The sequence below is a fragment of the Herbiconiux solani NBRC 106740 genome, from assembly GCF_001571005.1.
Classification (GTDB): domain Bacteria; phylum Actinomycetota; class Actinomycetes; order Actinomycetales; family Microbacteriaceae; genus Herbiconiux; species Herbiconiux solani.
The window spans coordinates 55,057-110,175 of sequence record NZ_BCST01000008.1 but is presented as its reverse complement, the minus strand read 5'-3'; the positions used below and the strand labels follow the sequence as shown (position 1 = coordinate 110,175).

The 55,119-nt window shown below is 69.9% G+C and carries 55 protein-coding genes (2 of these 55 cut by a window edge); 30 read left to right on the top strand and 25 right to left on the bottom strand.

Annotation, left to right across the window (positions count from 1 at the left end; all coding sequences use genetic code 11):
* On the top strand, nt 1-424 hold the 3' portion of the coding sequence (locus tag HSO01S_RS15460) for an RNA polymerase sigma factor (RefSeq protein ID WP_066043135.1). Its footprint begins 44 nt before the window's first position; only the last 424 of its 468 coding nucleotides appear in the window; its start codon lies off the left edge, out of view; the stop codon is at nt 422-424.
* Nucleotides 421-2,142, top strand: coding sequence for an outer membrane protein assembly factor BamB family protein (locus tag HSO01S_RS15455; protein WP_066043133.1), 1,722 nt, complete (start codon nt 421-423; stop codon nt 2,140-2,142). The genes HSO01S_RS15460 and HSO01S_RS15455 overlap by 4 nt, the downstream gene beginning before the upstream one ends.
* A gap of 10 nt (nt 2,143-2,152) precedes the next feature.
* Here HSO01S_RS15455 and HSO01S_RS15450 read toward each other — a convergent pair whose 3' ends face one another.
* The 4 genes from HSO01S_RS15450 to HSO01S_RS15435 form a co-directional block, all read right to left on the bottom strand.
* Nucleotides 2,153-2,935, bottom strand: coding sequence for a glucose 1-dehydrogenase (locus HSO01S_RS15450; protein ID WP_066043131.1), 783 nt, complete (start codon nt 2,933-2,935; stop codon nt 2,153-2,155).
* Nucleotides 2,936-3,038: 103 nt separating this feature from the next.
* Nucleotides 3,039-4,211, bottom strand: coding sequence for an acetyl-CoA C-acyltransferase (locus HSO01S_RS15445; protein WP_084361737.1), 1,173 nt, complete (start codon nt 4,209-4,211; stop codon nt 3,039-3,041).
* Nucleotides 4,208-4,894, bottom strand: coding sequence for a 3-oxoacid CoA-transferase subunit B (locus HSO01S_RS15440; RefSeq protein WP_066043129.1), 687 nt, complete (start codon nt 4,892-4,894; stop codon nt 4,208-4,210). Before HSO01S_RS15440 ends, HSO01S_RS15445 begins: the two co-directional genes overlap by 4 nt.
* A complete protein-coding gene (locus HSO01S_RS15435; RefSeq protein WP_066043127.1) occupies nt 4,891-5,589 on the bottom strand; it encodes a CoA transferase subunit A in 699 nt (232 codons plus the stop codon). The genes HSO01S_RS15440 and HSO01S_RS15435 overlap by 4 nt, the downstream gene beginning before the upstream one ends.
* A 154-nt stretch (nt 5,590-5,743) precedes the next feature.
* Here HSO01S_RS15435 and HSO01S_RS15430 point away from each other — a divergent pair, with 154 nt between their 5' ends.
* Complete coding sequence (locus tag HSO01S_RS15430; protein WP_245636029.1) at nt 5,744-6,553, top strand: IclR family transcriptional regulator; 810 nt, start codon at nt 5,744-5,746, stop codon at nt 6,551-6,553.
* On the opposite strand, the gene HSO01S_RS15425 is transcribed toward HSO01S_RS15430, so the two are convergent.
* From HSO01S_RS15425 to HSO01S_RS15395, 7 genes are all read right to left on the bottom strand, one after another.
* Nucleotides 6,524-7,504, bottom strand: a complete 981-nt coding sequence (locus HSO01S_RS15425) for a cyclase family protein (RefSeq protein ID WP_084361736.1) — start codon at nt 7,502-7,504, stop codon at nt 6,524-6,526. The genes HSO01S_RS15430 and HSO01S_RS15425 overlap by 30 nt on opposite strands.
* A complete protein-coding gene (locus tag HSO01S_RS15420) occupies nt 7,485-8,276 on the bottom strand; it encodes an IclR family transcriptional regulator (RefSeq protein WP_066043125.1) in 792 nt (263 codons plus the stop codon). The genes HSO01S_RS15425 and HSO01S_RS15420 overlap by 20 nt, the downstream gene beginning before the upstream one ends.
* 65 nt (nt 8,277-8,341) lie before the next feature.
* Nucleotides 8,342-9,424, bottom strand: coding sequence for an extracellular solute-binding protein (locus tag HSO01S_RS15415; protein WP_169799994.1), 1,083 nt, complete (start codon nt 9,422-9,424; stop codon nt 8,342-8,344).
* Between the two features lie 103 nt (nt 9,425-9,527).
* Nucleotides 9,528-10,682 carry an ABC transporter ATP-binding protein gene (locus tag HSO01S_RS15410; RefSeq protein WP_245636028.1) on the bottom strand — a complete coding sequence of 385 codons (1,155 nt, stop codon included), beginning with the start codon at nt 10,680-10,682 and terminating at the stop codon, nt 9,528-9,530.
* 9 nt (nt 10,683-10,691) lie between these two features.
* Nucleotides 10,692-11,528 carry an ABC transporter permease gene (locus HSO01S_RS15405; protein ID WP_084361734.1) on the bottom strand — a complete coding sequence of 279 codons (837 nt, stop codon included), beginning with the start codon at nt 11,526-11,528 and terminating at the stop codon, nt 10,692-10,694.
* The gene (locus HSO01S_RS15400) at nt 11,525-12,397 is read right to left on the bottom strand and encodes an ABC transporter permease (protein WP_084361733.1); all 873 of its coding nucleotides are present in this window, start codon (nt 12,395-12,397) and stop codon (nt 11,525-11,527) included. The genes HSO01S_RS15405 and HSO01S_RS15400 overlap by 4 nt, the downstream gene beginning before the upstream one ends.
* A gap of 7 nt (nt 12,398-12,404) precedes the next feature.
* Nucleotides 12,405-13,181: an IclR family transcriptional regulator gene (locus tag HSO01S_RS15395; RefSeq protein ID WP_066043118.1), complete on the bottom strand. Its 777-nt coding sequence runs from the start codon at nt 13,179-13,181 to the stop codon at nt 12,405-12,407.
* 206 nt (nt 13,182-13,387) lie between these two features.
* On the opposite strand from HSO01S_RS15395, the gene HSO01S_RS15390 reads away from it, so the two are divergent.
* From HSO01S_RS15390 to HSO01S_RS15325, 14 genes are all read left to right on the top strand, one after another.
* On the top strand, nt 13,388-14,308 hold the full coding sequence (locus tag HSO01S_RS15390) for a DUF6282 family protein (protein WP_218003822.1): 921 nt from the start codon (nt 13,388-13,390) through the stop codon (nt 14,306-14,308).
* A complete protein-coding gene (gene kce, locus HSO01S_RS15385; protein ID WP_066043116.1) occupies nt 14,308-15,240 on the top strand; it encodes a 3,5-dioxohexanoate:acetyl-CoA acetone transferase in 933 nt (310 codons plus the stop codon). Before HSO01S_RS15390 ends, kce begins: the two co-directional genes overlap by 1 nt.
* 64 nt (nt 15,241-15,304) lie before the next feature.
* A complete protein-coding gene (locus HSO01S_RS15380) occupies nt 15,305-16,219 on the top strand; it encodes a cupin domain-containing protein (protein ID WP_218003821.1) in 915 nt (304 codons plus the stop codon).
* Nucleotides 16,216-17,046, top strand: a complete 831-nt coding sequence (locus HSO01S_RS15375) for an HpcH/HpaI aldolase family protein (RefSeq protein WP_066043114.1) — start codon at nt 16,216-16,218, stop codon at nt 17,044-17,046. Before HSO01S_RS15380 ends, HSO01S_RS15375 begins: the two co-directional genes overlap by 4 nt.
* A gap of 40 nt (nt 17,047-17,086) precedes the next feature.
* The gene (locus HSO01S_RS15370; protein ID WP_066043112.1) at nt 17,087-17,860 is read left to right on the top strand and encodes an SDR family NAD(P)-dependent oxidoreductase; all 774 of its coding nucleotides are present in this window, start codon (nt 17,087-17,089) and stop codon (nt 17,858-17,860) included.
* Nucleotides 17,853-19,148, top strand: coding sequence for an iron-containing alcohol dehydrogenase (locus tag HSO01S_RS15365; protein ID WP_245636027.1), 1,296 nt, complete (start codon nt 17,853-17,855; stop codon nt 19,146-19,148). Before HSO01S_RS15370 ends, HSO01S_RS15365 begins: the two co-directional genes overlap by 8 nt.
* Nucleotides 19,145-20,614 carry an NAD-dependent succinate-semialdehyde dehydrogenase gene (locus HSO01S_RS15360; RefSeq protein WP_066043110.1) on the top strand — a complete coding sequence of 490 codons (1,470 nt, stop codon included), beginning with the start codon at nt 19,145-19,147 and terminating at the stop codon, nt 20,612-20,614. The genes HSO01S_RS15365 and HSO01S_RS15360 overlap by 4 nt, the downstream gene beginning before the upstream one ends.
* 174 nt (nt 20,615-20,788) lie before the next feature.
* Nucleotides 20,789-21,988, top strand: a complete 1,200-nt coding sequence (locus tag HSO01S_RS15355; RefSeq protein ID WP_066043108.1) for a M20/M25/M40 family metallo-hydrolase — start codon at nt 20,789-20,791, stop codon at nt 21,986-21,988.
* 76 nt (nt 21,989-22,064) lie between these two features.
* Nucleotides 22,065-23,213: an FAD-dependent oxidoreductase gene (locus tag HSO01S_RS15350; protein WP_218003820.1), complete on the top strand. Its 1,149-nt coding sequence runs from the start codon at nt 22,065-22,067 to the stop codon at nt 23,211-23,213.
* Nucleotides 23,210-23,797, top strand: coding sequence for an amino acid synthesis family protein (locus HSO01S_RS15345; RefSeq protein ID WP_066043106.1), 588 nt, complete (start codon nt 23,210-23,212; stop codon nt 23,795-23,797). The genes HSO01S_RS15350 and HSO01S_RS15345 overlap by 4 nt, the downstream gene beginning before the upstream one ends.
* Nucleotides 23,798-23,841: 44 nt before the next feature.
* A complete protein-coding gene (locus HSO01S_RS15340; protein WP_066043103.1) occupies nt 23,842-24,621 on the top strand; it encodes a class II aldolase/adducin family protein in 780 nt (259 codons plus the stop codon).
* An 83-nt stretch (nt 24,622-24,704) separates the two neighbouring features.
* Complete coding sequence (locus HSO01S_RS15335) at nt 24,705-25,640, top strand: 3-hydroxyacyl-CoA dehydrogenase NAD-binding domain-containing protein (RefSeq protein WP_066043101.1); 936 nt, start codon at nt 24,705-24,707, stop codon at nt 25,638-25,640.
* Complete coding sequence (locus tag HSO01S_RS15330; RefSeq protein ID WP_066043099.1) at nt 25,640-26,479, top strand: alpha/beta fold hydrolase; 840 nt, start codon at nt 25,640-25,642, stop codon at nt 26,477-26,479. The genes HSO01S_RS15335 and HSO01S_RS15330 overlap by 1 nt, the downstream gene beginning before the upstream one ends.
* Nucleotides 26,480-26,531: 52 nt before the next feature.
* Complete coding sequence (locus HSO01S_RS15325; protein ID WP_066043097.1) at nt 26,532-26,990, top strand: YbhB/YbcL family Raf kinase inhibitor-like protein; 459 nt, start codon at nt 26,532-26,534, stop codon at nt 26,988-26,990.
* Between the two features lie 69 nt (nt 26,991-27,059).
* On the opposite strand, the gene HSO01S_RS15320 is transcribed toward HSO01S_RS15325, so the two are convergent.
* From HSO01S_RS15320 to HSO01S_RS15305, 4 genes are all read right to left on the bottom strand, one after another.
* Entirely contained in the window at nt 27,060-28,622 is a 1,563-nt protein-coding gene (locus HSO01S_RS15320) for a GMC family oxidoreductase (protein ID WP_066043095.1), read from the bottom strand.
* 10 nt (nt 28,623-28,632) lie between these two features.
* The gene (gene pldH / locus HSO01S_RS15315) at nt 28,633-29,367 is read right to left on the bottom strand and encodes a pyridoxal 4-dehydrogenase, SDR-type (RefSeq protein ID WP_066043093.1); all 735 of its coding nucleotides are present in this window, start codon (nt 29,365-29,367) and stop codon (nt 28,633-28,635) included.
* Nucleotide 29,368: 1 nt separating this feature from the next.
* Complete coding sequence (gene pldA / locus HSO01S_RS15310; protein WP_066043091.1) at nt 29,369-30,127, bottom strand: 4-pyridoxolactonase; 759 nt, start codon at nt 30,125-30,127, stop codon at nt 29,369-29,371.
* A gap of 93 nt (nt 30,128-30,220) precedes the next feature.
* Nucleotides 30,221-30,703: a hypothetical protein gene (locus HSO01S_RS15305; protein ID WP_066043088.1), complete on the bottom strand. Its 483-nt coding sequence runs from the start codon at nt 30,701-30,703 to the stop codon at nt 30,221-30,223.
* Between the two features lie 182 nt (nt 30,704-30,885).
* Between HSO01S_RS15305 and HSO01S_RS15300 the strand changes: the two genes are divergently transcribed.
* The 5 genes from HSO01S_RS15300 (at nt 30,886) to HSO01S_RS15280 (ending at nt 36,599) form a co-directional block, all read left to right on the top strand.
* The gene (locus tag HSO01S_RS15300) at nt 30,886-31,986 is read left to right on the top strand and encodes a putative B6 ABC transporter substrate-binding protein (protein ID WP_084361732.1); all 1,101 of its coding nucleotides are present in this window, start codon (nt 30,886-30,888) and stop codon (nt 31,984-31,986) included.
* An 88-nt stretch (nt 31,987-32,074) separates the two neighbouring features.
* A complete protein-coding gene (locus tag HSO01S_RS15295) occupies nt 32,075-33,670 on the top strand; it encodes a putative B6 ABC transporter ATP-binding protein (protein ID WP_066043085.1) in 1,596 nt (531 codons plus the stop codon).
* Nucleotides 33,670-34,782 (top strand): putative B6 ABC transporter permease subunit 2, encoded by a 1,113-nt coding sequence (locus tag HSO01S_RS15290; RefSeq protein WP_066043083.1) that lies wholly within the window; start codon nt 33,670-33,672, stop codon nt 34,780-34,782. The genes HSO01S_RS15295 and HSO01S_RS15290 overlap by 1 nt, the downstream gene beginning before the upstream one ends.
* Nucleotides 34,779-35,714 (top strand): ABC transporter permease, encoded by a 936-nt coding sequence (locus tag HSO01S_RS15285; RefSeq protein WP_066043082.1) that lies wholly within the window; start codon nt 34,779-34,781, stop codon nt 35,712-35,714. The genes HSO01S_RS15290 and HSO01S_RS15285 overlap by 4 nt, the downstream gene beginning before the upstream one ends.
* A 78-nt stretch (nt 35,715-35,792) precedes the next feature.
* Nucleotides 35,793-36,599 (top strand): IclR family transcriptional regulator, encoded by an 807-nt coding sequence (locus tag HSO01S_RS15280; protein ID WP_169799993.1) that lies wholly within the window; start codon nt 35,793-35,795, stop codon nt 36,597-36,599.
* Between the two features lie 201 nt (nt 36,600-36,800).
* Here HSO01S_RS15280 and HSO01S_RS15275 read toward each other — a convergent pair whose 3' ends face one another.
* The gene (locus HSO01S_RS15275) at nt 36,801-37,682 is read right to left on the bottom strand and encodes an SDR family oxidoreductase (RefSeq protein WP_066043078.1); all 882 of its coding nucleotides are present in this window, start codon (nt 37,680-37,682) and stop codon (nt 36,801-36,803) included.
* Between the two features lie 83 nt (nt 37,683-37,765).
* On the opposite strand from HSO01S_RS15275, the gene HSO01S_RS19540 reads away from it, so the two are divergent.
* Nucleotides 37,766-38,350 carry a TetR/AcrR family transcriptional regulator gene (locus HSO01S_RS19540; protein ID WP_066043076.1) on the top strand — a complete coding sequence of 195 codons (585 nt, stop codon included), beginning with the start codon at nt 37,766-37,768 and terminating at the stop codon, nt 38,348-38,350.
* 23 nt (nt 38,351-38,373) lie between these two features.
* Here HSO01S_RS19540 and HSO01S_RS15265 read toward each other — a convergent pair whose 3' ends face one another.
* Together HSO01S_RS15265 and HSO01S_RS15260 are read right to left on the bottom strand one after the other, a co-directional pair.
* Complete coding sequence (locus tag HSO01S_RS15265; protein WP_066043074.1) at nt 38,374-40,023, bottom strand: MFS transporter; 1,650 nt, start codon at nt 40,021-40,023, stop codon at nt 38,374-38,376.
* 83 nt (nt 40,024-40,106) lie between these two features.
* Nucleotides 40,107-40,907, bottom strand: coding sequence for a DUF429 domain-containing protein (locus HSO01S_RS15260; protein ID WP_066043073.1), 801 nt, complete (start codon nt 40,905-40,907; stop codon nt 40,107-40,109).
* Nucleotides 40,908-41,008: 101 nt separating this feature from the next.
* Between HSO01S_RS15260 and HSO01S_RS15255 the strand changes: the two genes are divergently transcribed.
* From HSO01S_RS15255 to HSO01S_RS15245, 3 genes are all read left to right on the top strand, one after another.
* Nucleotides 41,009-41,905 carry a DUF808 domain-containing protein gene (locus HSO01S_RS15255; protein ID WP_066043071.1) on the top strand — a complete coding sequence of 299 codons (897 nt, stop codon included), beginning with the start codon at nt 41,009-41,011 and terminating at the stop codon, nt 41,903-41,905.
* A gap of 299 nt (nt 41,906-42,204) precedes the next feature.
* Complete coding sequence (locus HSO01S_RS15250; protein WP_066043069.1) at nt 42,205-43,233, top strand: putative oxygenase MesX; 1,029 nt, start codon at nt 42,205-42,207, stop codon at nt 43,231-43,233.
* The gene (locus tag HSO01S_RS15245; RefSeq protein ID WP_066043067.1) at nt 43,230-44,255 is read left to right on the top strand and encodes a methionine synthase; all 1,026 of its coding nucleotides are present in this window, start codon (nt 43,230-43,232) and stop codon (nt 44,253-44,255) included. Before HSO01S_RS15250 ends, HSO01S_RS15245 begins: the two co-directional genes overlap by 4 nt.
* A gap of 101 nt (nt 44,256-44,356) precedes the next feature.
* Here the strand turns inward: HSO01S_RS15245 and HSO01S_RS15240 are convergent, their stop codons facing one another.
* The 3 genes from HSO01S_RS15240 to HSO01S_RS15230 form a co-directional block, all read right to left on the bottom strand.
* Nucleotides 44,357-45,781 carry an HNH endonuclease signature motif containing protein gene (locus tag HSO01S_RS15240; RefSeq protein ID WP_066043065.1) on the bottom strand — a complete coding sequence of 475 codons (1,425 nt, stop codon included), beginning with the start codon at nt 45,779-45,781 and terminating at the stop codon, nt 44,357-44,359.
* 131 nt (nt 45,782-45,912) lie between these two features.
* Nucleotides 45,913-47,313, bottom strand: a complete 1,401-nt coding sequence (locus HSO01S_RS15235) for an ABC transporter permease (RefSeq protein WP_066043063.1) — start codon at nt 47,311-47,313, stop codon at nt 45,913-45,915.
* On the bottom strand, nt 47,310-48,167 hold the full coding sequence (locus HSO01S_RS15230) for an ABC transporter ATP-binding protein (protein WP_084361731.1): 858 nt from the start codon (nt 48,165-48,167) through the stop codon (nt 47,310-47,312). The genes HSO01S_RS15235 and HSO01S_RS15230 overlap by 4 nt, the downstream gene beginning before the upstream one ends.
* Before the next feature lie 374 nt (nt 48,168-48,541).
* On the opposite strand from HSO01S_RS15230, the gene HSO01S_RS15225 reads away from it, so the two are divergent.
* Entirely contained in the window at nt 48,542-49,057 is a 516-nt protein-coding gene (locus tag HSO01S_RS15225; protein ID WP_066043062.1) for a YhjD/YihY/BrkB family envelope integrity protein, read from the top strand.
* 31 nt (nt 49,058-49,088) lie between these two features.
* On the opposite strand, the gene HSO01S_RS15220 is transcribed toward HSO01S_RS15225, so the two are convergent.
* Nucleotides 49,089-49,508, bottom strand: coding sequence for a MerR family transcriptional regulator (locus HSO01S_RS15220; RefSeq protein ID WP_245636026.1), 420 nt, complete (start codon nt 49,506-49,508; stop codon nt 49,089-49,091).
* A gap of 178 nt (nt 49,509-49,686) precedes the next feature.
* On the opposite strand from HSO01S_RS15220, the gene HSO01S_RS15215 reads away from it, so the two are divergent.
* Nucleotides 49,687-50,418, top strand: coding sequence for an SDR family oxidoreductase (locus tag HSO01S_RS15215; protein ID WP_066043061.1), 732 nt, complete (start codon nt 49,687-49,689; stop codon nt 50,416-50,418).
* On the opposite strand, the gene HSO01S_RS15210 is transcribed toward HSO01S_RS15215, so the two are convergent.
* From HSO01S_RS15210 to HSO01S_RS18850, 3 genes are read right to left on the bottom strand one after another with little or no spacing between them, the layout of a single operon-like run.
* Entirely contained in the window at nt 50,388-51,542 is a 1,155-nt protein-coding gene (locus HSO01S_RS15210) for an acyltransferase family protein (protein ID WP_066043060.1), read from the bottom strand. The two genes, HSO01S_RS15215 and HSO01S_RS15210, sit on opposite strands and share 31 nt — an antisense overlap.
* Nucleotides 51,543-51,600: 58 nt before the next feature.
* Nucleotides 51,601-52,347, bottom strand: coding sequence for an alpha/beta fold hydrolase (locus HSO01S_RS15205; RefSeq protein ID WP_066043059.1), 747 nt, complete (start codon nt 52,345-52,347; stop codon nt 51,601-51,603).
* Between the two features lie 6 nt (nt 52,348-52,353).
* Entirely contained in the window at nt 52,354-52,506 is a 153-nt protein-coding gene (locus HSO01S_RS18850; protein WP_157079109.1) for a hypothetical protein, read from the bottom strand.
* A gap of 209 nt (nt 52,507-52,715) precedes the next feature.
* Between HSO01S_RS18850 and HSO01S_RS15200 the strand changes: the two genes are divergently transcribed.
* Both HSO01S_RS15200 and HSO01S_RS15195 read left to right on the top strand, forming a co-directional pair.
* Nucleotides 52,716-53,828 (top strand): acyl-CoA dehydrogenase family protein, encoded by a 1,113-nt coding sequence (locus tag HSO01S_RS15200; protein ID WP_066043058.1) that lies wholly within the window; start codon nt 52,716-52,718, stop codon nt 53,826-53,828.
* Nucleotides 53,829-53,933: 105 nt separating this feature from the next.
* Nucleotides 53,934-55,119, top strand: partial view of a helix-turn-helix transcriptional regulator gene (locus tag HSO01S_RS15195; RefSeq protein ID WP_066043057.1) — the 5' portion only. It continues 815 nt past the right edge of the window; the window shows 1,186 of its 2,001 coding nt (coding positions 1-1,186); the start codon lies at nt 53,934-53,936; its stop codon lies off the right edge, out of view.

The window sequence follows — 55,119 nt, the reverse complement described above, 5'->3', positions numbered from 1 at the left end:
TCGATCGGGGGACTCCGACGCGTTCGCGCGCGTCTGGGACCGGCACCGCGACGACGTGTTCGCGCAGGTACTGACAGCGGTGACGGATGCGCGCCAGGCCGAGGACGTGACCGCGATGGTCTTCCTCGAGGCCTGGCGCCGCCGCTCGGCGGTCAAGGTCGTGGACGGGTCGCTCCGTTCGTGGCTCTCGGGCTCCGTGCGCGACGTCGTCCGCAGTCGCGGAAAGCTCGCGAAGAAGTACGCCCCACTGCTCGAACGACTGCCCGAGCCTGTCGCTCCTACCCGGACCGTCACCCCCGGCCCCGCACTCGAGGGCCAGTACGTCGAACCCGACCCGAAGCGGGACCTCGACGCCGTCGCACCGCCGGCCCCCGGCCCCGGCATCGCCGACGAACCCGATCTCGACGCCGGAGGTGCCCGATGAACGACCAGCCCCGATTCGACGAGTCGCGAAGCGCTGCCATCCGCAGCATGCTCGTGTCCACCGTCGCCGACGCGCCCCGGCGCGACCACAAGCGGCATCTCCGCATCGCGGTCATCTCGGTGATCGCCGCGCTCGCCGCCGGCATCGGTTCGGCCGGTGTCGCCGTGGCGCTGACGGGGACCGACCTGTTCGGTGCCCCGGCGCCTGCTCCCGCCGTCACGGAGACGGTGACCGCCGCCCCGCCGCCGGTCGAGACGCCGAAGCCGACCGCGCCTGCACCGACGGCGACGCCGCATCCGCTCGTCGTCACCGGCGACCCGATCACCCCCCACGACGTGCTCACGCAGCCCGCGACCACCCCGAAGTGGTCGCTGACGCTCCCGGGCATCGGTGACATGTGCGAGTACCCGAGCGTGGTCGACGTGTCCGACGGCTACGCGCTCGTGCAGACCGGGCCTACCCGCCCGCCGGAGGACTCCGCCTATGACTGCAACCTCGACGAGAGCCGCTACTCCTTGACCTTGATCGACACGAGCACCGGTGCCACGGTGTGGAGCCGGGACTGGACCTGGGCGTTCGATTACAACGCGCAGACCACCGCGACCCTGCTCGGTACCTCGGGACGGGTGATGGTGAGGGATCTGTATACGTACAGCGGCTCGACGGCGGGTCCCAGCGAGGTGCTCGATCTCGCGACAGGAGCCACGCTCGGCGACATCTCGACGCCCGCGGGCCTGGAGATCGACAGGCTCGACCCGGTGCCCGGCGTCTCCGGCGACGTCTCGTTCGTCGCGCGGCAGCTCGACCCGGCGGGCCAGCCGACGACGAACTGGGTCGTCATGCGGTCTGACCCGCGCGATCTCGGCAGCCCCCTCTGGACCGTGCCGCTTCAGGGTGAGCGCGTGACGGCCGCGGCGATCGAGAATGACAGCTCGATCCTCCAGGTGACTCGAACAGTCGACAGTCGCCGCAGTGTTCTCGACGTCTTCGACGTGGACACCGGGGCGGTGATGGTCGCGGACACCACCGACCGTCGCTATTTCTACTACGACGGTTTCACGGTGCGTGGCTCCGACATGCTCGACGGCGACATCTTCCGGTCCGTCGCGGGGATCGACGACGCCGGCAATGAGATCTGGAATCGTACGCTGGACTCCGGCTACCGCATCGCACCCGTGAACCGCACCGGCGCCGACCCGAATTCGGGCTTCCCACTCGTCTCCGACGTGCTCCTCGTCGGACCCGGGACACAACTCGAGCTCATCGACGGCCGTACGGGAGCGACCAGGTGGAAGGCCGACGGTTCCGCGTGCGCGACCACGAGCACGACGTCGGGTACCTTCGTGTCGACCTCGTCGTTCTTTGTGACCTCCGACGGGCTGGTCGTCTCCTACGACGACGACACCGGACGGTGCGGGTTCGATCAGGCCACGGGCTCGTCGGTCGACGTCAGCCAGCGCGTCAGTCCGTGGAAGGGCGCGCGCGGTCTCCAGCTCTCCTACCAGCTCACCGGCGGCATGGGCACCGGCGGGCTCTGGAGCTACAAGGGCCAGAAGCCCGTCCCCGTCGACTCGGCGCCGAAGGGCGCCGGCACCGCTGTCGACGCGGCGACCGGGGCGCCCCTCTGGAGCATCCCGATCGCCTACGACGAGCACTGGGACTTCGCGGGCGGTTACCTCGTCGGCTTCTCGAACGGCACCGTGTTCGGGATCGGCTGATCGCCGCGGGTCAGTACTTGTAGGACTGCCCGCCGTCGATCGGCACGACGGCCGCGTTGATGTAGCTCGCGTCGTCGCTGAGCAGGAACGCCACGACCGCGGCGATCTCGGGCGCCTCGCCGTAGCGCTTGGTGGGGTTGGCCTGGATGAACTGCTCCGCGGCGGCGCGGGGGTTCTCGGGGTCGAGCTGCTTCATCGAGTTCTCGACCATCGGGGTCCAGATGGCGCCGGGGGCGATCGCGTTGATACGGATGCCGAACTGGCCGTACTCCACGGCCGAGTTGCGGGTGAGCCCCACGACGCCGTGCTTGGCGGCGGCGTAGCCGGACTGGTTGCCGACGCCGCGGATGCCGCCGACGCTGGCGGTGTTCACGACCATGCCCGAGCCCTGCTCGTGCATGACCTTGAGCACCTTCTCGAGGCCCAGGAAGACCCCGCGCAGGTTGATGGCGACGACCTTGTCGAACTCGGCGGCCGAGAAGTCCTCGGTGAGGTTCTGGCGGCCTTCGATGCCGGCGTTGTTGAAGAAGCCGTCGATGCGGCCGAAGCGGGCGACGGTGTCGGCGACGTAGCGGTCGACGTCCTCCTCCTTCGACACGTCGGCGATGAGGGTGAGCACCTCGGCCTCGGGGGCGGCGGCGGTGACGGCCTCGACGGTCGCGGCGAGGCCGGCCTCGGAGACGTCGACGAGGGAGAGCTTCGCGCCCTCGGAGGCGAGGCGGACGGCGGTGGCGCGGCCGAGGCCGGACCCCCCGCCGGTGATGAGGACGACGCGGTCGGTGAAGCGGTTCACGGTGGGCCTTTCGAGCGGGCCCGTCTGGATGGCGGGCGATCACCTCCGAGCATACGCCTGTAACTACAGCTATTTCCCTCGGCGGCCGATCTGGCCCTCCCTCTCACATGGCCTGGAGGACCACAGCCGCGCCCTGCCCGCCGCCTCCGCAGATCCCGGCAGCGCCGAGTGCGCCGGCCCCGCCGTCGGCGAGCCTCCGGGCGAGATGCCCGACGATCCGCGCCCCGGACGCCCCGATCGGGTGGCCGAGCGCGATCGCGCCGCCGTGGGTGTTGACGATCGACTCGTCGATCCCGAGCTCGCGGGTGGAGTGCACGGCGACCGCCGCGAACGCCTCGTTGATCTCGACCGCGTGGAGCGCGGACTCGTCGTGCGCCGTCTTCGCGAGCGCGGCGCGGATCGCCCTTGCCGGCTGGGCGTGCAGCGAGACGTCCGGCCCTGCCACGAAGGCGTGGGAGAGGATGCGCGCCAGCCCGGTGATCCCGCGAGCGGCCGCCGCTTCCTCGCTCATCAGCACGAGAGCGGCGGCGCCGTCGGTGATCTGCGAGGAGTTGCCCGCGGTGATCGTGCCCGAGCCGCCGAAGGCCGCCCGCAGTGAGCCGAGCGACTCCACCGTGGTGTCGGCCCGGAGCCCGTCGTCGGCCGCGACCGTCGTCGAGCCGCGGCGGCCGTCGATCGTGAACGGCTCGATCTCGCCCGACTGGACGTCGACCGAGGCGGCCAGGCGGGCGTGCGAGGAGGCGGCCCACGCATCCTGGTCGACCCTGGTCAGGGCGAGGGCGTCGTTGCGCTCCTCGGTCGACGCTCCCATCGACCGCCGCTCGAACGCATCCGTCAGGCCGTCGTGCTCCATTGTGTCCAGCAGCTCGATCGCGCCGTAGCGCGCGCCGGCGCGCGACCCCGGCCACGCGTGCGGCGCGAGCGACATCGACTCCTGGCCGACGGCGACCACGATCTCGGCGTCTCCGGCGTCGATGAGCCGCGCCCCCGCGACGACGGCCTCCATTCCCGACAGGCACACCGCGTTCAGGGTGAGGGCCGGCACCGTCAGAGGGATGCCGGCGCCGACGGCGGACTGCCGCGCCGGGTTCTGGCCGGCTCCGGCCTGCAGCACCTGCCCGCCGTACACGAAGTCGACCTCCTCGGCCGGGACGCCGGAGCGCGAGAGCGCCGCCCGGATCGCGGCCGCGCCCAGCTCGGTGGCCGGGATCGACGCGAACCGACCGCCGAACCGCATGAACGGGGTGCGGGCGTAGCCCACGATCACCGCGCTCACCGCGCCGCCTTCCCGAGCGAGGCGTTCTCCCCGGATGCCGCAGCGTCGTCCAGTGCCACCGTGAACGCCGCCCCCGTCTTCCCCCGCACCTCGTCGACCTCGACGCCCGGGGCCACGGCGCGGAGGACGAGCGCGCCGCCCTGCACGTCGAAGACCGCGAGATCGGTGATGATGCGGTCGACCACGCCGGCCCCGGTGAGCGGCAGGTCGCACTCGGCGACGATCTTCGGCGTGCCGTCCTTGGCCACGTGGTCGGTGATCACGATCACCCGCGGCGTTCCGGCGACGAGGTCCATCGCCCCGCCCATGCCCTTCACGAGCTTGCCCGGGATGGTCCAATTCGCGAGGTCGCCGTTCCCCGCGACCTGCAGGGCGCCGAGGATGGCCTTCGCGACATGGCCGCCGCGGATCATCCCGAACGAGGTGGCCGAGTCGAAGTAGCTGCCCCCGTCCTGGAGGGTGACCGTCTGCTTCCCGGCGTTGATCAGGTCGGCGTCCTCCTCGCCCTCGAGCGGGAACGGGCCCATGCCGAGCAGTCCGTTCTCGCTCTGCAGGGTCACGCTGACCCCCGGCGGGAGATGGTTGGCCACCAGCGTGGGGATCCCGATCCCCAGGTTGACGTACTCGCCGTCGCGGAGTTCCGAGGCGGCGATCGCCGCCATCTCGTCGCGGGTCCAGCTCATGACGCCCTCCGTACGGTTCGCTGTTCGATGTCCTTCACGCGCGGGCGCGCCTCGACGAGGCGCTGCACGAAGATGCCGGGGGTGACGACGGCGTTCGGGTCGAGCCAGTCGTCGACCACCTGCTCGGCCTCGGCGATCGTGACCCGGCCGGCGGTCGCGACCAATGGATTGAAGTTGCGTGCCGTGTGGCGGTAGACGAGATTGCCCTCATGGTCGGCCCGCCAGGCGTGGACGAGGGCGACGTCGGCCACGATGCCGCGTTCGAGCACGAACGTCTCGCCGTCGAACTCCGCGTGCGGCTTGCCCTCGGCCACCGGCGTACCCACCCCGGTCTTGGTGTAGAAGCCGGCGATGCCTGCTCCGCCCGCGCGCAGGCGCTCGGCGAGCGTGCCCTGCGGGGTGAACTCGACCTCCAGCTCGCCGTCGAGGAACTGCTGGGCGAAGAGCCGGTTCTCCCCGACGTAGGAGGCGATGACCTTGCTGACCTGCCGGTTCTCCAGCAGCAACCCGAGGCCCTTGCCGTCGACGCCCATGTTGTTCGAGACGATCGTGAGCCCGGTCGCGCCGGAGTCGCGCACCGCCTCGATCAGGTCGGTGGGGTTCCCCGACAGACCGAAGCCACCCACGGCGATCACTGCTCCGTCGCTCATCACCTCGCGCAGCGCCGCCGCGGCGCCCGTCCAGATCTTCGTCATCAGCACTCCTTCGTGCGGCCGGTGTCCACTTCGTGGTCAGAGATCGGCCCCGATTCGGATGCTACGGGCGCCCTGAATCAGCGTCAATCCGTACGGCAATCGCCCCACGGGCACCGATCGCAGTCTGGACTCGGGTCGAGACTATGCTCACCATATGGACAACTCGAGCCACCAGACGGCGGATCCGATGCGGGGAGCACAACTCGTCTCCCGGGTGGGTCAGGTGCTGAGGGTGGTCTCCGGCTACCCCGAGGGCGTGACCGCGGCCGCGGTCGCCCACGCGACCGGCTTCACCCGCCCGACCACCCACCGTCTCCTCGGGTCGCTCGCCGCCGAGGGCTTCCTGGACCACGACCGCGCCCGGGGTCGCTGGTTCCTCGGCCCCGAGCTGTACCTGCTCGGGTCGCTCGCCGCCGACCGCTACGACATCACGGATGCGGCTCGCGAGAGCGTCCGCCTGCTCGCCCGCGAGACGGGGGAGAGCGCCTTCTTCTCCGCCCGCCGCGGCGCCGAGACCGTCTGTCTGCTGCGGGAGGAGGGCAGCTTCCCGGTGCGTTCCTTCGTGCTCTACGAAGGAGTCCGCTTCCCGCTCGGGGTCGCCTCCGCCGGGCTGGCGATCCTCTCCTACCTCCCCGAGGTCGAGATCGACGAGTACCTGGGTCAGGCCCGCCTCGACGAGCGCTGGGGGGCCGAGCACGCCGAAGGTGCGGTGCGCGAACGCATCGCCACCACCCGCGAGAACGGGTACGCCGTCAATCCGGCGCTGATCCTCGAGGGCAGCTGGGGAATGGGGGCCGCGGTGTTCGACGCGGCAGGCCGCCCGGCCTGGGCGCTCAGCCTCACCGGGATCGAGTCCCGGTTCCGCCCGGATCGCCGCCCCGAGCTGGGCCGGCTCCTGCTGGAGCAGGCGCACGCGGTCGGGACGGCGCTGCGGTCACTTGAGGGCGATCGCGTTCGGCGGTGAGCCGACCCCGCCGATCAGGTTGAGCGGCTTGCAGGTGAGCAGGAACTCGTAGATCCCGTCGTCGGCGCAGTCCGCGGCGAGGTCGTCCAGCTTCCAGAGTTCGCCGAGGGCCATCCCGAGCAGGGCGATCAGCGGCCGGTGGAGCATCCCGCTGTGGTCGACACCCTTCTCGGGCGGCCGCTCGCCCGGGGTCCGGAAGTCGCTGTCGATCACGGGATCGGCCTCGACCGCGAGGTTGTCGGCCGCCACGAGCGCGATCTCGTGGTCCCACAGCCAGCGCAGGATCTCCTCGCGCTGGGCGAGTCCCGGCGACCGCCTCCACGGTGTCTCGAGTCGCTGCTCGGGCGTCTTGACGAGGTACTGCTCCGCCCAGCCGGTGCGCAGCAGGAGCATGTCGCCGCCGTTCCAGGTCACGCCCTGGCTCTCGGCCAGGTCGTCGAGCATCCGGGCATCCACGACGATCGTGCGGGTGGGGTCGTACTCCCGCCCGTTGCGCTCGAAGAAGCGCGGGAGGTCGAGGAGCACCCCGCGGCCGGCGATCCCGGCGCGTGCCCAGTTGTGCACGCCGAGGGTCGTGGTGCCGGGACCGTTGGCATCGGGGGCCAGTCCGTTGTAGAAGCCGTGCTCCGGGTGCCCGATGTGCCGCAGGGCGTCGATCTGCGAGGAGGACTGCAGGTAGAAGGAGTCGACGAAGTCGTCGCGATGCCACTCGTTGTTGGAGAACACCTCGTGCCGGAGCGCGCGCCGGGTGCCCGTGGGATACGGCTCGAACGCAGTGACGGGATGATCGAGCCCGAACCGCTTCCCGGTGCGCACCAGTCGCGCGGCGGCGGCGACCCGGTCGGGGGTCAGGAAGTTGATCGTGCCGAGCTGGTCCTGACGGCCGAAGACGTCCCAGCTCGAGCCCGGAGGCACGGCCGAGGCGAGCTCGTCATAGGTCGGAGTTCTCATTCTGTCGTCCCTCTCGGGTACCGCGGAGTTCGCTGCTGAGGGCCGACGTGGTCTTCAGGAGCTCGGAGATGATGGGGGAGCCGGGGCCGAGGTCGGCGCGGGGGTCGGCGCCGAGCAGCCCGACGGTCGCAGCGATGCCGAACTCGTCGAAGACCGGTGCGGCGGCGGAGAAGACCCCGCCCGACTGCGAGGCGATGCAGTAGCCGGCCCGGCGGGCGGTGTAGACGGCTGCCTCGAGCTCGGCCCGCTGTGCGGTCGTCGCCCCCTCGGTCAGCCAGCCCATCGCCCGCTCGTCGGCGAGATGGGCGAGGAAGACGCGGGTCTGGGCGGCTGTGGCATCCAGCTGAGAACCCGCCCGGACGGTGACGACCGCGGTGCGGCTCTTGTCCTCTTCGACCAGCGCGACCACCGGGCCGCGCGCTCCCCACAGGCTGAGCACGGCGGTCATCCTGACGGAGGCGCCGAGCTCGGCGAGGTGGGGAGGCGCGATCTCGATCACCTGGCGGCGGCTGAGGGCGTGGATGCCGAGCTGGAGCATGAGCCCGCCGAGGACGAAGGCGCCCCGCCGGGGCCCGCGCTCGAGGATTCCGGCCGCGACCAGCGACGCGCAGTAGCGGTACGCCGTGGTGCGGTTCAGGTGAAGGCGCTCGGCCACGTCTGCCGCCGTCAGCTCGTTCGTGTACGGGCCGAAGAGGGAGCAGATCTGACCGACCCGGGCCACCGCCTGGATGTCGGAACCGGACGCCTCGCCTGTGCCTTCGGTGTTCACCATGCCTGAAGCGTAGTTCAGAAGGGGAACACGGCCCGGGTGGCGGGGCGCGAGCGCGAGCCCGACGGTCATCCGGCCAACCAGGTGGTGAGCTTGGTCGACACGTCGTTGAAGTTGTCGGCGTACCAGTCGACGTCCTGCAGCACGGTTCCTCCGGTGTTGGCGGGGCCGTAGACCTCGACCTGCTTGGTGAACTCGTCCAGCTGGGGCTTCGCGGCGGTGTTCACCGGCGCCACCCCGAGCAGCTCGGAGATCTTTGCGACCTGCTCGGGCTCGACGACGCTGGAGATGAAGGCGACCGCAGCATCCTTGTTCGGAGCGCCCTTCGGGATCGCGAAGGCGTTCAGTGAGGCGACCGTCTCGTCCCAGACGATCGTGATGTCCATCCCGCCTTTGAGCAGCGGCACCAGGCGGGAGTCGGGGAGCAGGAACATGTCGACCTGGTTCGCCTCGACGGCCTGCTGGAGCGCGCCGACGTTGGGCGCGAAGGTCGTGACGTCGCGGATGCTGTCGAGCTTGTCGAGCGAGCGGTCGACGTCGAGCGGGTAGAGGGCGTCCGGAGCGACCCCGTCGGCCAGCAGCGGGTACTCGAGGATGCCGTTCTGCAGGTTCGTGACGATTCCGCGCTGGCCCGGGAACTTCTCCTTGTCGAAGAAGTCGGCGACGGTCTTCGGACCCTGCCCGGCGGGGAAGGCATCGGTGCGGTAGGCGATGGGGGTCGCGTTGATCCAGTTGCCGAGGTAGCACTCGCCGACCGTGCCCTCAACCAGGTCGGTCTGGTCGATCGCGCTGAGGTCGAGGGGCTCGAAGAGGGTGTCGCAGTTCTGCTGCGCCGCGTAGGGCGCTGTCGCCATCACGTCCCACTGCACGGCGCCGCTGTCGACCTGCGCCTTGACCTGCGCGACGTCCGGGGGCGAGGTGTTCACGAAGGTGACGTTCGGGTGGGCTTCGGTGTAGGGCGTCTGCCAGGCCTCGATCTGGGCGTCCTGGCCGCCTCCGCCGTAGCCGACGAAGGTGATCGTGGCCGGAGCGTCTGCTCCGCCAGCGGAGCCGGTGCTGCCGGCGTCCGACGTGCCGCCCGCGCAGCCGGAGAGCACTCCGGTGACGGCGATCAGGCTGAGGCCGATGGTGACGGTTCTGGATCTGGACATCATTGTCGATTCCTTCGGTTGGCGATCCGGCGGGCCGGGCGCTCTGGTGGGTGAGGGTGACGGGTCGATGGAACGGGGAAGGGAGAGGATGCGCGCGCCCGGGTCAGGCGGCGACGATGCGCTGGCGTTCGGGTCGCCACCACGCGGTGACCCGGTCGCCGATCGAGAAGGCGGAGTCGAGGGCGTCGACCCGGGCACGGCCGAGCCGGCCTGCCTGCCCGACGTCGAGCATCACGGTGCGGTAGGAGCCCATGTACTCGACGTCGCGGACGGCGGCGCCGACCGAGTTCGCTCCGGCGGGGACGGCGGTGGGATCGGACACGATCCGCACGTCCTCCGGACGGACCACGATGGCCGCGTGCGAGGAGACGCCGGAGTGCCCGGAGATCGTGGCCGGGTCGACCGCCCACGAGTTGCCTTCCCAGCTGGCCGTCGAGCCGAAGCTGCCGCTGCCCAGATCGAAGACGTTGGAGTCGCCGAGGAAGCGGGCGGTGAAGAGGGTGTCGGGACGCCGGTAGAGCTCCTCGGGCGTGCCCACCTGCTCGATGTGGCCGCTGTTGAACAGGGCGATCCGGTCGGAGAGGTTCATCGCCTCCTCCTGGTCGTGCGTGACGAACACGAAGGTGGATCCGACCTCGCGGTGGATGCGGCGGATCTCCATCTGCAGTGCACCGCGGAGGTTGCGGTCCAGCGCGCCGAGCGGCTCGTCCAGCAGCAGGGCGGCGGGGTTGAAGACGATCGCCCGGGCGAGGGCGACTCGCTGCTGCTGGCCGCCGGAGAGTTGCGAGGGGTAGTTGCCGTCGCGGCCGGGCAGCTGCACGAGATCGAGCACCTCCGCGACCCGCCGGGCGATCTCGGCCTTCCCGACCTTGCGCTCGCGCAGTGGGTAGGCGACGTTCTGCGCGACCGTGAGGTGCGGGAACAGGGCGTAGTTCTGGAACAGCATGCCCAGGTTGCGCTTGTGCGGCGGCAGGGTGCCCACGTCGGAGCCGTTCAACGCGATCGTGCCGGCCGTGAGCGTCTCGAAACCGGCGATCAGGTTGAGCGTCGTGGTCTTGCCCGAGCCGCTCGGGCCCAGCAGCGTCATGAACTCTCCCGGCTCGATCGTCAGGGAGATGGCGTCGACGGCGGGTGCGGCCAGACCGTAGTCCTTCGTCACGTCCGCGAGACGGATCTGGGTGCCCTGCCGACCGGACGCCGGGGCCGACGCCACGGGGGTGGCGGGGCCGGCGGGTGCTTCTTTGCTGGAAATGGTCAAGGCGGTCTCCTAACGGGTCTTCTTACGGCTGCCGATGAGCAGCGGCACGAGGAAGATGATGGTCACCACGACGACGACGAGGCTCGACGAGGCGGAGATGGTGGGGTCGAGCTCGAACGTCACGCTGTTGTACATCTGCACGGGCAGCGTCTGGAACGTGGGCGAGCGCAGGAACAGCGCGATCACGACCTCGTCGAACGAGGTGACGAAGGCGAAGATGGCGCCCGTGATCACGCCTCGGCTGATCAGCGGCATGGTCACGCGGATGAACGAGTGCAGCGGCGAGGCGCCGAGCGACGACGACGCCCGGAGCAGCGTCGCATCGAAACCGCCGAGGGCCGTGGTCACCGAGACGAGCACGAACGGCACACCCAGTGCCGCATGGGCCAGCACGTAGCCGAGGAGGCTGCCCGTCAGGTGCCACTGGAGGAACGAGATGTACACCGCGACGGCGACCACGATCGCCGGGGTGACCATCGAGATCATCAGCAGCGTGCGCAGGAACCCGGCCAGCCGCCCGGTCAGCCGGTTGAGCCCGACCGCGGCCGCCGTGCCCACGATCGTCGCGATCAGCGCCGCGAGGATCGCCACGAGGAACGAGTTGCCGAGGGACTTCAGCCAGATCGGGTCGGTGAAGAAGTTCTCGTACCAGCGGAGCGAGAAGTCTTTCGGCGGGAACTCGAACGCCGAGGCCGAGCTGAAGCTGAGCGGGATGACGATCAGCGTCGGGAGGATGAAGTAGAGCGCCACGGCGGCGCCGATGACGATCAGCCACCGCGGGATCGGATCGACCCCGCGCTGACGACGGGTCGGCCGGCGGGTCGTGCCCTTCACGGCGGTGCTCATCGCGACTCCTTCTGCTGTGAGGTGCTGGCGACGCCGATCGCCGAGATGGTGCCGCCGAAGCGGTTGGCCCAGGCGACCAGGGCGAGGGTGATGACGAGCACCAGGATGCCCAGGGCGCCGGCTCCGGCGAAGTCGAGCAGCTGCGTGGTGCGCTGGGCGAGCAGCTGGGCGATCAAGGACTGCTGGGGCGAACCGAGCAGCGCCGGTGTGACGTAGAAGCCGAGGCTCAGCGTGAACACGAGGATCAGCCCGGAGACGACGCCTCCGCGGGACAGCGGCCAGTAGATCTTCCAGAACGCGACCAGCGGCGACGAGCCGAGGCCCCGCGCGGCCAGCAGCAGCTTGCGGTCGATCCCGCCGAGCGAGCTGAACAGCGGCAGCACCATGAAGGGCAGCAGCACCTGGCTCATCGCGATCGTGACGCCGACGACGCTGCCCTGGAAGACCACGTCACCGGCCCCGAAGAACTCGAAGACGCTCTGCACCGGGCCGCCGCGCTGCAGCAGCACGATCCAGGCGTAGTTGCGGGCCATGACCGAGGTCCAGAACGGGATCAGCACGATCACGAGAAGCACGCCGCGCAGTCGCGGACCGACGCGGGTCATCAGGTAGGCGTAGGGATAGCCGAGGAGGAACGCGACGATGGTGACGATCACCGCGGTGAGGGCGGTACGCCCGAGCACGGTCATCGTCACTCCGTCGGTGAAGAGGCCGGCGTAGTGCTCCAGCGTGAACTGGGGCGTGCCGATGCTCCGCAGCAGGCTCTGCCCGAGGGGGACGAGCAGGATGACGGCGAGGAGGGCGAGCGCCGGCACCAGGAGGAGCCAGCTCGCGCGGGGAGCCCGTCGGGTTCGGGTCGTGGTTGTCATGTCGTGGTCATCCGTTCACCATCGCGCTGAGCTGCTCAGCGGCTTCTCTCAGCATCGTCACGCGGTCTGCCGATCGCTCGGAGGGAGGGAGCATCGTCGTCGTGCCCAGCACCGCCATCGCCGCCTGCACGTCGTCGGAGCCGAAGACCGGCACGGCGACGGATGCGAGCCCGACGCGTCCCAGGTCGGCCCAGGCCACCCGGTCGCGCCGGACGAGGGCCAGCTCGAGGTTCTCCCTGCGGGCCTCCTCCGGGGAGAGGCTCGAGTGGAGGCGGCTGATGACGGAGGGGTCGGACTGGAAGGCGAGCAGGGCGCGCGACTGGGCCGCCTTGAGCTCGAGGACCGTGCCCACCCGCACGGTCAGCACGATCGTGCCCGCGTTGGCCTCCTCGACGTGCCCGACGACGGCGCCGGAGCGGCCGAGGAAGCTGAGTACGGCCGTGAGGCCTGTGCGGTCGGAGAGCTCGCGCAGCATCGTCGGCGCCAGCGCGAGGATCTGCTGCCGGCTCGAGACGAGTCCGGAGAGCTGGTCGACCAGCGGTCCCGGGCCGTAGGAAGCGTTCAGGAAGCCGGACGCCTGGAGCGACTGCAGATAGCGGTGCGCCGTCGTGCGGTTGAGCCCCAGTCGCTCGGAGACGAGTGCCGGAGAGAGCGTGCGCGTGTGCTGATCGAACAGCGCCAGCACCATGGCCGCGCGCTCGATCGACTGGATCGCGCCGCGCTCGGTGTCGGGCAGGGCGATGACCGTCTGGTCGTCGCCGGGTTCCGTGGCCGTGCCGGTCATCTCTCACCTCCTCGTCGAGGGTCTGTGTCTGCGTACCTGGATCAGTAAAGCAAGCAAATGTTCATAATGCAATTACCAATTTCGCATCTCGAACACATTCGGGATTCAACAAACCGGCGAGATGGCTGCGATCGGGCTGGACAGCCATTATAAAAGTCCGTAATCTGAACCAAAAGTCCGCAATCCGAACACAAGGAGGTTCTCGGATGCTCGTCGCCGACGACATGACCACACCATCGCCCGCCCTGCTCAAAGTCCTGGAAGGGGCGGTCGATCTGCACGTGCACTCAGGCCCCAGCCCGTTCCCGCGCCGTCTCGATCACGTCGAGGCCTCCTACGACGCCGCGCGCATCGGGATGCGGGCGATCCTGATCAAGTCGCACCACCACAACACGGTGATGGACCTGCTGGCCATGAAGGAACTGCTGAAGGATGCACCGACCCCGGTCTACGGTGGGGTCGCGCTCAACTCCGAGGTGGGCGGCGTCAACCCGTCGGCGGTGGCCGTCGCCATCCAGATGGGCGGCCGTGCCGTATGGGGCCCGACCGTGTCGGCGGGACAGCACATCCGTGCCCACAGCCACGACGACGGCTTCCCGACCGCGGGATCGAATCTCGAGGAGAAGGAGGAGTCGGTCTGGGCGAGCCCCGGCGTCGTCTCGCCGGAGACCGTACGGGTCACCCAGCTCGTGGCCGAGGCCGGGATCATGCTCTCCGGTGGGCACCTCGACGCGGAGTCGATGAAGGCCCTGTTCACCACTGCGCAGGAGAACGGCGTGCGCCGGCTGCTGCTGCACCACCCCGACTTCATCGTCAACGCCTCCGAGGGCGACGTCGAGGAGATGCTCGGCTACGGGGCGTTCGTCGAGCACGAGATGTCGATGTACCACCCCGCCGTCCCGGCCCCGGGATTCCCGATCTCGCAGCTGGTCGACTGGATCCGCAAGGTCGGCCCCGAGCGCACGGTGATCGACTCCGACCTCGGCCAGAAGACCAACCCGCTCCCGGTGGACGGCTACATCTACGTCGTGCAGCAGCTGCTCGACCACGGCATCTCCGAGAAGGACGTGCGCCAGATGATCTGCCGCAACACCGCATTCCTGCTCGGCCTCGAGGAGAGCAACTGATGCGCAGCGCCGAGAAGGTGATCATCTCGACGGCCGTCACCGGTTCGGTGAACGTGCCGTCGCAGAGCGAGTATCTGCCGCTCTCCGCCGACCAGGTGGTCCGGTCGGCGCTCGAGGCCGTCGAGGCCGGTTCGGCGATCATCCACCTGCACGCCCGTCACCCCGACGGCCGACCGGCCTGGCAGGCCGAGGTCTACGAGCAGATCGTGCCGCGCATCCTGGAGCAGACCGACGTGGTGATCAACATCACCACGGGCGGATCGTCGGCCATGACGATGCCGGAGCGGCTCGCAGGCGCGCTGCGCTTCGCGCCCGAGCTGGCCTCGCTCAACATGGGCTCGATGAACTTCGTGTACTCCGGAATCGCCGACAAGGTCACCGACTGGAAGTACGACTGGGAGAAGGAGTACGTGCAGAACACCTACTCGCACCCTTTCATCAACTCCTTCGACCGCATCGAGTACACCCTCCGGGAGCTCGGCGAGGAGCTCGGCACCCGGTTCGAGTTCGAGTGCTACGACATCGGGCACCTCTACACGCTCGCGCACTTCGTGGAGCGCGGGCTGATCCAGCCGCCGTTCCTCATCCAGGGCGTGTTCGGCATCCTCGGCGGCATCGGAGCCGACCACGAGAACCTCACGCACATGGTCGCGATCGCCGACAAGCTCTTCGGTGACGACTACTACTTCTCCGCCTTCGCAGCGGGCCGTTCGCAGATGCAGTTCGGCACGCACAGCGCGTGGCTCGGCGGAAACGTGCGGGTGGGGCTGGAGGACAGCCTCTGGATCGGCAAGGGCGAGCTCGCCACGAGCAACGCCCAGCAGGTTCGCAAGATCCGCGCGGTCGTCGAAGACCTCGGCAAGACGATCGCGACCCCCGCCGACGCCCGCCGGATGCTCGCCCTCAAGGGCGGCGACAAGGTCACCCTCTGAGCTTCCCGCCGGCCCGACGCAGGCCGGATGCAGGACGGACCCAGGACAGACAAGGAACGAGATCATGACGATGTATGCCAAAGACGACATCCGGTCGCAGCTCGCCACCGCCCCCGCGCCGGTGACCGCGATCGACCCCTCCACGCCGATCAAGCCCTCGCAGTGGATCGCCTTCCGCGACGTCGAGGCCACCTGGACCTCGCCGGCCGGCAGCCGCACCTGGATCGCGCGGGCCGCGAACCTGGTCATCGCCTACTCCGAGGCCAGGGCGGGCGACCTGCTCGACCGCACCGGGCAGCCCGACGAGTACGCGGTGCTGATGTACTCGGAGAGCGCGCCCCTCCGGGTGACGGCCGGCGGCCGCACCGTCGAGGTCGACGAGGAGGCGTTCGTCGTCGTGCCCCCGGGGGACAGCACGATCGAGGTGCTCGGCGACGGGCCCGTGATCCGGGTCTTCTCCACGCTGTCGGCCGACCTGCGCGACGCCGCGTCGAATGCCGCGGCCTACGCCGAGCCCGACCTCCGTGCCGCTCCGCTCGTGCCCTGGCCTGACCCGGTGGGCGGGTTCGCTCTGCGGGTCTACCCGCTCGCCGACACCCCGATCGCCGAGGGCCGTTTCGGCCGGATCTTCCGCACCACCACGCTGATGGTGAACTTCCTCGCCGAGGAGCCCGAACCGCGGAACGCACACAAGCTCTCCCCGCACCACCACGACGACTTCGAGCAGATCTCGTTCGGGGTCAAGGGGAGGTTCGTGCACCACATCCGCTACCCGTGGGGGCCCGACTCCGCTCAGTGGCGGCCGGACGAGCACGGCGAGATCGGGACACCGTCGATCTGCATCATCCCGCCGCCCACCGTGCACACGACGCAGGGCGTGGGGGAGCACCAGCAGCTGCTGGACATCTTCTCGCCCCCGCGGGAGGACTTCTCGGCCTCCGGCTGGGTGCTGAACGCCGACGACTACCCGTCGAAGTGACCACCTTGCCCAGGCCGAAGAGCCTGTTCAGAGCGGCCCTCGCGAACCCCGACGGGCCCGCGATCGGCACGTGGGTCAAGCTCCCCGCGATGGAGAGCATGGAGCTCGTGGCCCTCGCCGGTTTCGACTTCGTGGTCATCGACCTCGAGCACTCGGCGATGAGCATCGAGACGGCCTACCGCCAGATCGGTGTGGCGCTCTACGCGGGCGTGTCCCCGATCGTGCGGATCCCGGCGCTCGACGGCGGGATCGTGCAGCGGGTGCTGGACGCCGGCGCCGAAGGCATCATGCTGCCCCACGTCGACACCGTGGCCGAGGCCGAGGCGGCCGCCGCGGCCGTGCGGTTCGCGCCGAAGGGCACGCGCGGGGTCGGCGGCACCAGCCGGGCGGGGGCCTGGGGAGCGCTCGGCCGCGAGGAGTACCTCCGCTACGGCCAGGAGGAGGTGGTGCTGATCGCGCAGATCGAGAGCGCCGCCGCCGCCCGGGACGCCGGCGCGATCGCCGCGGTCGACGGAGTGGACGCCCTCCTGATCGGCGCCGCCGACCTCTCCACCAGCGAGGGCCGCGCCGAGTCGGATCCCGAGATCGTCGCCCTGATCGACGCCGCCATCCGCGACACGGTCGCGGTCGGCGTGCCCATCGGCAACGCCGGTGGTGCGTCGGCGGCGTCGGTGCAGGCGGCGGTCGACGCGGGCTACCGCTTCACCATGATGAGCAATGACGCCAGCCTCCTCGGCGCCGCCGCGGCGGCCGCCCTGACGGCGGGGCGCACCATCCGCTACGGCACGGTCGACCCCGTCGACGTGCCCCACGGAGGAGGACGATGATCGAGATCACGACGAGCACGGTTCGTGCGAGAGGAACACGATGACTGAGAACACCAGAGACACCCGGATGCTGCAGGGCAAGGTCGTCCTCGTGATGGGTGCGAGCGCGGGGATCGGCGCCGACGCCGCCCGCGTCTTCGCCGAGCACGGCGCATCCGTGATGCTCGTGGCGCGCACGGAGGGGCCGCTCCGCGCGGTCGCCGACGAGCTCACCGCCGCGGGGTTCGATGCGCATCACGCGACCGGCGACATCAGCGTGGGCGCCGACGTCGCGCGGGTCGTGGATGCGACGGTCGAGCGCTTCGGACGGCTCGACGGCGCCTTCAACAACGCCGGGCTCACCCAGGGCGGCCGGCTCGACGAGGTGTCCGAGGAGGACTTCGACCGCATCCTGTCGGTGAACGTCAAGGGCGTCTGGCTCTGCCTCCGCGAGGAGCTCCGCGTGATGCGGGCGGCCGGCGCGGGATCGATCGTGAACGTCAGCAGCATCGGCGGGCTGCGCGGCAGCTCAGGGATGGGCGCCTACCAGGCCACGAAGCATGCGGTGATCGGACTGACCCGCACCGCGGCCCACGACAACGGCCCCCTCGGCGTGCGGGTCAACGTGCTCGCCCCCGGGCCGACCGAGACCCCGATGCTCGAGCAGACGCGGATCAACCTGCCGGGTGGCGTGGAGGCGCGGATCGCGGCGACCCCGCTCCGCAAGGCCGGGACCGGCGCCGAGGTGGGCGAGGCCGCGGCCTGGCTGCTCAGCGACTGGGCCGGTCACATCACCGGTGTGGCCCTGCCGGTGGACGGGGGCTTCAGTGCCTAGGACCACGCACCCCACCGCGGGTTCCGCCCTCACCGGGACCGGCACGCTGCGGCTGCCCTCCCGCATCCACTTCGGCTTCGGCGTCCGCGACCAGTTGCCGCTCATCTTGGCCGAGCACGGCACCCGCGTCTTCGCCGTGGTCGATCCGTTCCTCGCGGGCTCGCCCGAATTCCTCCGCACCGTGGATCGGCTGCGCGCGGCCGGCCTGTCCGTCGAGGTGCACACCGACGTGCTCCCGGAGCTGCCCGTCGACTCGCTCACCGCATCCGGGACCGTCGCGGCCGCGTACTCGCCCGACGTGATCCTCGCCTACGGCGGGGGCAGCTCACTGGATGCGGCCAAGCTGATCGCGCTGCTGGTCGCCCATGGCGGCCCCCTCAGCGCGTACTACGGCGAGAACAACGTCCCAGGCCCCGTGCTGCCGATCGTGGCGGTGCCGACGACCGCCGGAACCGGGTCGGAGGTGACCCCCGTCGCCGTGATCTCGGACCCGGACCGCGAGATGAAGATCGGGATCTCGAGCCACCACCTCATCCCGGTCGCCGCCGTCGTCGATCCGGAACTGACGATGGGCGCCCCCGCCTCCGTCACGGCCTACGCCGGGATCGACGCCCTCGTGCACGCCCTCGAGTCGTACACCGCCGCCGAGCTGCCGCTCGACTGGTCGGCGACGCTACCCGTGTTCACCGGGAGCAACGTGTTCGCCCGGCAGCTGGCCCTCGAAGCCGTGCGGCGGATCGCCCCCAACCTCGCCAGGGCGGTGGCCGACGGGAGCGACCGGGAGGCCCGCGCCGAGGTCGCCTACGGGAGCCTGCTGGCGGGGATGTCGTTCGGGCCGACCGGCACCCACCTCTCGCACGCCCTGCAGTACCCGATCGGAGCGATCACCAAGACCCCGCACGGGCTGGGCACGGGGCTGATGATCCCGTACGTGCTGCAGGCCTGCGTGCCGGTGATCCCCGAGAAGCTCGCCGCCATCGACGTAGCGCTCGGGGGCTCCTCCACCGATCCGTGGGTGGCCGCCCAGGATGCCGTCGATCGCGTGGCGCGACTGTGCCGCGCCATCGGCATCCCGGTCGGTCTCGCCGAGATCGGCGTCGCGCGCGAGGACCTGCCCCGGATCGCGGAGCTCGCGCTGCTCTCGAAACGGCTCGTCGACATCTCGCCCGTCGGCTCGGAGCCGTCGACCATCCTCACCATCCTCGAGGCCGCCCACGCCGGCGACCGGTCCCTCATCGCCGCCTCGGCCGTCCGCGGCCGCCGACCCGCTGGAGCAGCACGACCATGACCACCGCGACATCCTCATCCACCGTCCCCCCGGCATCCGCGCCGCTGATCGCCGACCTGTTCATCGACGGCCGCTGGCGGCGGGGGTCGGAGGACGCCTCCTTCCCGGTGATCGACCCCGCGGACGGGTCGACGATCGCCTCCTTCGCGGCCGCGAGCCGAGAGGACTGCCTCGAGGCCGTCGAGGCCGCGTCGGCCGCCCAGGAGTCCTGGGCCGCGACCCCGCCGCGGCAGCGCAGCGAACTGCTGCGCGCCGCCTACGACGTGCTCACCGAGGAGGTCGAGCTGTTCGCGGAGATCATGATCCGCGAGAACGGCAAGTCCTACGCCGACGCGATCGGCGAGGCGAATTACGCGAAGGAGTTCTTCCGCTGGTTCGCCGAGGAGGCCGTGCGCATCCCCGGCGAGTACCGTCTGTCACCGGCCGGCGACAAGCGGATCGTCGTCGACCGCCAGCCCATCGGCGTGTCCTTGCTCATCACGCCGTGGAACTTCCCGGCCGCGATGGCCACGCGCAAACTCGCGCCGGCGCTCGCCGCGGGGTGCTCCGTCATCCTCAAACCGGCGCGGGAGACGCCGCTGACCGCGGCCTACGTCGTCGACGTGCTGCACCGGGTCGGCTTCCCGAAGGGCGTCGTCAACCTGGTCACCCCGGTGCCCACCGGGCCCATCGTCGCCGAGATGCTCGCGCACCCGGCCGTGCGGAAGCTCTCGTTCACCGGATCGACCGAGGTCGGCCGCGAATTGCTGCACGCCTGCGCCGACACGGTGGTGAGCGCCTCGATGGAACTGGGCGGCAACGCGCCGGTGATCGTGCTCCCGGGTGCCGACCTCGACGTGACCGTGCGCGAGTCGCTGCTGGCGAAGATGCGCAACGGTGGATCGGCGTGCACGGCGGCGAACCGCTTCTACGTGCACTCCGACGTGCACGACGCGTTCGTCGCCCGGATGGCGGAGGAGCTGGGCCGGCTGCGGGTGGGGCCCGGGCTCGATCACGCCAACCAGCTGGGCGCGCTCGTCTCGGTCAAGGAGCGGGACAAGGTCGCCGCCCTCGTCGACTCCGCGGTGCGGGACGGTGCGATCGTCGTGCAGGGCGGGACGAGTTCGGAGACGGGCGCGTTCTACGACGCCACCCTGGTCGCCGGGGTGCGGCACGGGTCGGAGATCAACGCGAACGAGATCTTCGGGCCGGTCACCGCCGTGGTGCGGTACGACGACGTCGACGAAGCGATCCGGATGGCGAACGACACGATCTTCGGCCTGATGGCCTACGTGTTCGGCGAGGAGCGCGAGGCGGTGGCCGTGGCCCGGCGTCTGGAAGCCGGGATGGTCGCGGTCAACCGGGGAGTGGTGAGCGACCCGGCGGCCCCGTTCGGCGGCGTCAAGCAGAGCGGATTGGGGCGCGAGGGTTCGAGCGAGGGGATCCTCGAGTTCCTCGAGGAGAAGTACATCGCGCTGACAGCGTAAGGGAGAGGCCCGCCACCGCGCGGGTCGTGCACGTCCGAGGAGCGCCGCAAGGCGCTCCTCTTCGTGTTAAGGGCTTGTTACAGATCGTCAAACCAGACAGAATTCATTTCACTTGCGTCATATGATGACATTCCAATCCACAATGTGAGAATTCTGAATCGATGGGGGCACGACATGGCGGTTGATCCGGTCGACCAGGCGTTCCGCGAAGCGGTGTCCGAGGCCACCCCGTCGATCGACGCGATCGTCGATTTCATCACCACGCATCCCGAGCTGGCGCACCGGGAGGTCGAGGGTTCGGCCTTCCTCGTCGGGCAGCTGCGCGCCGCCGGCTACGAGGTCACCGAGGGCATCGCCGGCATGCCCACCGCCTTCCGGGCCGAGCTCGACTTCGGCCGCCCCGGCAACACGGTCGGCGTCGTCGCCGTCTACGACGCCCCGGCCTCGATCACCGCCGAGGGCCTCGTCGACCCGGTGCACTCCTGCGGCCACGGCCCGCAGGCCGGCGGCGTCATCGGTGCCGCCCTCGCGCTGGCCGCCGTGCGCGATCAGCTCGCGGGCACGGTCGTGATCGTCGGATGCCCGGCCGACGAGATCCACTCACCGCTCACCCGCGAGCTCGGCAGCGGCAAGGCGCTCACCGCGGCCCGCGGGGTCTGGGACGACATCGACGTCGCCCTCTACCCGCATCCGGAGTTCATCGACACCGTCTGGCCGACCTCGCTCTGGATGCGCCGGGAGACCGCGAAGGTCGTCGGCATCCGCACCCTCCGCCGCGACGTGGTCTCGACCCCGCTGGCCGCACTCGCCGCTGTGTCGCGCATCGCCGAGATCCTCGACCCCGCGCGGCTGATCATCGAGTCGGTGACCGTCGACGGCGACGTCGAGGAGTCGGCGGGCATGACCTTCGAGGCGAGCTTCCTGCTCTTCGCCGACAGCGAGGCCGACCTCGACGGGCTGGCCGAGCAGCTGCACGGGCTGCTCGAGGGCGACGGCGCCAGCGCCAGAGACGGCGCCAGCGAAAGCGCAACTCACCTCGAGGCCCGCTGGACCAGCTCGGCCGCGATCGCCGAGGTGCGACCGGATGCCGGCATCACCGCCCTCGTGGGCGACGCCTTCGCCGCAGCCGGCCGCGACTTCATCGCCGACCCGCCCCCGCTCGGCTTCGCCACCGACTTCGGCAACGTCACCCAGGTGGTGCGCTCGGCGATCGTCGGCGTCGGCCGCCCGGAGGGCTGGCGCTACCACACCGAGCCGGGCGCCGGGGAGTTCGCGGGCCCCGCCGGCAAGGAGAACGCCCGCGCGACCGCGGAGGTCATCGGCCTCTCGGTCATCCGGATCGCCGCCGCCGACCTCTCACCGGCCGATTCGTAGCCAGCCGACCGAAGACATACCCCCGCAGACCCTTCAGACCAGCCCCACCAGTGAGAACGACAGACAGGACCGACACATGACCGACAGCCGACGCCGTGCCGAGATCTCGGGCGGTGGCTTCGCGGGACTCACCGCCGCCAGCGCCCTCGCTCAGATGGGGTGGAGCGTGCGGGTGCACGAACGTGCCGCCGAGCTCCGCGCCGAGGGTGCGGGCATCGTGCTCTGGAACAACAGCCTCCAGGTGCTCGACAAGATCGGCGCCACGCCCGACCTGCAGGCGCGGTCGATGACCCCGCCGGCGTACGAGACCCGGATGAACAACGTCATCCAGTCGCAGGAGACCCTCGACGGCATCCGCTGGCGCACGATGACGCGCCCGCACCTGCACGACACGCTGCTCACCGCGGCCCGTGAGTCCGGCGTCGAGATCATCGCGAACTCCGAGGTCACCGGCGCGACGCCCGACGGCACCGTCACCTTCGCCGACGGCAGCTCGGCCGAGGCCGACCTCGTGATCGGCGCCGACGGCGTGAGCTCGGCCGTGCGCGACTCGCTCGGCATCCCGATGAAGCGCGAGCGCTCGCGCGACGGCATCACCCGCTTCCTCGTCCCGCGCCGCAAGGCCGAACTGCAGGCGCTCGAGCCCGACACCGAGTGGGACAACGTCATCGACTTCTGGAACCTCGACCCCCGCGTGCTCCGCGTGCTCTACACGCCGGCCAACGACGAGGAGCTCTACATCGCGTTGATGTCGCCCTCGGCCGACGCCGACGGCTCGCGCGTGCCGATCGATCTCGAGCTCTGGACCTCCGTCTTCCCCCAGCTCGCCCCGGTGCTTCAGGATGCGGCGGGGATCCAGGGCCGCTACTACGGCTACCAGACGACCCGCCTCGAGCACTGGACCGACGGCCACGTCGCTGTCATCGGCGACTCCGCCCACGCGATGTGCCCCGCGCTCGCGCAGGGCGCCGGCACCGCGATGCAGAACGCCTGGACTCTGGCCGTCGCCGCGACCGCGGCGCTCGACGCGGGGGAGGACCTGCCCGCCGCGCTCCGGGAGTGGGAGCGCCTGGAGCGCCCCTACACCGACCTCGCGCAGGACAAGTCGCAGTGGTACGCCGACACCCGCGAGATGGCCAAGGGCAACCAGTTCACGGGCGACAGCGTGCAGACCGCCCTCTACAACCCGACCGACCCGAACCGACACGAGGTACACGCAGCATGAGCATCGACTCCATCTACAAGGTCCGCGCCTGGCACTCCTTCGTGCAGGAGACCGTGCACGAGCTCGGCCCCGCCCCCGAGCAGCCGCTCGTGAAGGCCGCGGTCGCCGTGGTGTTCGAGAACCCGTTCGCCGGCCGCTGGGTCGACGACCTCTCCCCGCTGACCGACGCGAGCGCGAGCCTCGGCACCGAGCTCGGCGAGCGTGCCGCGGCCCTGCTCGGCGGTCGCCCGGTCGAGAGCTACGGCAAGGGCGGCATGGTCGGCCTCAACGGCGAGCAGGAGCACATCGTCGCCTGCGTGACCACGGTCTTCGGCGACGCCTTCCGCGCGGCCGTCGGCGGCGGCGAGGCCTGGATCTCGTCGGCCACCAAGGTCGCTCCGGCCGGGGCGACCATCGATCTGCCGCTGGCGTACAAGGATGAGGTGTACGTGCGGTCGCACTACGACGCGATCACGCTCGCCCTGCCGGATGCACCGCGGCCCGACGAGATCGTGATCATCGCCGCGGTGGCGACCGGCGGGCGTGTCAACGCCCGCGTCGGTGGGATGACCGCCGCCGACGTGATCGCCCGCTTGAACGCCTGACCCGACCCGACGCACCCGACCTGCTGCATATATAAGGAGCATCCGTGACCTACACCCACTCCCAGTACCTCGAAGACGCCTCCATCGCGAGCATCCTCACCGACGTGGCGCGGGCGCACCGCATCCTCGAGCTGGAGGGCCACGGCGACATGTCGATGGGCCACCTCTCGTTCCGCGACCCGTTCGGCCGCGGCCTGTGGCTGAAGCGCGGCAACCTCGCACTCAGCGAGGTCGAGGGCGACGACTTCATCCTGATCGACTTCGACGGCACCGTGCTCGAGGGCACCGGCCTCCGCCACCTCGAGTGGCCGCTGCACGCGGAGATCATGAAGGCGCGCCCCGACGTGAACTTCGTCGGCCACTCGCATGCGCACTACTCCACGGTGCTCGGCGCCTCGGAGGAGAGCCTCAAGCCGTACAACAACCACGGTGTCTGGTTCGCCTACGAGGGTGTTCCGCGCTTCGCCGAGACGAGCCACATCATCACCACGGTGCCGCTCGGCGTCGCCGCGGCCAAGGCGCTCGGAAACGCCCAGGCGCTTCTGCTGGCCAACCACGGAGTCGCGTTCGTCGGCAGCACGGTGGCGGAGGTCACCCTGACCGGCATCTTCCTCGAGAAGGCCGCCCGCTTCCAGGTCGACCTGAAGGCCTCCGGATTCCCGCCCATCGAACCCGATGCGCTGGAGACCAAGGAGAAGTTCGACCGCATCTACCCGCCCAAGGCCCAGCACAACTTCTGGACCTATTTCAACCGGCGCCTGGACCGCGTCGAGTCGGCGTTCGGCATGGGCATCTCGCCGATCGCGCTGCCGCCGGGCATCTGAGTCCGACGGGCCGGCTCGCCCGGCCCCGCCCCATCCACGACCCCACCATCACCCGTTTCCACCCGCGAAAGAGAGCACCCCTGATGAGCAGTCTCCCCACCATCGCCACCGTCATCGGCTCGGGCACCATGGGCCCCGGCATCGCCGCGGTGCTCGCCCGCGCCGGCGCCACCGTGCGCCTCTACGACATCTCCGAAGACGCGATCGCCCGCGCCGAAGCCGCCTACGGCGTGGTGCAGGGCGTGCTCGAGGCCGTCGAGTCGCCCTCGGCCCCCGGCGGCTCGGTGACCTTCGGCACCGACCTGGATGCGGCCGTCGCCGACACGGAGCTGATCATCGAGGCCGTGCCCGAGAAGCTCGAGCTCAAGCAGAAGGTCTTCGCCGACCTCGAGGCGCGCATCGGGGACGACGTCATCATCGCCACCAACACCTCCGGCATCCCGATCAGCACCATGGCCGAGACCATGACGCTGCCCGGCCGCCTGATCGGCATGCACTGGTCGAACCCGCCGCACCTGATCCCGATGATCGAGATCATCCCGGGCAAGGCCACCGACGAGGCCCTGGTGGGCAAGCTCACCGAGATCGTCAAGGCGTTCAACTACGTGCCCGTGCTCGAGAAGGAGATCCCCGGCTTCGTCGAGAACCGCGTGCTCTACGCGATCCTCCGCGAGTGCATGGCGCTGCTCGAAGAGGGCATCGTCACCCCCGAAGGCCTCGACGCCTGCGTCAAGTGGGGCATCGGCTACAAGCTCTCCGTCGTCGGCCCCACGCGCCTTCTCGACATGGCCGGACTCGACATCTACCAGGCCGTCTCGAGCTACCTGAACAAGGATCTCGACGTCAGCACCGACACCCCGCAGTTCATCAAGGACAAGATCGCCGCCGGCCAGCTCGGCTTCAAGTCGAACGGCGGCATGTACGAGTACGGCGAGGGCGACGTCGACGCGAAGCGCAAGGAGATCATCACCGGTCTCATCGCGGCGCGGAAGACGCTCTCCACCATCCCGAACGTCTGATGTCCGGCGCCGTCTCCCTCGAGAGCATCGGCGAGGGCCTGACCCGCACCCGGGGCGCCGCGGTCGACGTGGCGTTCCGGATGCGGGGCTCCGGCCCCGCGGTCGTGCTCTTGCACGGCACGTCGGCGAACCACGCCGTGTGGGAGCCGGTCGGCGACCTTCTCGAGGGGGAGGCGACGGTGATCGCGCTCGACCAGCGCGGTCACGGCCGGAGCGACAAGCCCGAGACCGGGTACACCGGTGACGACTTCGTCACGGACGTCGTCACCGTGCTCGACGCCCTGGGCCTCGGTCAGGCGCTGGTGGCGGGGCACTCGCTCGGCGGGCGCAACGCCTGGCTCGCGGCATCCCGTCACCCCGACCGCGTGAGCGGAGCGGTGGTGGTCGACTACACCCCGTTCGTCGAAGCGGCCGTGCTCGACGAGCTCGACGTGCGGGTCGCCGCGGGCTTCCGCGAGTTCGCCGACCAGGCCGAGATCGAGGCGTACCTGCGCGACCGGTACACGCGCATCCTGCCCGGTGCCGTCGAGCGCCGAGCGCGCTGGGGCTACCGGCAGCAGGACGACGGGCGCTGGGTGCCTCGGGCCTCGCCGATCGCGATGTCGCAGCTGATCGAGGGATTCCGCACGCCGTACCGCGACGAATTCCTCGCCGTGCCGATGCGGATGACGCACCTGCGGGGGAGGCTGAGCTCGATCGTCAGCGAATCCTCGTGGCGGAGTGCGATGCTCGACCGACCGGACGACCGTTGGGTCGACGTCGAGGAGGCCGACCACTACATCCCCGAAGAATTCCCGGAGCGGGTGGCCGAGGAGATCGGCCGCGCACTCCGCAGCTGACGTCCGGCCCGCACCGCCGCAGCACCTGAACCCCCATCGAAAGGAACCATCCATGGCCCTGTTCATCGACAATCTCACCGTCTCGAGCCCCGACTTCGCGAACCTCGAGCGCATCCCCGACCGGTTCAGCGCCGACGGCGGCAACGAGACCCCCGCCATCGAGATCTCCGGCCCGCCGGAGGGAACCGTCGAGTACGCGCTCATCCTCAACGACCCGGACGCCCCGCTCGCGCAGGGCTTCACGCACTGGGTCGTCTACGGCATCCCCGCCGACGCGACCACCCTCGACCTGTCGGCGCCCGGCGTGCGGATGGGCCCGAACGGCGGCGGAGCCGAATCGTACTACGGCCCGCAGCCCCCGGCCGGCCACGGCATCCACCACTACTACTTCTTCCTCTACGCCCTGAAGACCCCGGTGGAGGGGGAGCCGACCCGCGAGGAGTTCCTCGCCCGCTACGCCGACTCCATCATCGAGCAGGCGCGCACCGTGGGACTGTTCAGCAACGACTGATCGCTCCTCCTAACTGTCTCGAGCTCGCACTCCTTCTGGGGGTGCGAGCTCGAGGCGGTTGAGGGGCTATTAAGAGGAGTACGTGCTCGCGAACGACTCGGCGATGGCCAGGACCGCAGCGTGCACCGGGCCGGCCGTGATCGCCGGGATCACCGAGGCGTCGACCACCCGGAGCCCGTCGAGGCCGCGGAAGCGCAGGTCGGCCGAGACCGGAGCGTCGTCCGAGCGGCCCATCCGCAGCGTTCCGACGGGGTGGTGGTGCGTGATCGCGGCCCGCGCGATGAACGCGTCGGCCGCTGAATCAGTCTCGGCATCCGTCCCGCCGGTCGGCACGGCGTCACCCGGCAGCACCTCAGCCCCGCGCCACCGGTCGAGCCCGGCCGACCCGCCCACGAGCCGAGCGTGCTCGAGCGCGAGCCGGAACATCGCCCGGTCGTGCTCGGTGTCGAGGTAGTTCGGGTCGATCACCGGCTCGTCGCCGATGTCCGGCCCCGAGATGCGCAGCGATCCACGGCTCGTCGGGTTGGTTACTCCGAACAGCAGTGTGTAGGCCTCGCCGGGGACAGCGGATGCCGCCTCCGCGGCCAGGGCCTCCGACGCGCTCGGGCCCACGACGCAGCCCACCACGATGTCGGCCGGGCCATCCGTCGTTCCCAGGCCGTGCCGGGAGAGATAGGTCATCGACTCGGAGAGCTGCAGCCGGGTCGGCGGCACCGGTTGCCGGGACGTGTAGACGTTGCCGGCGCCGAGCAGGTGGTCGTGCAGGTTCTGACCGACCCCGCGCGACTCGAGCACCGTCTCGACGCCGGCCGCGGCGAGCACCGCGGGGTCGCCGACGCCCGAGCGCATGAGCAGCAGCGGGTCGCCGATCGAGCCGCCGCAGAGGATGATCTCGTCGGCCTCGATCACCTCGTCCTGCCCGTCGCGGGTCACGGCGACGCCGGTGACGCGGCCATCCGTGATCACCAGCCGGTGCACGGTGACGCCGGTCAGCACGGAGAGGTTCGGCCGGTCGAGCACCGGGTCGAGATAGACGTCGGAGACCGTGACCCGCTTGCCGTCGCGGATGGTCAGCGAGTTCGGGGTGGCCCCGAGCATCTCGCCCTGGCTGTGATCGCGGATGCGGGGCACGCCGAGCGCCTGCCACGCGTCGAGGTAGTCGAGTACGAGCGGGCTCGAGAGCTCCGGCCCGGGGAGGAGCACCGGAAGCGGACCGGAGTCGCCGTGCACGGCGTCAGCCCCTCCCGAGAACGACTCGGACCGGATGAACGCGGGCAGCAGAGCATCCCACCCCCACCGCTCGTCGCCGGTCGCCTCGACCCAGCGGGCGAAGTCGGCGCGGGTGCCGCGCATGTGCGCCATCGCGTGCACCAGGCTCGAGCCGCCCGGTCCCTTGCCGCGCGCCCACTCGAGCGAGCGCCCGGCGAGCCCGGCCTGCGGAGTCGTGCGGTAGGCCCAGTCGTAGGAGCGGCCGTGGATGAACGGCCACAGCTCGGGCCGCCGCATCTCGGGGTCGGTCACGCGCGTGCCCGCCTCGAGCACGGTCACGGTGCGGGAGGGATCCGCACTCAGCCGGTTGGCGACGACGCTTCCGGCAGAACCGGCGCCGATGATCAGAAGGTCGGATCCCATGGCGCGCGCGTCAGTTGCGGGTGTGGCCGGCGTCGACGACCAGCGTCTGCCCGGTGATCCAGCCCGCCTTCTCCGAGGCCAGGAAGGCCACGGCCGGAGCCACGTCCTGCGGCAGCCCGCGGCGGTCGAAGGCCTGCATCGGCACGACGAATTCGAAGCCCGCCTCGTGCGGGCCGCCGAGCACGCCCTCGCTCGCGATGATGCCGGGGGCGACCGCGTTGATGGTGATGCCGAGCTTGCCGAGCTCGCCCGCGAGACCGCGGACCAGACCGATCGAGGCGCCCTTGGTGGCGACGTAGTGGGCGCAGTCGGGCGTGCCGGCCACGAAGGTGTTCGAGGCGATGTTGACGATGCGGCCGTAGCCGGCCTCGCCCATGACCGGGGTCACGGCGTGGGTGACCAGGTAGATGCCGTCGAGGTTCACCGACATCACCTTCCGCCACTCCTCGAACGTGATGTCGGCCCATGGGGTCAGCGGCACGAGGGCGGCGTTGTTCACCAGCACGTCGATGCGGCCGAACTCGGCGACGATCTCGTCGATCACGGCGGCCACGCGCTCGGGGTCGCTCACGTCGAGCACCTTCGCCACGCCGTCGTTGCGGGCCGCGACGGCCTCGGCCCCGGCCTGGTTCACGTCGGCGACGACCACGGTCATCCCCTCGGCGGCGAGCTCGTCGGCGATCGCGGCGCCGATGCCCTGGGCCGCTCCGGTGATCAGGGCGACGCGCTTGGTGGTTTCGGGCATGTCAGTTTCCTCCGTAGAACTCGGGTGCGAGCTTCCAGTTCTCGAACGACGCGAGTTCGTGCGAGGGGTAGATGTCGGCGTTCTTGGTGCGGGCCAGGTAGTTGAGGCGACGGATCGCCTCGACCGACTTGGTGGGGTCGAGGTGGAACCCGGCGATCCACTCCTTCTCGAGGGTGGTGCGGGTGTACGCGGCGTCGCCGCAGAACAGCATGCTGGGCTCGTTCTCGAGCTCGACCAGCAGGGAGTAGTGACCGATGGTGTGGCCGGGGGTCTCGAACAGCCACACGCCGGGCACGATCTCGTAGTCGCCCGAGATCGGCTTGTAGGTCACGTCGGCGTGGTCGAACGAGAGGTCGGAGTAGCCGAGTCGCTCGAACGGCTCCGGCACCTTCGCGTGCCGCAGCTCCTCCTTGTGCACGAGGGTGACGGCCTTCTTCAGGTACTTGTTGCCGCCGACGTGGTCGAAGTGGAAGTGCGAGTTCACGACGATGTCGACGTCGTCCGGCGTGAACCCGCAGGCGGCCAGCTGCGCCGGGATGGTCTGCTCCGGGGTCTGCAGGGGCAGCTCGAACGGCAGCACCGCGTTCACGTGGTCGAGGTCGAAGCCCGTGTCGTAGAGGATCAGGGCGTCAGGATGCTCGATCAGTACGCTGTAGACCGGGAACCGGACCGGGTTGCCCGCGTTGATGTGCCAGTGCACATCCGACTCGTCGATCACCAGCGTCCCGCCATCCAGCAGATGCACCTTCGGATCCGTCATGGCCTGGCTCACTTCCGTTATTTATCATCCAGCGTTAATTGCTGATCACGTTATGAGAATGGCTTCGGCAGTGTCAAGCGATGCCGAGCTTGTTTACGATCCCGAAACAACCGCCGGGAAATCCTCGAACATCGGCATGCCGGTGTAGTACGCCCAGCGGTAGCAGTGGTCGAGCATCGGCTCGGCGGCGAAGTCGCCGACGCAGGTCGCGTCCTGATAGCGCTCCCCGCTGGCGTCGGTGTAGTGCGCGCGGCAGAGCACCCGCCAGGTGGTGGCGCTGACCGACGGGTCGTCGACGAGGTGCTCCGACGGCAGCCAGCACTCGGTGCTGGTGATGGCGGCGGGGTCGACGTTCGAGGTGGGGCCGGCCACCTGGGCCAGCGTGGCGAGCGCCGCGGCATCTTGTTCCGACAGTGCGGGCGGGGATGCGGGCGTGGATGCCGGGGCCGATGCCGATGCCGGTGGCGACGACGGGTCGGCTACCGGGCCGGGCGCCGGGGCGGATGCCTGCGCCGAGCAGGACGTGAGGGTGAGTGCGAGCGCGACGACGAGCGCCGTCCGGGTCGATCGATTCATAAAGAGAACCTCCTCCGATCATCGTCGATGGAGCGTGTTTCGGACGTGTAACAACTGAATTTCAGGCTTGGCATACGTCGATTCTTCTCATATCGTATCGCTACCCCTGCACAATGTAATAGAACGCACCACTGCAGCACACCAGCCCGGGGGCCCATCACCCTAAGAGGAAGATCTCGGCAATGACCAGACTCACCCACGGCGCCCGCCGCCGTACTGCAACCCGTGTGGCAGTCATCACTGTCTCAGGAGCACTCGCACTGTCCCTCGCGGCCTGTTCCTCCGGCCGCGGAGACGACTCCGGTGGCGGCGACGCCACCTCCTCGTCCGGCACCACGGTCACCCAGTTCGCGCTCGTCGCTCCCGAGAACGAGTCGGACTACGGCTACAACCAGGCAGGCATCGAAGGCGCCAACGAAGCCGCCAAGGAGCTCGGCATCGAGGTCACCGTCGTCCCCGACGCCGGCTACGACAACATCGAGACCGTGCTGACCCAGGTGGCCGACGGGGGAGCGCAGTTCATCGTGGCGCACGCCTCCGGCTACAACGTGGGGGCCGCCAGCGCCGCCGCCGCCAAGAAGGTGCCGATCCTGATCCAGGATGCCGGTGAAGACGAGAACGTGCCCGGCCAGATCGCCGCCGCCAAGCCCGAGGGCCAGGAGGGCGGCTACCTCGCCGGCATCGCCGCCGCGATGTCGACGACCTCGAAGAAGGTCGGCATCGTCGTCTCGGCCGACAACGCGAACTGGTTCGCCATGTCGTCCGGCTTCGCCGAGGGCGTCTACAGCGTCGACCCCACCATCCAGGTGCTCTACACTTCGGTCGGCCCGGCGGCCTACGCCGACGCCGCGGGTGGCAAGACCGCCACGGAGCAGATCATCGCCTCGGGCGCCGACGTCGTCTTCGGCATGGGTGACGGCGCGACGCGCGGGTACCTGCAGGCCATCGACGGCGCCTCCGGCGTCAAGTACATCGCCGACATCGGCGACGTGACCCCGGGTCTCAGCGACCCGAGCAAGCTGCTCACCTCGGTGCGCTGGAACTACGAGCCGGCCTACGTGCAGGCGATCAAGGACGTCGACGCCGGCACCTTCGGAACGAAGACCTACCCGGTCGACGTCGAGAACGGCGGAATGTACCTGCAGGAGACCGACAGCATGACCGACGCCATCAAGACGGCGGTCGACACGGCCTCGAAGGGCATCATCGACGGTTCGATCGTTCCGACGATCGCGACCTCGGCGGCCGAGGTCGCCGCGGTGATCGCCGCCAAGGGCGCCTGACCCAACGCCCCTGAGGGGCCGGGGCCGGCGGCGACACCGTCGTCCCGGCCTCGGCCCCCTCTCCCTCTCGCCCTCCAAGGAGCAATCTGTGACGACAACGGCCACGAGTGAGGTCATCTCGCTGAGAGACATCACGAAGGCGTTCCCCGGCGTCATCGCCAACGACCACGTGTCGCTCGACATCGTCAGCGGGCAGGTGCACTGCCTGCTCGGCGAGAACGGGGCGGGCAAGTCGACCCTCATCAGCATCCTCGCCGGGATGCAGCAGCCCGACTCCGGCACCGTGGCCTTCGACGGCAAGGTCGTCGACATCACCTCGCCCAAGGTCGCCGTCGACTACGGTATCGGCGTCGTGCACCAGCACTCCACGCTCGTCCCCGCGTTCACGGTGCTCGAGAACCTGATGCTCGGCGAATCCTCGATGCTGCAGAACACCAAGCGTGCTGAGCAGCGGCTCGGCGAGCTCGCCGACCTGCTCGGGGTGGAGATCGATCCGCACGCGCTCGCCTCGGACCTCGGCCTCGGCCAGCAGCAGCAGGTCGAGATCGCGAAGGCGATGTGGAAGGGCAGCCGGCTGCTCGTGCTCGACGAGCCGACCTCCATGCTCACCCCGCAGGCCATCGAGCATCTCGGCGAGAGCATCGCCCGGGTCAAGGCCCAGGGCCTGGCCGTGGTGCTCATCACCCACAAGCTCCGCGAGGCGTACGCGATGGGCGACTGCGTCACCATCCTCCGCGGCGGCCGCAACGTCGGCCACATCGGGGTCGAGCAGCTCGCCGCGTACTCCGAGGCCGAGGCGCAGGACGCGATCCTCGCGGCCATGTTCGGCGACGACCTGGCCGCCGTGGGCGACGAGGCCTCCGACCTGGCCGGGGCCGCCGAGGCGACCCGCGAGGTGCGGGCCATCGACTTCGACGACCGCCCGGTGCGGCTGGAGCTCCGCGACGTCTCGAGCCGCGGCCTCGGCCGCGACATCGAGGCCGACGGCGTCACCCTCACGGTCCACGAGGGCGAGATCCTCGGCATCGCCGGCATCGACGGTCACGGCCAGGGCGCGCTCTCCGAGGTCGTCGCCGGCCAGCGGCCGGTGGCATCCGGAACCGTGTTCTTCGACGGCGAGGACATCACGAAGTCCGGAGTCCGCAGCCGTCAGCAGCTCGGCGTGCGGTACGTCACCGACGACCGCTTGCACGAGGGCACGGTCGGCTCGATGTCGGTCGCGCTCAACCTCGTGATCAAGCGGATCGGGCAGCGCCCGTTCTGGAAGTCGGGGCGCATCCAGCCGAAGGCCGTCGACACCGAGGCCGACCGTCTCATCCAGGAGTACGGCATCCGCACCCCCTCGCCCGAGACGCGGGCGGGCACGCTCTCGGGCGGCAACATCCAGAAGATCCTGCTCGCCCGTGAGCTCACGAACGGCGCCAAGCTCGTCGTCGTCAACAAGCCGACCTACGGACTCGACCTCAAGACCGTGCACCTCGTGCGCGAGATCCTGATCGACTTCGCCGCCCGCGGCGGTTCCGTGCTCCTGCTCTCCACCGACCTCGACGAGCTGATCGAGCTCTCGCACCGCATCGAGGTCATCTCGCGCGGCAGCCTCGTCGGCGGAGTCGTGAACGACGGAGTGGGCACCGCGGAGAAAGTGGGCCATTACATGACCGGCGCGATCGAAGGCACCGACTGATGAACGAGACCAGTACAGCCCAGCGGTTCGCGCAGGGATTCGTCCGATCGGTGGTGCCGGTGCTCCTGGCGCTCATCGTCTCGGGCCTGATCATGCTCGCCATCGGCAGCAGCCCGCTCGAGTTCTTCGCGGGGGTGTGGAAGTACGGCATCACCGGCACGAACTGGCAGCGGAGCCTGTCGCTCATGGCGCCGCTCCTGATCGTGGCGATCGGCCTGATCGTCGCCTTCCGCGGGCAGCTCTGGAACCTCGGCTACAACGGGCAGTACCTGCTCGGGGCGGTCACCGCCTCCGGGCTCGGGCCGATCCTGTTCGACGTGCTGCCGGCCTTCCTCGCGACCATCGTGATCTTCGTGGTCGCCGTGCTCGTCGGGGCGGTGTGGTCGCTCATCCCGGCCATCCTCAAGGCGCGCTACGGCACGAACGAGATCATCACCTCGCTCGTCATGTCGTTCATCGCGGTCGGCGTGGTGAACCTCCTGATCAAGGGCATCTTCAAAGACCCCGCGGTCTCGACGCCGCAGACCCCGGTGATCGGCGACGACTACCTGCTTCCGTTCATCCCAGGGACCGAGATCCACATCGGGTTCGTCGTTGCCATCGCGCTCGCGATCGTGGCGCAGTACGTGCTCAGCCGCACCTCGTTCGGCCTGCGCGTCGACATCTTCGGCGCCAGCCCGAAGGCGGCCCGGCACGTGGGGCTCAACTCGACCTGGATGGTGATCCTGCTGTTCGCCCTCTCGAGCGGACTGATCGCGCTCGCCGGCTCGGTCGACATCCTCGGCCAGTTCGCCTACCAGCGGGCCGACTGGGATCCGCGCTACGGCGACGCCGTGATGCCCCTGGTCTTCCTCGCGCGCTTCCGTCCCGTGGCGGCGATCCCGTTCGTGGCCTTCTACGCGGTGCTCGCGACCGGTGGCACCCTCGCCTCGCAGCAGGCCGGGCTGAACGTCGACTTCCTGCTCGTGATCGTCGGCCTCATCCTGCTGTTCATGACCATCACGGAATACCTGGGCAACCGGCGCCAGCTCGGACAGAGCTATCTGCCGGCCGGCCTCCGGCGCACCGTGCTCCAGCCCTTCCGCAAGGAATCAGAGAGGACCTCGGCATGAGCGACATGCTCTCTGCAGCCTTCATCACGGTGTTCATCACCACCGTCATCGCCCAGGCGATGCCCCTCATGCTCGCCTCGGTCGGAGAGACCATCGGCGAGCAGGCGGGCGTGCTCAACCTCGGCATCGAGGGTGTGATGCTCGTCGGCGCGTACGCGGGCTTCGTGGTCACCCTGAGCACCGGGAACTTCTGGATAGGGATGCTCGCGGGCGTGGTCGGCGGCGTGGTCGCGAACCTCGCCATGCTGGTGCTCAACGTCTGGCTCGGCCTCAACCAGATCGTCATCGGCCTCGCGATCACCCTGATCGGCGAGGGCATCACGAGTGTGCTCTACCTGCAGAACTACACGAAGTCGCCCGCGAGCCTGGGCCAGGCGCCGAAGCTCGCCATCCCGGGGCTCGGTGACATCCCCGTCGTCGGGCCGGCGATCTTCCAGCAGTCGGGCATCTTCTGGGTGGCCCTGCTGATCGCGCTCGTGCTCGCCTTCGCCCTGGCGCGCACGAACTGGGGGCTCTCGACCCGGTCGGCCGGCCAGAAGCCGTCGTCGCTGGATGCGGCGGGCGGCAGCGTGATGAGGACACGGTCGATCGCGGTGCTGCTGGGCGGCGGGCTCGCCGGCCTCGGCGGGGCGTACCTGTCGCTCATCACCACGGCGACATTCAGCCCGCTGCTCACGAACGGACTCGGCTTCATCGCCATCGTGATCACGATGCTCTCGCGCGGCCGGATCATCATCGTGATGATCACCTCGCTGATCTACGGGCTCGCGGTGGCGATCGGCCCGGCGCTGCAGGTGATCGGCTTCACGATCCCGGCCGACCTGATCAAGATGCTGCCGTTCCTCATCGTGATCGTGATGCTCATCCTGTTCGCACGGAGTTCCGTGGTTCCGCCGGCCCTCGGCTCGGCCTACACGCGCGGAGCCCGATGACGACGCCTGTCGTGCACGCCACGCTTACAATCGGGGGGACCTCCTATGAATGCCTCCGATGAGAATGCCGAGCCGGACGTGAGTCTTTCCGCAGATGAGACGCCCGACGACCAGGTCGTGGTCGCCGAGCCCCAGCGCACGAAGGGGGTCGACAGCGCGCGTCGCGCCCTGCAGATCCTGCTGGAGTTCAGCGAGAACACGCCGGAGCTGACGGTCGACAACGTGCTCGAGAAGCACGACATCTCGGTGCCGAGCGCCTACCGCTACATCTCGCTGCTGCGCGAGCTCGACCTGATCGAGGAGCGCGAGAAGGGCCGGTTCGTGCTCTCGCCGCAGATCCTGCGGCTGTCACGGGCGGCGGAGTCGATGATCGACTTCCGGGCGCAGGTGCAGCCCATCCTCAACCACATGGCCGAGGAGACGGGGGAGACCGCGCTCTACCTCCGGCGGGTCAACGACTCGGCGGTGTGTCTCGCGATCGCGGAGTCGGATCATCCGATCTCGATCTCGTTCCAGCCCGGCGCGCTGATGCCGCTGTACGGCGGTGCCGCGGCGAAGCTGCTGCTGAGCGAGCTGCCCCCGGCGAAGCTGACCCAGTACTTCAACCGGCTCGGCTCGGCGCTGGCGAAGCCGGCTCGTAAGAAGCTCGAGCACGACCTCGAGAAGCTGCGCGACACCGGGTACGCCGAGAGCGCGGGTGAGGTCGACCGCGGTGTGTGGGCGAGTGCCGCCAGCGTGCACACGAGCGGCATCTCGGTGGGCGCGCTCACCGTGGTGGCGCCGGACTATCGGCTGACGGATGCGCACAAGCAGCACATCGCCGACACGGTGCGGGCGGGTGCGAAGGCCTTCCGCAGCGAGATCGAGCGTCGAACGGGCGCGTAGCCCGGGCTTCCGCCCGCCTGCGCGCCGCCCCTCGCGCCCCGCCCGCCCGGGCACCCCACCCCTCCGCCGAGAAGTCACCTTTACGTCCAAATCCCGGGCGCCCCACCCCCACCCCTCCGCCGAGAAGTCACTTTTACGTCCAAATCCCGCCTTTTGGACGTAAAGGTGACTTCTCGGCGAGGTTGGGGTGGGGGATGGCCCTCAGGGCTGGAGGGTCTCGAGGTCGGCGAGGAGGGAGGGGTGCGTCGGCTCCCAGCCGAGCTCGGCTCGGGTGCGGGCGCTCGACGAGGGCTGGTCCATGGCGAAGACCGGGCCGATGGGGCCGAAGTCCTCGGTCGGGAGCGACTCGACCGGCAGCCCGAGCCGACGCCCGATCACGGCCGCGATGTCGGCCACCGTGTCGGCCTCGTCGGCGACGGCGTGCCAGGCGCTGCCGGCCGCTCCGCGCTCGAGGGCCAGCCGGAACAGCACCGCCGCGTCGAGCGCGTGCACCGCGGGCCAGCGCTGGGTGCCGTCGCCCGGGTAGCCGGCGACCCCGGTCTGCCGGGCGCGCTGGGTGAGCAGGCCGGCGAAGCCGCCGTCGCCCTCGTTGTGCACCGTGCGCGGCAGACGGATCGCGTTCGAGCGCACACCCTGCTCGCTGAGCGCGAGGACGCGGTTGACCGTCTGCCCGCGCCCGCCGACCGGGCCGTCGAGGGGCAGCGGATCCTCCTCGGTCGACAGCCGGCCCTCGACCCAGGGCGTGCCGCTCACGGTGACGAGCGGCTTGCCAGTGCCGATCAGCGCGTCGCCGAGGGTATCGAGTGCAGCTGTCTCGTCGGCGATGTTCTGCATGAGCGCCTCGGGCGAGCTGAAGTCGTTGCCGAAGGCGAGGTGGATGACGCCGTCGGCCCGCGTGGCGACTTCGCGCAGCGTGTCGAGATCCGTGATCCCGCCGTCGACGGTGTCGGCGCCGGCCGCGACGGCCTTGGCTCGGGAGGCGTCTGAGCGGGTGAGGGCCGTGACGGTGTGGCCCGCCGAGAGGAGTTCGGCGGTGACCGCCGAGCCGATGAGCCCGGTGGCTCCGGTGATGAAGACGTGCATGATGACCTCCGAGGGTGATGCGACTGATGTCCCATCACCGTACACCCTGATGGGACACCTGTCGCATCACGTAGACTGGGGTCATGCCCCGATGGAAGCCCGACGGACGCGAGCGACTCGTCGTCGCCGCGCTCGACCTGTTCACCGAGCAGGGCTTCGACCAGACGACGGTCGCGCAGATCGCCGAGCGGGCAGGGCTCACGCGGAGCACCTTCTTCCGTCACTTCAGTGACAAGCGCGAGATCCTCGCCGCCGGCCAGGAGCTGCTCAGTCGATTGCTCGCCGAGGGCATCACCTCGGCACCGCCCTCGGCGACCCCGCTAGAGGCGGTGGCCGCCGGTCTCGACAGCGCGTCGGGCGAGATGACGGAGTTCAACCGGGAGCTCGGCCCGCGCATCCACGCCGCCGTCGAGGCGAACGAGGAGCTGCGCACCCGCAACGCGATGAAGAGCATCGGCATGGCGGCCGCCATGGTCGAGGCCCTGCAGGAGCGCGGGGTGGGCGAGGCGGCGGCGCACGTGGCGGCCGAGCTCGGTGTTCTGGCCTTCAAGACGGGGTTCGCGCGATGGTCCGATCCGGATCGGGATGCGGATGCGCCGGCCGAGCTGGTCACCTACACCCGGGCGGCCTTCGACGAGTTGCGGGCCGCGGCGGCGGAGCTGCGGTAGGGCGGGACGCGCGCCGGGGCTGACTAGGCTGTGCGTTCCTCTTCCCGGTCGCCGTTCTCGAGCTCGTCGTCCCCCTGATCGTCGCTCCCGCCACGCCGACGCGGTGGCTGGCCGCCGAGCGAGAGCGTGGCCGCGAACCCCACCACGAGGAACCCCGCCGCGGCGAAGGCCGAGTAGCGGGTGCCCTCCGAGAAGGCGATCTTCGCGTCATCCGCCACCGAGACCGTCGAGGGGTCGGCCTCGAGCCCCGCGATCGCGGCGCCCGAGCTGTCGACGACCTGCGAGACGAGCTGGTCGCGCGTCGCATCCGGCACCCCGGCGTCCGAGAGGCGCGAGTCGAGCTGTGCGCCCGCGGTGGTGAAGAGCACCGTGCCGAGGATCGCGATGCCGAGCGCCGAGCCCACCTGCCGCGCGGTGCTCTGGGTGCCCGAGGCCTGGCCGCTCTGCTCGAGCGGGACATCCTTGAGCACGACGCCGGTGAGCTGCGCGGTCGCGAGTCCGACGCCGAAGCCGTAGACGAAGAGGAACGGGATGAGCACGCCCCAGACTGTGTCGGGCGCGATCACGAAGCCGAGGCCCGCGATGCCGACGATCTCGGCGGCGAGACCCACGCGCACGATCGCGACCGGCGCGATGCGGTTGCCGAACGCGCCCGCGAATCCCGAGGCGACGAACGAGCCGACCGCGAGGGCGACCAGGATGAATCCGGTCTGCAGGGCGTCGAAACCGAGCACGTTCTGCAGCCACAGCGGGAGCGACAGGATGATGCCGAACTCGCCGAGCGACACGATCATGGCCGCGAGGTTGCCGTTGCGGAAGCTCGGGATGCGGAAGAGGTCGAACGCGAGCATCGTGCTCAGTCCGCGCCGCATCCGTCGCCGGCCCCAGAGCACGAAGCCGACCCCGGCGAGGAGGGTGATCGCGAAGGCGAACGGGATGGGGGAGAGGGCGAACGGCCAGGTCCAGCCGCCGATCGCGGGTGGGGTGTCGGTGAGCCACCAGCCGTAGGTGCGGCCCTCGATCAGGCCGAAGACGAGCGTGGCGCTGGTGAGCACGGAGAGCAGGGCGCCGACGACGTCGATGCGCTGCGGCGCGATGCCCTTCGCATCCTGACGCGACTCGTGCACGAACAGCAGCACCCCGACGACGATGATCACGCCGAGCGGGATGTTGATGCCGAACGCCCACCGCCACGAGAAGTAGGTGGTGAGCCAGCCGCCGAGCAGGGGGCCGACCGCCGTCATCCCGCCGATCGTCGAGCCCCAGACCGCGAAGGCGATCGCCCGATCGCGGCCACGGAAGGTCGCGTTGATCAGCGAGAGCGTGGTCGGGAGCACCATGGCGCCGCCGACGCCCTGGATCACCCGGGCCCCGATCAGCAGATCGCCCGTCGGGGCGAGGGCGGCCAGGATGCTCGCACCGGCGAACACGATCACGCCCAGCACGAGCATGCGGCGGCGCCCGAACCGGTCGGCGAGGGTGCCGAACACGAGCAGCAGGGCGGCGAAGACGAGCGTGTACGACTCCTGCACCCACTGCACCTGGGTCGAGGAGATGCCGAGGTCGTCGATGATCGACGGGATCGCCACGTTCACGATCGTCGAGTCGACGATGATCAGGGCGACGGCGATGCTGATGAAGACGAGGCCGATCCAGCGCCTGCGATCTGACACGGGGATGCTCCTGACTGCTCTTGCCGGCGTGCTTCTGCGTCGGGTTTCGCTAAACAGCTTAGCTACTTAGGAGCTGAGGTGCATCAGGATGCTGTGGTTCGGCCGCCCGCGTCGGGAAGGTCCATGAGTGCGCCGGTCGGCAACGCGATCCAGCCCTCGCGGCGCGCCTGATCGAGCACGTCCTCCTCGGGAGCGGTGGCGCGACCGAGAGCGGCACTTCGGGTCGCAAGTGCCGCGACGACGGCGTCGAAGGCATCACCGGAGGCGATCATCCGCTCGTCCTGGCCCGCGAGATCGAGCCACGGGGCCGCAGCGGCGAGCTGCGCGAGGAGCCGCCGTCGGCTGTCGGGGTCGGTGCGGTAGCCCGCGGTGTCGAGTCCCCAGAGCCGGAGGGACGCGCCCGGGTACACCTCTGCCACGAGGCCGGCGCCCGAGCGGTCGACGTCGAGGTCGCTCTCGCCGAGGCGCGCGAGCAGGCCGGCGCAGCGCATGGCGGTGAGGCCGAGCCGGTCGGTGGAGACGCTGAGCGGCCACCGGCCGGTGAGCTCACGGGCGCGCCGGTCGGTCTCGCGGTAGGCGAGGGTACGGCGCCAGGCCATTCCGCCGTCGATCGTGGTGCCTTCGGGTCGCCCGGCCGCGTGGGCGGAGACGAAGGCGACGAAGGCGTCCGGCCAGCCGAGCGCGCAGTCGATGCCGAGCTTGTCGACGGTCTGGGCGGTCTCGACGATCTGCGCGTCTTCGACCCCGAGGTGGAGCTCGGTGAGGGTGGCAGTGCCGGTGCGGCTGCCGGCGGTGGCGGTCGCAGTGGCTGCGTCGCCCCACGTGATCACCGCGAGCGCCGTCCCCTTCGGCTCGGCGGCGAGATCCACTCCGGCGGTGCGCATGAGCCTCACCCTAAGGCGTCCGCCCTCGCCGAGACGGAGGAGACGGTAGCGTTGAGGGTCGCCGAGGGGTTCGGCCGAGGCTCTAGGAATGGGGATGACGGATGTCTGTCGGTTTGCTCGCGGTCGTCGACGACATCCTGACCGCCGCCTTGAAAGCCAGCGCGAAGACCGCGGGCGTCGTGATCGACGACGCGGCCGTGACCCCGCAGTACGTGCAGGGCCTCACGCCGGCGCGCGAGCTGCCGGTGGTGCGCAACATCGCCCTCGGGAGCCTGTTCAACAAGTTCGTGATCATCATCCCGATCGCCCTCCTGCTGACGGCGTTCGCGCCGTGGGTGCTGCCGTTCCTGCTGATCGTGGGCGGAACCTACCTCTGCTACGAGGGTGCTGAGAAGGTGCTCGAATGGTTCGGCTTCCACCACGGCGCCGGGGAGGCCGAGGAGGACCGTGACGAGCGGAAGCTGGTGTTCGGCGCCATCCGCACCGACCTCATCCTGTCCACCGAGATCATGCTGATCGCCCTCGCGAGTCTCGACGCCGATTTCGGCATCTGGATGACGCTGGGCGCGCTCGCCGTGATCGCGCTCGCGATGACCGTGCTCGTGTACGGAGCGGTGGCGCTGCTGGTGAAGATCGACGACATCGGGCTGCAGCTGATGAAGAACCCGGCGCGCCGGGTGCGTCGCACGGGGGCGCGGATCGTGGCGTCGATGCCGGCCGTGTTCCGGGTAATCAGCGTCGTCGGAACCGTCGCGATGCTCTGGGTCGGTGGCCACCTCGTGATCGCGAACCTCGCCGAGACGTTCTGGACCGGCCCGTACGACCTGTTGCACGTGGCGACGCACGCCGTCGAGGCGGGCGGCCCCGTGGTGGAATGGCTCGTCGACACGGCGATCTCGGCCGTGTTCGGGCTGGTGCTGGGGCTGATCGTGGTGGGTGTCGTGCTCGGGCTGACGCGGGTCTTCCGGCGGAAGCCGGCCGGGGCTGCCGCGCACTGACCTGCGGCGCACTGACCCGCAGCCCACCGGCCTGCGTCCCACCGACCGCCGCGCACCGACCTGCCACACTCCGTAACGCGAGGTCATCCAGCGCCCGATCGCGCGACGCTGCCCTAGCCTGGGGAGCAGTGCGCACGACGAGGCCTCGCGTCCCGACCCGAGACACGCCTGCGACATCCCTGTCCGCGGAGACGCGCCATCGTGGCTCCCCAATTCGAGGAGCACCCTGCCATGACCAGCCTCATGAACCCCTATCTCGTCGGCGGAGACGCCGTTCTCGCCAGGGCGGGGATCTGTCGATGACGAACGTGGACTTCTCGATCGACAGCACTCGTTTCGACGAGGACTACCGCCCGCTTCCCAACTCCCGCATCACGACGAACTTCGCCAACCTCGCCCGCGGCGAGAAGCGCCAGGAGAACCTGCGCAACACGTTCGCGATGATCGACGACCGCGTCAACGAGCTGGCCCGTCTGGCCAAGCTGACGGACGCTGAGGATGACACGACCCCGCGCTACTCGGTCGAACTCGACATCATCTCGGCGAGCGTGGACGTCGACGGCGAAGGCATCCGCGACGCCGTCCCCCTGATCGAGGTGCTGCAGACCACCATCCTCGATCGGCGCACCGGCGAGCGCACCCAGGGCATCGTCGGCAACAACTTCTCGTCGTACGTGCGCGACTACGACTTCAGCATCGTGCTCCCCGCCCACAGCGCGAAGCCGGATACCGCCGGCCTGCCGGACGATTTCGGGGTGCTGCACGGCGACCTGTTCACGAGCTTCCTGGCCTCCGACGCCTACGCCGAGCGCTTCAGCAAGCCCCCGGTCATCTGCCTGAGCGTCTCGAGCAGCAAGACCTACGATCGCACCGAGCTCACGCATCCGGTTCTCGGTGTCGAGTACCGCCAGAGCGAGTACTCGCTGACGGATGCCTACTTCGCCAAGATGGGCCTGAAGGTGCGCTTCTTCATGCCGCCGAACAGCGCCGCTCCGCTGGCGTTCTACCACCTCGGCGACCTGCTCGCCGACTACAGCGACCTCGAGCTGGCGGCCACGGTCGCCACGATGGAGACCTTCCAGAAGATCTACCGGCCGGAGATCTACAACGCCACGACCCCGGCCGGGGCGTCGTACCGGCCGAGCCTGTCGAACCCGGACTTCACCGCCACGTCGATCGTCTACGACCGCGAGGAGCGCAGCCGGCTCGCGACCGAGCAGGGCAAGTTCGCCGAGGAGCACTTCATCAATCCACACAAGGCCGCGCTCGACGAGTGGTCGTCCCGCGTCCATCGTCAGCCCGTCGACGTGCAGGGAGGCCGCTCGTGACCACGTTCTTGCCCACCTCGACCGCCGGCAGCCTGCCCAAACCCTCCTGGCTCGCCGAGCCCGAGAAGCTCTGGTCGCCCTGGAAACTGGATGGCGAGCAGCTGACCGAGGGCCGGCGGGATGCTCTTCGCCTCTCGGTCGCGGACCAGCATGAGGCGGGCATCGACATCGTCAGCGACGGCGAGCAGACCCGCCAGCACTTCGTGACGACCTTCATCGAGCACCTCAGCGGGGTGGATTTCCATAACCGTGAGACGGTCAGGATCCGCAATCGCTACGACGCCTCGGTGCCGACCGTCGTCGGGTCGGTCACCCGCGAACATCCGGTCTTCGTCGACGACGCCCGGTTCCTCCGCGCGCAGACCGACCAGCCCATCAAGTGGGCGCTGCCGGGCCCGATGACCATGGTCGACACCCTCTACGACGCCCACTACGGGAGCCGCGAGAAGCTGGCCTGGGAGTTCGCGACCATCCTCAATCAGGAGGCCAGGGAGCTGCAGGATGCGGGGGTCGACATCATCCAGTTCGACGAGCCCTCCTTCAACGTCTTCTTCGACGAGGTCAACGACTGGGGGGTCGCCGCTCTGGAGCGCGCGATCGAGGGCATCACGATCGAGACGGCGGTGCACGTCTGCTACGGCTACGGCATCAAGGCGAACACCGACTGGAAGGCGACCCTGGGCGAGGAATGGCGTCAGTACGAGGCGATCCTCCCGAAGATCCAGGCCTCGGACATCGACATCGTCTCGCTGGAGTCGCACCACTCGCACGTGCCCATCGACCTGATCGAGCTCATCCGGGGCAAGAAGGTGATGGTCGGGGCGATCGACGTGGCCAGCACCACCGTCGAGACGCCGGAAGAGGTCGCCGACACCCTGCGGAAGGCGCTGCCTTTCGTGGATGCCGACAAGCTCTACCCCTCGACGAACTGCGGCATGGCGCCGCTGCCGCGGAGCGTCGCGCGCGGCAAGCTCGCCGCGCTCGGGGCGGGTGCGGCGTTGCTGCGGGAGGAGCTGTCGTAGGAGGCCTGGCGAGAGGTTGCCACGCGCTTCGCGCTTCGCGTTCCTCGAGGATGACCGTGGCTGGTTCGCCGAGCTCGGGTCAGCGCTCCGGGCGCGCGTGATCAGGCGGCCGGGCGCTGGACGGCCGGGCGCTGGATGGTGCGACGGCGGGTGGTCGGGATCGGCGTCTGCGCGGTGTCGACCCAGCGCGGCGGGATGAGGTGGGGCACTCCTGCCCGCATGGTCAGTCTCCAGGACGATCTATGCAGGTGCGAGTGGTGGAAGTGGCAGAGCAGCACACCGTTGTCGATGTCGGTTCGACCCGGTGGATGATCGTCGGAGACCCATTCCTCGGCGTGGTGCGTCTCGCAGAACGACGGGGGTCTGTCGCAGTCGGGCCACACGCATCCGCCGTCTCGGGCGGCGAGGGCCCGGTTCTGGGCCCCCGTGAAGAGCCGCTTCGCCTTGCCGTGGTAGAGCACCTCGCCCCGGTCACCGAACAGCGTGGCGGCGATGGGGGAGTGGCAGCGCAGCTGGGCCACGGCGGAGGCGGGAAGGGGCTCGTCGACGCCGTCGATCCACCCGACTCCGCGCCCCGACTCGAGGTCGTCGAGGGTGATGTGCACGTTGACGGTGGTGGAGGCGCCGTTGATGCGGGGCATGTCGGGGGTGCCGGCGGCACGTGCGATGAGTTCGGTGACGGTGTCGGCGTTCTTCTGCGCCTGTGTGCGGGTGTCGGCGGTCACGGTCTGTGCGGCGAACTCGCCCTCGGTGACGAACCTCGGGCCGCTGCCGCTGCCGCTGCTGTGCGAGCCGTGCACGCGCGGGCTCTGCATCGCCTGGATGCTCGCCAGCCACACCCCGCCCTGCTCGGGCGTGAGAGCGAATCGCCCGCGGATCATGCCGTCGCCGGCCTGCGCGATGGTGAGCGAGCGCTGCTGCCGGTGCACCTCATCCCTCGGCTCGGCCCCGTCGGGGTCGATCACCTCGCGGAGGTGGATGGCGAGCTTCGACGCCTGATCCGTCGTCAGGCGATGCCTGACGGTCTCGTCGACGAGCGTCTGCTCGGCACTGGCCACGACGTCGGGTGAGCACCCGCGCTCGGCGAGCCCGCCGCACTGCGTCACGATGATCGACGCGGTCGCGACGGCGAGGACCCCCTCGTCGAGCCGCTGGGCGACGAGAGGGAACGGGGCCGGACCTTCGCCCCCGCCCAGCAGCACGGCGCCGCGGAGCCTGCGCCCGATCTCGAGCCGCTTCTTGCTCTCGCGCGCCGACGTGCCCGTGACGCTCGCGACGAGCGTGACCGGGCTCGTGAAGTTCTGCGACCGGCTCAGCCCCTCGTCGCCGAGCTCGCTGCGCGACCGGATCTCGACCTCGCCGGCGACCCGCACCTGGCCCGCTTCGACGACGCGCCCGACGGTCTCGAGGGCGGCCATGAGATCGAGCAGCTCGTCGTCGGTCAGCCTCGCCAACTCGGACCCGACCCCGCACACGACCCCGCGGAGATCGTGGGCGATCTCGCGGAGTCGAGTGGATGTCTGCATGCTGAGATTCTATCAGTTATGCCTGATCAAAGCTCGTTTATTCGAGCTGGCCGACGAGGATTTTCGGCGGGTGATCACGCCCGATCGACCGTGATGTTCGAGGTGCCCCTCGCCTGCCAGGCGCAAGCCCCTCAGCTGTCCCGCAGAGCCTCCGCCGGGTGCACCCGGCTCGCGCGGCGGCCCGGCAGGATCGACGCGAGCACCGAGAAACCGACCGCTCCGCCGAGCACCGCCACCACGAACCACGGTGACAGCACCGGCCCGCTGAATCCCTGCACGCCGAAGGTCGAGTTCGCTCCGACGAAGCCGTAGAGCACGCCGAGCAGCAGGCCGAGCACCGCACCGATGCCGGCGACGACGACGCTCTCGACGAGCACCATCCGCCGGGCCTGACGCGCGGTCAGCCCCACCGAGCGCAGCACCGCGATCTCGCGCTGCCGTTGCAGCACCGAGAGCGAGAGATTGCTGCCGAGCCCGATGGCGGCGACGAGCACCGAGAACGCGGTGAGCACGTAGACCACGATGAGCATCACGGTGATGAACTGCGACACCTGCTCGAGCTCGATCGCGTCGCCGAAGTAGGCGCGGGTCTGGGCGAGGTACATCTCGCCGGCGACCGTGAACATCGTCACGAGCGTCACCCCGATCAGCACCGACACCACGGTGCGCGCCGTACGCACGGGGTTCGCCCGCAGGTTCGCGCCGGCCAGCAGATCGGAGCCGCGACGGCCGAGCAGACGGGTCACGCCGCCCACGATCGGCGCGGTGAACGCAGGCGCCCCGAGGATGATGCCCACGATCGAGAGCACCCCGCCCGGGAACGCGATCAGCAGCCCGAACGGCGACACCAGCCCGGCGATCACGCCGAGCGCGAGAAAGCCGCTGCCCACGACGGCGAGCACGATCCCCGCGATCCCGCGTCGACGCTGGGCCGGGGCGGGCAGCTGGGTGCTGCCGGCGTCGCTGCGGGCGCCCTCGGCGGGGGAGACGCGGGCCACGATCTTGGCTCCGCTCGAGGCGGCCAGGGTCGAGACCGCGAGGCAGACGACGGCGGGCACGATCACGAGCTGCGGTGTCCACGCGAACTCGAGCCCCGCGCCGAACGAGGCGTTCAGGATGCCGATGGCCGCCACCGAGACGAGGATGCCCGCGGCGATTCCCGCGATCGCTCCCGCGGCGCCCACGGCGAGTCCGTCGATCCGCGAGGCCCGCTTGATCTGGGTGGAGGTAGCCCCCACCAGCCGCAGCAGCGCGATGTCGCGCCGGCGCCCGGCGTAGACGGTGGCGAAGGTGCCGGAGATGACGATCGCGGCGGTCAGCACCGCGATCCCGAGGAAGGCGAGCCCGACAGAGGTCAGGGCCGCGCGCACCGGAGCCGCATCCTGCATCCCGGTCGTCGACAGCATCCGTATAAAGACCTCGATCGTCTCGAGCAGCAGCACCGCGAACGCGGCGACCACCGCCACGACCGCGACGCCGGCGGCGTACCGCCCGGCGGTCTCGCGCAGCTCGCGCAGTGCCCAGAGCCTCATTCGGCCACCGCCGGGGTGGTCGAGGTGGGGAGTGCGGTCGTGTTGCCGCTCGGCTGCACCCCCGCGATGCCGGCGATGTGCGCGGCGCCGTGCCCGTTCATCCGCCCGCTCACGCGAGCGCTGATCTGCTCGGCGGTGCCGCCGGCGAAATCGTCGATCACGGCGCCGTCGCTCATCAGGATGACGCGGTCGGCCACGCTCGCGGCCCGCGGGTCGTGCGTGATCAGCACGACGGTCTGCCCGTACTCGGTCGACGCCGAGCGCAGCAGCCCCAGCACCTCGTCGCCCGAGGCACTGTCGAGCGCGCCCGAGGGCTCGTCGGCGAAGATCACGTCGGGCCGGGTGACGAGGGCGCGGGCGATGGCGACGCGCTGCTGCTGACCGCCCGAGAGCTGGTGCGGGCGGTGGCTGAGGCGCTCGGTGAGGCCGAGGCGCGTGACGACGGCGCGGATCCACGCTTCGTCGTCGGCGCTCGGCCGCGACCCGGCGAGCAGGAACGGCAAACGGATGTTCTCCTCGGCCGACAGCGCCGGCAGTAGGTTGAAGGCCTGGAAGACGAACCCCATCCGCTGCCGTCGCAGCAGCGTGAGCGGTTCGTCGCGCATGCCGGTGATCTCCTGCTCGGCAAGCCAGACCTGCCCCGACGTCGGGGTGTCGAGCCCGGCGAGCACCTGCAGCAGGGTCGACTTGCCGGATCCGCTCGGGCCCATGATGGCGGTGACCGACCCTGCGGCGACGTCGAGGTCGACGCCTCTCAGGGCGTGCACGGGCGACTCGGGGGAGCCGAACATTTTGGTGAGGTTGCGGGCGACCACGGCGCGGGTCTGAACGGTGTTGGGTGCGGAAGTGCTCATGGGGTCCACGGTAGGGATCCGTGGTTGGGTGCCGAATCGGCCTCCGGGACCATCTGTTCTTGGGTTCCGGCTGTCTTATGGTCCTGGGGTATGACGTGGTTGGGCTGCCGTCACGGGGTTGCTCGCGGGGCGCCGGACGCGGGGTGGGTTTTCCCGGCGAGTGATCTCCGGCGTTCGCTTCGCGACCGCTGCCAGACCCAGCCAATCACTCGCCGGAAAAACCCACCCCGCGCCCGCCTCTCGCCTTCGGCATCGGCTCTCGCCTTCGGCATCGGGATGGGGTTGGGATCCCGTTATGCCGTGGCGGCTCACTTCAGGTCTAGGCGGGCTTGGGGCTAGCCTGAGCGTTCAGCAGCTGACTGTGGGGGACGCGCATGGATGCAGGACCGACCGAGAGCACGCCCGGCCACACCTCGCGCTCGCGGCGCAGCGATTCGAAGCCGAAGATCCCCGGCTACTTCGTCGGTACGGGTGCTCTGGTGGCGGGAGGTGTCGTCTTCATCGGCTCCCTGGTGGCGCTGACTGTGACGAACACCGGCAGCTATGGTTTCTGGGGGTTCCTGATCCTGATCGGTCTCGTCATTGCGATCCTTGCTGCCTTCGGGACGGCGTTGGTCGGTCTCATCGTCTTCGCGATCGCGCGCACGGCCCCTATGCCGAAGTCCCCGGCCAGGTGGTCCCTGCTCATCGGAGCTCTCTGCGCCGCACTCGGCACAACGATCGTGCTCGTCTTCCAGGCATTCACCGGGATCATCGCGCCCTTCACCCTCGCGGGCGTGGCGGGCGCGCTCGCCGCCGGTGCGGCCTCCGGGGCCAGTGCGTGGAAGAACAGGCCCGGCCGTCCGCCGCTTCCGGACAACGAGCTGCTCGAACGGCGCACGCCGTTCTGATCAACAGAGCAGCGGCAGGCGCAGGCCTCCATTAGGCGACCGACTCCAGGATCGCCGAAGTGCGGCCCGCGCCGTCCCGCACACGCTCGCAGGCCTCGGGGTCGGGGTGCTCCGTCAGCTCGATGACGTCGTCGAGGCGGCGGCGGGCCTGTTCGAGGTCGGCGATCACGGTCGTGATGCGGTCGCGCTCGGCGTAGAGGCTGCCGAGCATCTCGGGCGGCGCGTGCCCGGTGTCGACGCAGGGGAGCAGGAGCGCGATCGTGCGACTCGCCAGCCCCGCCGAGAACAGGTGCTGGATGAGCCGAACCCGGTCGACGGCCGGCTCGTCGTAGAGGCGCTGTCCGCTCGGCGTGCGCTCCGAGTGCAGGATGCCCTGCTCCTCGTAGTAGCGCAGGGCGCGCGTGCTGACTCCGGCCCGTTCGGCGAGCTCGCCGATCCGCATGTCGCTCATAGTGCGTCCGTTCTTTCTGTCGAGCCGGCCGAGCCGAGCAGCCCGCAGCCAAACCCGAGCAAACCCGACCCTGTTCGCCGTGAGCGTGAGGGCTCGACTTGCCCTTGACGTCAACGTGAAGTCTTAGCGTAGTCGACGGATGGCGCCCCACAGGCGGTCGCCCCACGAAAGGACACCCATGAACATCGCAGGATCCGTCGCCCTGGTCACCGGAGCCAACCGCGGCATCGGCCGCAGCTTCGTCGACGAGCTGCTCGAGCGCGGCGCGGCCAAGGTCTACGCCGCCGTGCGCCGCCCCGAGACCGTCGCCGAGGGCGAGTTCACCGACCCGCGCGTCGAGGTGCTGCGCCTCGACCTGCTCGACGAGGCGTCGGTGACGGATGCGGCGGCGCACGCCACCGACGTCACCCTCCTCGTCAACAACGCGGGCATCACCACCGGCGCCAACCTGCTGGGCGCGGACGACCTCGCCGGCGCGCGCCGCGAGCTCGACACCCACTTCTGGGGAACGCTCGGCGTGATCCGCGCCTTCGCACCGACGCTGGCGGCCAACGGCGGGGGAGCGATCGTCAACATCAACTCGGCCCTGTCGTGGTTCTCGACCAACGGCGCCAACGGCTACGCCGTCGCGAAGGCGGCCGAGTGGGCGATGACCAACGGCGTGCGCCTCGAACTCGTCGGCCAGGGAACCCTCGTCCAGGGCGTGCACCTCGGCGCGGCCGACACCGACATGATGGCCGGTTACGACGGCCCGAAGATCACCCCCCGCTTCGTGGCGGCCGCGTCGCTCGACGGTGTGGAGGCTGGGGCGATCGAGGTCCTGGCCGACGACTGGTCGCGCCTGGTGAAGGCGTCCCTGTCGAAGGACCCCTCGGAGTTCTACGCCGAGGCGCTCGCACCCCGCGCCTGACGCGAGGCCGAAGCAGAAGCCGAGGCCGAACCCGCGCCCATACCCCCGCCCGGCCGCTCACCCCCTCCACCCGCCAGCAGCCGATGCGCCGGCCGCTCCACGAACCGATGCAGCACCCAAGCTGCCCCGAGCGCGACGGCGAATGCGACCAGCGCGAGCCCCGTGGCATCGAGTGGGTCGATCTGCGGGTGACCGTCCGGCCACGGCGACGAGATCGACGCGATCACCAGCAGATGGATGAGGTAGAAGGAGAACGAGAGCGTGCCGAGCCGCACCAGCAGCGCTGAGGAGAGCGGCGTCGGCACGCCCTCGATGTCGGCGCGGGCGAGGGCCGCGATCAAGAGGGCGTAGCCGATCACGGTGTAGCCGGTCGCGGCCCAGGGCGAGTCGTCGGACGCCGAGGCCACGGTGTAGCTGATCAGCGCGATCGGCAGAGCGACGGCCAGCCTCGGGCCGCGCCACTTCTGCTGCCGCACGAGCAGGGCGACGACGATGCCGACCACGAATTCCGGCAGGCGCATCACGGGCGTGCTGTACGCCGAGACGTCGCCCGGTATCGACGGGGCGACCAGCGGTGCGAGCCACACGCAGAGGATCATCTCGGCGCCGACCACCCAGAGCCAGCGCGCGGGCACGCGGGTGAGCATCCGGATCAGCAGGGGGAACAGGAGGTAGAAGAACGCCTCGCAGACCAGCGACCAGCTGACCGGGTTGCCGGCCTGCCACCACGACGAGCGCCAGCTGCTGACGAGGAAGATGTTCGCGACCACCGAGGCGGGCTCGGGAGAGCGGATGACCGGGATCAGCGTCGCCGCCGCAACGAGTGCCACGCCGACCGCGACGACGTGGGTCGGCCAGATCCGCGCGAACCGCCGTCGCCAGAAGAGGAAGGGGTTGGTGCCGGGCCGATACGTCCAGGTGAGCACGAACCCCGAGAGGATGAAGAACATCGACACCCCGGTGCCGCCGGCTCCGAACAGGGCCGAGAGGACGTCTCGCCCGGAGCCGAAGTACTGCACGGCGATGATGTGGAACCCGAACACGACGAACGCCGCCGCCCACCGCAACCCGGTCAGCGATCGCAGCACGGGCGCGGACGCCGCGATGTCGGGGGAGAACGTCACGCGGCGCCTCGACGATCGCGGGTCGCGAGCGGTATGGCTCTTCTGCCGCTGAGGCGGATCAGCTCTGGACCCGCTCGAACCAGTCGCGGATGACCTCGGCGAACGCAGCGGGCTGCTCGACCCACGGCATGTGGCCGGCCTCCGCGATCACCTCGAACCGCGACCCGGGAAGAGCGGCGTGGGCACGCCCTCCCTGAGACACGGGGTCGCACTGGAAGTCGTCGTCGCCGTACACGAACAGGGTCGGGGCGGTGATCCGACCGAGCTGGGGGAGGAGGTCGTCGCTCTGGAAGCCGGAAGCCTCCGCGTACGCCAGAACAGAGTCGTCGAACTCCATCACGCCGAACGCTGCCTCGGCGAATTCCGGGTCGTGGAAGTAGAACGCTCCCGATGCGGCGATGATCTCCTGGATGCTCGGGCGCGCTCCGCCTCCCTGCCCGCTCATGAGCGCCATGGCGTCATCGATGTAGGTGGGGTGCTCCTGGTAGAAAGGCCGGCTCCGGCGCTCGTTGATGCGTCGGATCATCTCGCCCATCCGCACGTCGTCGAGCGAGACGTTCGCGTCGATCGCGATGATGCCGAGCAGCCGGTCGTCGTGCGCGATCCCGTACCCGAGGGCTTGGTGGCCTCCGGCGGAGTGGCCGGCGATGAACACCCGGTCGAGACCCAGGTACTCCCGGAAGGCGTCGATGTCACCGACGTAGTGCTGCAGCGTGTACTGCATCGCATCCTCGGGGCCGGTCGACTTGCCGCTGTGGCGGGTGTCGAAGTACACCACCGTGAATCGCTCCTCGAAGCCGGGCATCGGGATTTACGACTTCACCGACGGGCCCCAACCGGGTGAGGGGAAGAGCAGGACAGGTCCGGCCCCTCTGACCGTGCAGTGCAGGGTGAATCCGTTGACCTCGGCGAAGTGCTCGCCGGGCGTCAGGGTCGTGTTGGTGCTGTCGCTGTCGATGGACATTGCGGTTTTCTCCGTCCGGGTCCGGCGATTCATCTCGCCCGGGCTATGGTCGTCGCCGCGACGCAGCGCGTCATCGGTGAAAACACGCAAGGCGTGCGAGAACAGTGCTCATCGGCATCGGAGCCCTCAGAGAAGGGGCCTGAGCCGACCGCCGCACTTCAGTGATTACACCGAGGCCGTGGCCGTTCGGGCGGAGTTAGCCTCCTGCCATGACGAACGATCGTATCCCCGCCGACATCCTCGAGATCCTGCGTGACAATGCGGCAGCAACCGAGGCAGAAGGCCGGTTGGCACCCGCGTCGCTCGACGCCCTCCGCACGGCGGGCTACTTCTCGCTCGCCGGAACCGCCGATGCGGCCGAGGATCCGCGAGCGGTCGTGAGCATCGTGAGCCAGATCGGCGCAGCGTGCCCGGCGTCGGCGTGGATCGTGGCGCTGACGACCGCCGTCTCCGGCCTGCTGCCGCTGGCGTCGAAGGCTGCGGTGACAGCGGTGACGGATGCGGCCGGGCCGGTCGTCGAGAACTTCGCGCCCGGGTCGCTGAGAGTGAGCGATCACGGGTTCGTTCTGAACGGCACCTGGCCGTACTCCTCCGGTTCGGAGGTCGCGACGTACGCCATGCTCGCGGCGCTGCAGACCGAGGCAGGCCGGCCACCCCGCATGCGGGTGGCCGTGGTGCCGACCGCCGACCTGCGCGTGATCCGCACGTGGGATGTCGCCGGCCTGCAGGGCACGGGGAGCCACACGCTGGTCGCCGAGGACGTCGACGTGCCGGCCGATTACGTCTTCGACCTGCCCACCGACCCCGACGTGGCGGGCCTCGCTGTGCTGCGGACGACGACGTTCACGTCGGCCGCGCTGATCGGGATGGCGACGGGTGCGCTCGACGTCGTGACCGCACTCCTGAGCGGTGAGAAGGGGCCGACCCGAACGCGCTACACCTCGTTCTCGGATTCCCCCGGTGCGCGCGCCCTCTACGCCTCGGCAGCGTCACGGATCTCGAACGCGGCGGCATCCGTCGCTGCGGTCGCGGATGCTCTCGCCCAGCATCCGGACGCTCATGCCGCCGATGCGCTCGACCGGTTGGCCCGGCTCGAGCTCCGGCACTCGCTGGTGGCGGCGGTGCGGGAGGCTCGGTATGCGGTCGATGACCTCGGCGACCTGCACGGGTCGAGCGCCTTCACCCGGTCGAACCCGCTCCAGCGGTTCTGGCGCGACCTCGGGGTGGGCAGCCGGCACCTCGGACTGCGGGGGTACATCGTCGACGAGGACCTCGCCCGCGCTCTGGTGGGCCGGGACGACTTCGCGGCCGCCATCTCGTGACCTCCCCGAGCAGCGGGGGGCGGGCGCAGCACGATCCGTGAGGTCGAAACCGTCGTTCCACCCGGCGTCGACTGTTTGTAGACAGGCGTGTGGTGCAATTCATCCATGACACCCGATGGTCGCGCCCAGCTGATCGACGAACTCGACGAACTCGACCAGCCGACGCTGAAGACGCTGCAAGCAGTCGCGGCTCTCCGAGAGATCCGCCTCCGAGACGTCCCCGCCGTTCTCACGGAGCAGGGCGCGTACGTCGGCCAGGCGATCAGAGCCGGGGTGGTCGCCCTGGACGGCGGCACCCTGCGCCCAGCCGATTCCCGCGTCGGGTCGGCCGCGCTCGCGCTCCTGAACGGCTCCGACCGCCAGGCCCTGCACCGGGAGCTCGCACGACGGAGCGCCGACGAGTTCGACGCGATCCGGCAGCGCGACCTCGCGACGGAGGTCGGTCAGGATGCGGAGCTCGCCCTCGTGCTCGAACGCGCCGCGGTGAAGGCCGAGCTCGCAGGTCGAGCCGACCTGGCCGTCGAGTTCTGGTCCCGCTCCGCCGGGCGGAGTCCGCGCGGCGGTGCCGACCGAACCGACCGTGAGCTGAGGCTGGCCGCCGAGGAGCACCGCAACGGCAAGTTCCACTTGGCCGCCGGCATCATCGAGGCGCTGAACTGGGACCACCTCACCGGGCCTCAGGCCGAGCGCGCGATCGACCTGCTCACCGCCTCGGTCTACCGCAGTCACGGACTCGCCGCTGTGCGCATCCGCGGGCAGCGCTTGCTCGAATCCCTCCCCGCGGGTCACCCTCACCGCGAGGTACTCTCGCTCTACCTGTCGGGCCTCGGCGAGGACTTCGGCGAGGTGCAGCGCCAACTCGAGCGGGCTCTGCCGCGGCTGCGGTCGGAGCAGTACTCCGTCGCCTTCCGGCACTCGAACATCGCGAAACTGCTCTACGCGAAAGTCAACACCGGAGCCGGTCTGGATGCCGCTCTTCTCGAGGATCTCGAGCGCCTGCAGCGGCAGCTGCCCGACATCCTGCTCGAAGACACCGTCGAGGCGAGCATCGCCATGTACGCGTACACGGTCGACGACGTCGCGACGAGTCGCCGGGCCCTCGCCGCGCTGCTCGTCGAGAGCGAGGTGCAGGGGGATGCCGGATTCCGGCAGATCCTCCTCGTGCACGCGGCCCAGGTCGACATCCTCATGGGTCGATTCGACTCCGCCGCAGACCGTCTGGCATTGGCGGAGTCCCTGGCGCCGCAACTCGCCGCGGTGCCGGCGAGCGTGCGGGCACGAGGCCTGCTTG

What these genes read in the sequence shown, in the direction of transcription:
- HSO01S_RS15455 (WP_066043133.1), top strand. Translation starts at nt 421, where the DNA reads ATGAACGACCAGCCCCGATTCGACGAGTCGCGAAGCGCTGCCATCCGC.
- HSO01S_RS15440 (WP_066043129.1), bottom strand. Translation starts at nt 4,894, where the DNA reads ATGAGCTGGACCCGCGACGAGATGGCGGCGATCGCCGCCTCGGAACTC.
- HSO01S_RS15435 (WP_066043127.1), bottom strand. Translation starts at nt 5,589, where the DNA reads ATGACGAAGATCTGGACGGGCGCCGCGGCGGCGCTGCGCGAGGTGATG.
- HSO01S_RS15430 (WP_245636029.1), top strand. Translation starts at nt 5,744, where the DNA reads ATGGACAACTCGAGCCACCAGACGGCGGATCCGATGCGGGGAGCACAA.
- HSO01S_RS15425 (WP_084361736.1), bottom strand. Translation starts at nt 7,504, where the DNA reads ATGAGAACTCCGACCTATGACGAGCTCGCCTCGGCCGTGCCTCCGGGC.
- HSO01S_RS15420 (WP_066043125.1), bottom strand. Translation starts at nt 8,276, where the DNA reads ATGGTGAACACCGAAGGCACAGGCGAGGCGTCCGGTTCCGACATCCAG.
- HSO01S_RS15415 (WP_169799994.1), bottom strand. Translation starts at nt 9,424, where the DNA reads ATGTCCAGATCCAGAACCGTCACCATCGGCCTCAGCCTGATCGCCGTC.
- HSO01S_RS15405 (WP_084361734.1), bottom strand. Translation starts at nt 11,528, where the DNA reads ATGAGCACCGCCGTGAAGGGCACGACCCGCCGGCCGACCCGTCGTCAG.
- HSO01S_RS15400 (WP_084361733.1), bottom strand. Translation starts at nt 12,397, where the DNA reads ATGACAACCACGACCCGAACCCGACGGGCTCCCCGCGCGAGCTGGCTC.
- HSO01S_RS15395 (WP_066043118.1), bottom strand. Translation starts at nt 13,181, where the DNA reads ATGACCGGCACGGCCACGGAACCCGGCGACGACCAGACGGTCATCGCC.
- HSO01S_RS15390 (WP_218003822.1), top strand. Translation starts at nt 13,388, where the DNA reads ATGCTCGTCGCCGACGACATGACCACACCATCGCCCGCCCTGCTCAAA.
- kce (WP_066043116.1), top strand. Translation starts at nt 14,308, where the DNA reads ATGCGCAGCGCCGAGAAGGTGATCATCTCGACGGCCGTCACCGGTTCG.
- HSO01S_RS15380 (WP_218003821.1), top strand. Translation starts at nt 15,305, where the DNA reads ATGACGATGTATGCCAAAGACGACATCCGGTCGCAGCTCGCCACCGCC.
- HSO01S_RS15370 (WP_066043112.1), top strand. Translation starts at nt 17,087, where the DNA reads ATGACTGAGAACACCAGAGACACCCGGATGCTGCAGGGCAAGGTCGTC.
- HSO01S_RS15360 (WP_066043110.1), top strand. Translation starts at nt 19,145, where the DNA reads ATGACCACCGCGACATCCTCATCCACCGTCCCCCCGGCATCCGCGCCG.
- HSO01S_RS15355 (WP_066043108.1), top strand. Translation starts at nt 20,789, where the DNA reads ATGGCGGTTGATCCGGTCGACCAGGCGTTCCGCGAAGCGGTGTCCGAG.
- HSO01S_RS15350 (WP_218003820.1), top strand. Translation starts at nt 22,065, where the DNA reads ATGACCGACAGCCGACGCCGTGCCGAGATCTCGGGCGGTGGCTTCGCG.
- HSO01S_RS15345 (WP_066043106.1), top strand. Translation starts at nt 23,210, where the DNA reads ATGAGCATCGACTCCATCTACAAGGTCCGCGCCTGGCACTCCTTCGTG.
- HSO01S_RS15335 (WP_066043101.1), top strand. Translation starts at nt 24,705, where the DNA reads ATGAGCAGTCTCCCCACCATCGCCACCGTCATCGGCTCGGGCACCATG.
- HSO01S_RS15330 (WP_066043099.1), top strand. Translation starts at nt 25,640, where the DNA reads ATGTCCGGCGCCGTCTCCCTCGAGAGCATCGGCGAGGGCCTGACCCGC.
- HSO01S_RS15325 (WP_066043097.1), top strand. Translation starts at nt 26,532, where the DNA reads ATGGCCCTGTTCATCGACAATCTCACCGTCTCGAGCCCCGACTTCGCG.
- HSO01S_RS15320 (WP_066043095.1), bottom strand. Translation starts at nt 28,622, where the DNA reads ATGGGATCCGACCTTCTGATCATCGGCGCCGGTTCTGCCGGAAGCGTC.
- pldH (WP_066043093.1), bottom strand. Translation starts at nt 29,367, where the DNA reads ATGCCCGAAACCACCAAGCGCGTCGCCCTGATCACCGGAGCGGCCCAG.
- pldA (WP_066043091.1), bottom strand. Translation starts at nt 30,127, where the DNA reads ATGACGGATCCGAAGGTGCATCTGCTGGATGGCGGGACGCTGGTGATC.
- HSO01S_RS15305 (WP_066043088.1), bottom strand. Translation starts at nt 30,703, where the DNA reads ATGAATCGATCGACCCGGACGGCGCTCGTCGTCGCGCTCGCACTCACC.
- HSO01S_RS15300 (WP_084361732.1), top strand. Translation starts at nt 30,886, where the DNA reads ATGACCAGACTCACCCACGGCGCCCGCCGCCGTACTGCAACCCGTGTG.
- HSO01S_RS15290 (WP_066043083.1), top strand. Translation starts at nt 33,670, where the DNA reads ATGAACGAGACCAGTACAGCCCAGCGGTTCGCGCAGGGATTCGTCCGA.
- HSO01S_RS15285 (WP_066043082.1), top strand. Translation starts at nt 34,779, where the DNA reads ATGAGCGACATGCTCTCTGCAGCCTTCATCACGGTGTTCATCACCACC.
- HSO01S_RS15275 (WP_066043078.1), bottom strand. Translation starts at nt 37,682, where the DNA reads ATGCACGTCTTCATCACCGGAGCCACCGGGCTCATCGGCTCGGCGGTC.
- HSO01S_RS19540 (WP_066043076.1), top strand. Translation starts at nt 37,766, where the DNA reads ATGCCCCGATGGAAGCCCGACGGACGCGAGCGACTCGTCGTCGCCGCG.
- HSO01S_RS15260 (WP_066043073.1), bottom strand. Translation starts at nt 40,907, where the DNA reads ATGCGCACCGCCGGAGTGGATCTCGCCGCCGAGCCGAAGGGGACGGCG.
- HSO01S_RS15255 (WP_066043071.1), top strand. Translation starts at nt 41,009, where the DNA reads ATGTCTGTCGGTTTGCTCGCGGTCGTCGACGACATCCTGACCGCCGCC.
- HSO01S_RS15250 (WP_066043069.1), top strand. Translation starts at nt 42,205, where the DNA reads ATGACGAACGTGGACTTCTCGATCGACAGCACTCGTTTCGACGAGGAC.
- HSO01S_RS15240 (WP_066043065.1), bottom strand. Translation starts at nt 45,781, where the DNA reads ATGCAGACATCCACTCGACTCCGCGAGATCGCCCACGATCTCCGCGGG.
- HSO01S_RS15235 (WP_066043063.1), bottom strand. Translation starts at nt 47,313, where the DNA reads ATGAGGCTCTGGGCACTGCGCGAGCTGCGCGAGACCGCCGGGCGGTAC.
- HSO01S_RS15230 (WP_084361731.1), bottom strand. Translation starts at nt 48,167, where the DNA reads ATGAGCACTTCCGCACCCAACACCGTTCAGACCCGCGCCGTGGTCGCC.
- HSO01S_RS15225 (WP_066043062.1), top strand. Translation starts at nt 48,542, where the DNA reads ATGGATGCAGGACCGACCGAGAGCACGCCCGGCCACACCTCGCGCTCG.
- HSO01S_RS15220 (WP_245636026.1), bottom strand. Translation starts at nt 49,508, where the DNA reads ATGAGCGACATGCGGATCGGCGAGCTCGCCGAACGGGCCGGAGTCAGC.
- HSO01S_RS15215 (WP_066043061.1), top strand. Translation starts at nt 49,687, where the DNA reads ATGAACATCGCAGGATCCGTCGCCCTGGTCACCGGAGCCAACCGCGGC.
- HSO01S_RS15205 (WP_066043059.1), bottom strand. Translation starts at nt 52,347, where the DNA reads ATGCCCGGCTTCGAGGAGCGATTCACGGTGGTGTACTTCGACACCCGC.
- HSO01S_RS18850 (WP_157079109.1), bottom strand. Translation starts at nt 52,506, where the DNA reads ATGTCCATCGACAGCGACAGCACCAACACGACCCTGACGCCCGGCGAG.
- HSO01S_RS15200 (WP_066043058.1), top strand. Translation starts at nt 52,716, where the DNA reads ATGACGAACGATCGTATCCCCGCCGACATCCTCGAGATCCTGCGTGAC.